This is a genomic window from Mesorhizobium sp., from assembly GCF_017306585.1.
Classification (GTDB): Bacteria; Pseudomonadota; Alphaproteobacteria; order Rhizobiales; family Rhizobiaceae; genus Mesorhizobium.
In genome coordinates this window covers 1-57671 of record NZ_JAFKIC010000122.1, presented here as the reverse complement: position 1 = coordinate 57671, position 57671 = coordinate 1, and the positions used below count along the sequence as shown (strand labels likewise).

Sequence of the window (57671 nt, the reverse complement as noted above, 5' to 3'; positions counted from 1 at the left end):
TGACGGCTGCAAGCCGGCCGAAGCGGTTCTTGTCAGCCAGCCACATCACTCCGCCCATATACAGTTCGTCAAGTAGTATGAGGGCGGCGTTGGCAGTGGTACGAATCTCAAGGGTGAGCATGGGATGCGGGACGGGAACCGGATTCCACCTCCCCCTTAGTCGGCGAAGGTCCTCGGAAGGCTCTCGTTCTAGCCCCGAGGAGAACCAATCCTCCTTCCGGTCACGCGTCAGCACGACGACGGTGGCTGCCGCCCTTGTGCTGGCGTCGGCAATGACGTCCTCCCAGAAAATTAGGTCCCCGAAACGGTTGGTGACCTTATGCCCATCCTCGAAGCCTGGCGGCACCTCGTGGCCGTAGCGTGCACCACCGCGTTGCTTAAGGCTCGCGAATGCATCGAAGGCACGCGTCGCCGCCAATGCATGAGTGTTCATCCATTTGATAACCTCGAAAGCGGCTGCCTCGTAGTTCCAGCCTTGCGCGATCCTCATCGCGCTTTCGACATTTGCGGCCGCGGCTTCAAGGTCGCCGACAAAGGACATCTCTGGCTTGTCTGGCACCAGGGGTCCGTCGGCATACACGCGCATAAGGGATTTTAGGTCCTTCAGAGCTTTCTCGACGGCCGAGCACTTTTCGGCAATCTCGTTGACCTGTGTCTTGCGCTGGTGATGGCGGTAAAACTCGTGGACACTCCACGCCGGGACGTGGATGCGCCCGTTCAGCGTGGACGCCCAGTCAATGAACACCGCGCGCGATGAAGGGCCAACAGCCGCTAACCACATGAGCAACGAGGTATCTACGTACACATGCGTCTTCGAATCGGCGAGCGCGACCTGCGCCCGAGCGATGAAACCCTCAGCCGGTTCGACCTCGACCGGTATCAACATTGGTGCGCACGTTGGCGCGATTGGTAGATCGTCAGCATCCGCCCTCCCCGGCCGGCTTCTGGAAGCACCTCGTCATACGATCGACCAGCTGGCTTTCCAAGTAGAGGGCTGGCGAAAACTCAACGATTGGTTTCGGCTCGACCAGCCGCGTCGAGATATTCTAACGCCGGTTGACCTATTTTCGTTAATTGAGGCCGACTTGACAGGTCTTTCCACCGCAGATCACCTTGTCAGCGCCCAGTGTCGTTAGGACACGAGAACGTGGAAGGCAAACAAGAGAACCAAGACATCCTTCGGGTCGAGCTCGACCGAGGGACGTAGCGCCTTCGAACTGGCGCCACCTAACTACTGCTCAAGGCGCATCATCATTCGATCAATCAGAGACTTGGCTGCAACCCGATTTGCAGAGCATTCATACACTAGATCAAAAAAGTTCTGGTAAATTGCCCGCTGCTTCGGTGGGAGGCGCATCAAAGGACTGGCTACCGGGGAAAGGTCCTCCATCAGTTCGCCAAGTCGAGCACGAATTCCTCCAATCGCGGCAGCATGCGTATCCGCAGCGTCTTTTAGTATGTCCATGCTCGCTATCTTGGTAAGGCGCAACAGCATCTGATCGGTCGAGAGTGCGAGGCGTTCCCGTTCCGCCGCGCTGACACCGCCTTGGCTGATAACCGACAGCGTGTCCTCGGCTGATTGGGCCTGCAGGTCGAATTCCCGCGCCCATTTTCTGCGTACCGAACTCGTCCGACAGCGCCGAGCAATGTCTCGGGCAGTCGGTGTGAGATGGTTCAACAGATTGTGGTAGTGCGCGTTCTGTTCGAAATGATCACGCCGCCCGTTCGGGACGACCTTCCTGTCGAGCACGTGCACCTCGCCCACAGACCAGACGTTGAACCGCGGTTCCGGAAACAGATCTTCAAGAAGCGTGTGGTCACCGACCTGGACGTTGCCGGCGCGAAGCCGGAGACCTTTCACAAGCGTTCCGGTCGGCACCGCCCCTTCGTACTCGTGATGCAGCACCCAGCCGACGGCCGCGACGTCGCCGTCGATGCCGGGTATTTCGATTAGGGTCACATCATCGAAGGTAATATCCGCCTTGTTGTCCAAAACAAATAGATCGCGGTGCGGACGACAAAGCGGCTCTTCGGCGCCGTCGATGCGAATGTCCAACACACCGAGACCCAAATGACGTGAAAGTGCGTCGGTGATTTGCCCGCCGAAACGGAAATCTGGTGAGAACGGCAGGGGAGCGACCTGGCTCAGATAGTCGCCAATCGCCGTCGGACTCATCAAGCGATCGTTCCGCAGCCTGACAATGCCCCTCATTTCAACTTCGAAAAATCGCTCCGGTGCGTCGGAGATTTCGACGCGTTGCAGCGTGGTCACTTGGCGGATCAGCTCCGCGATACCTGTATCCTCTTCCAATGCGCGCAGAGCTACCTTCAGTTGGCGGCAATCCCAACGCAGTTCGGAAATTTTGGCCTCACCCGGAACGCGCGAACGGAAGATCAGCTCCTGCGCGTATGCGAGCCCTGCGAGCCGGCCTACGCCGCGAAATCCACGGGCCGGTGTCCCACGCTTGGCACTGCCACCAAGTGCGGTCAACTTGCGACCGAATTCCTGGAAAGGAACGCCGCAGCCGTTGTCTCGAATTCGGACCGTCCGGCTACCAGGTTCTACCGAAATCTCGACACGGCCAAGCTCGCTGGCAGCGAGCTGGCCAGCCGCGCGAGCCGCATCGACCGCGTCAGCTGCGTTCTGAATGTATTCGCGGTACACGGTCATAGGGTCGACGTACATCGCGCTCGAGACGAGCTCGAGAATATCCTTGCCGATCACGATCTCCGGCAACTCGTGGCGTTCGGCCGTCCCGCGACTTGTTGACGCCGCCCGGGCGAGCTTGATTGCAGCCGTCGCGTTCATGCAGCGATCCCTTCCTGCGTCTTCGATTTGCAGACCGGCGAGGGCTCCGGTTCTTCATGGTCAAGGCCTGCGTCCTCGACCCGTTCATCCTCCGCCAGACCTGTTTCGGCAGTTGGCTCGCCCCTGGTAAGCTCCTTCTGCTTCGCCCAAATTGCAAACAGTTCGTCTTTAGGCACTGGCACGTAGAAGCGAAGAACCCGCTTCAGTGCCACCGTTGTGGCCTGCTCCGCCAGCCCCGCAAACTGTCGAGGATCGCACGACGACAGTAACTCCAGCAGCTCGCGTCGTTCATAGCCATCGAGCCTGTTGAACTCGGCCCGGTACGCAGCGAGCCGCTCCTCGGGATCGAAACGTTCGTACCAATCGCGATTGAAGATGAAGTCGTGCGGGAGAGCCAGGATACGCTCGTACTCCTCGAACGTGTTGCCGAAGGCCCGCTTAAAAAAGGTGGGTTCGCCGCTGACGATGCCGTGGGTCGCCTGCAGGATGAGCTGCATCGAGCGGAGCTGGTAACGGGTCCACTTGCTGCCGATGTGACCACGGTCGGGCCGGTCGGTCGGCTGGAAGCGCATTGGAAACGACCAGATGCGTACGCCTAACTCCTCGTTGAGAGTCACGTTGAGCCGCATCCGCTCAAACAAGTCCGCAGGGTTGTCATGGAAGTTATAGAGCATGTAGTTCGAGAGCTCGGTGAGGCCGTATTCGGCGGCGTACCGCACCGCCTGTTCGTACGGCTTCCTCACACCGAGATGGTCAAACGCGATCCTCAGCGGCTTGAGGCAGATGGTCGCCAGTTCGCGCAGGTACATGGGATCCTTGCAGAGAATCCGGGCATCAACACCCTGATTAAAGTCGACCCGGCGTTGGACAGGCACCCGCATCCCTTCGCGCTGGAGCTTGGCGCCTGGCGTGAACCCGAGATCGCGGATTTCGGCGATGATCTCCTTGAATCGCGGGCTTGCGACGACATTGTTGTCCATAAGGGTCAGGTCCTTCTTCGGACCGTAGAGCGCGTCGATGGCCTTAATGAGCGCCGTCAGTGACTCCGTGTCCCGCTGCGCGCCCTCCAGTTTTGGCACTCCGCAGAAGTGACATTTTCGAATACAGCCGCGGGAGGTGTACGCGAAGTAGGCATCACGAACCGGATACTTGTAGTCGATCTGATCCAGGATGCCGTAGTCGGGGACCAAATCCTCGATCGGGCGGCCACCGGTGTCCTCGGCGTAAAGCTCCTCTGAGAACTCATCCAACTGGAGCGCAAAGGCCGGCGGATCCGAAAGCAGCCCTTTGATGAAGCGTATGCCCTGCCAGCGCCTCTCCTCAATGAAGCGCTCGTGCATCAATGAGGCGGCAATCCCGCCGACGAAAACTTTGTCGGCTTGACCGTTGGCAACCTCCAGCGCGAAATCGATCGTCTGCGCAATCTTCGGGTACTCGAAAGAGAAAAGTGTCGTGATGTAAATTCGGTCCCACGCCTGGTTCAGAACTGAGCGATCTTCCCCTTTGATGAATCGGACGCGATCTCGTTTCCCTCGCGGTCCATGATATTGGGCAATTTTCATAAGGCCGAGCGGTGGATACTTATTCTTGTAGCCGGGCTCGATTAGCAGAATATTCTTGTTAGCCATTGACCACCTTATAACGAGCGCGCTTCCGAACTTCGCGAATAAATTCTACCGCCTGTTTGACGCCGCCTTGGCCGCCAAAGCCCTTGAGGGGGCCGGAGGTGGACCAATCGATCGTTCCGGCGAAATCAGAAAGTGCGGTGATGAACGCCCGCTTGTCACATGATCGTCCAGCGTCGCGGCATTCGTTGACAATATCCGCCGCGATGCGAAAAAGCGCATAGACCCCCACACCCTTTGTCAGCATATGCTTGCGTGGACTGGCCCACTCCTGCGGGAGCACCACGCCAACCGCACGCCAGAAATCCAGCACGATACGCAGCGCTTCCTCGACCGAGTCCTTCGAAGACAGTTTGGTCGCCTTCAGGAACGCGTGGATGGCTTGCTGCATCATTCGCAGCGAAACGATCCTTTTCAGTCCGGAGGTCGTCTTGCCGCCTAGGTTCAGGCGCCGATGCCACGGCGAGTCTTCTTGGTTGTTCAGCTTGAATGCAATGAAAAGCTCGGGACGTTCGAGGGCCAGATCCTCGGCAAGTTGTGCTTCGTGGTAGTCGAGCAGACTGGTGCTCAGTCCCTTGGCTTTGCTGTTGATGATGCTGAAGACCTCCATTTCCTCGCGCTCGGAAAGCTCGATAAAGCACATGAATGGGAGGGGAATCGGCAGGTCGCCCAGGTGACCGAGGCGGTGCTGGCAGTCGACCTGTGCCATGATCTTCTGGGCGCCGGCCGAGATCTCCAAGCGAATGCGACCGTCCGGAAGCTCTTCGATCCGCCATTCGTCATTTAAGGCCGGCCGCAGGTTCAGCGTCAGCGGGATCGTCGAACTTTCGGGTTCCTTGATGTAGCGCCGAAAGTCCTGGCTGTGACGGTCGTTGAAAGGACGTTGATACCCGCGGCGGCTATCCTCATCGAGGATGTCGGCAAAGCTCAAGCGATAAAGAACGTCTGCCGGCGCGAAGCCGAGCAACACAGGCCTATGCGCCGATTGGCCTTTCAGGCAGTCGATAACAATAGCGGTTGTCACTGTTCGAATCCGACGACAAATTGCAGTTCCAGACTGCACATTCTGCAGTCTGGAACTGCAGGTCAAGGCGGAATTTTGTCTGCACGGCAACTTTTTGCGGGCAATCCAACAAGCCGTTTTGCTATCCCCCCTAAAAGTTCGCTCGCGCTCAGTGCGGAGCAATGTGTTTGGGTCGAGGCTAAGGCACGGATTCGATCAGAGAAAAGATTCGGCGCGATGCTGCACGATTGCGACAATACGATCCCGAATAAGATCTCCGTTGGGAGCCGCCTCCAGAGGTATAGCAACATGGGGAGCCGAGTCGAAGGTCCGTCGAGCGCAGTTTGCCATCAGTTGCGCGGCACGGGAAACCGGCAGTTCGATCGTCCGCGCAAGCGCGAGAAAATCATCGGGGGTCAAACGGTCGTCCTTGCCATTGAGCTTTAACGCCATCCGGTCGTGTTCGAGGCCCGGGAAAAGCCGGGTGGTTACCGCATCGTAGACGGGGGCGAACCGGACTTGCGTGAAGCCATCGGCGCCGTCTTCGGCAATTTTGAGCAGTGCCAAGTTTTTCAGATGCATGTCGCCATCAGCGATCAACCAGGCGAAGACAGCACGTTGGAACAGGATTTCTATGTCGGCAACGGGATCGGTGGACAAGGGGCGCAGGCCGCGCGCCATTCGCTCCACGGTGCCATCGTATTTGCGGGCCGCCGGGAGCTCGAGGATCGAGCAGAAATCCTCAAGTGCAATTCGATGGATGTCGTTATGGGAACGGCGAATGTCGAACCGTTCGATCAGTAGGGCAGGTGGCATCTGATCGGGCATGCGCACGAGGACCGCCTCCGGAACATCGAACGCGGCCTCGCGCGCCAGCATCAGGCAGATCCATTCCACGATGGGCAGGTCGTCAAAACCGCTCGTCCCGGCAGGCTTCAGGATATGGGTGAAAGGCTCGGTGATTGCTGGAACCAGATCACCGTCCTGCCTGAGGCACATCGGCGCCTTGATCTGTACGCCGGACAGCCGCGGTGTGTTTGCGTCCGCGAACAGGCGCGCAAGGTTATCCTGGAAGGTATCCTCGAGAGAACGTCGGGTCGGCCCTTTGTATTGGCCAGTGAAGAGTCCGCCAGCCTGGAAGTGAGCAAGACGCCCCTGCAGAACATCCTGCGGGACAGTTGCCAAGTCGACGGAACCGTCGACGATCGTTATGTTGGACATGTAGCGACGGCTCGTCCGGAGAGTTTCCCGTTCATCGCGATCATCGAGAACGTGTGCTAGCCAGCCTTCCGGAAGCAGCGATTCTATAAAAGGGGGTAGGCTGCCTGGGCGTGTCGGGCGGATCAATGGCGGCTGTCGACCCGGGGCCGCCGTCCAGCGCCATTCCACACCATCATGGATCAGTCGGCCGACAGGTTCCCCGTGCCAAGCTACGACGAGATCAATTTGCGCCCTGTTGACGGGTGCCTGGACCGGTCGAGCCGCGTTGAGAAAGGCTTCTGCGGCTTCGGCCTCGCGAGTCCATCTGTTGGCGCGCGCCAGAGCCCAAATGGCATCGGCCGCAGAGCTTGCATTCCCATACTCTTCGATCAACCGGTCTGCCATGCTTCGGCGCATAGCAGGGTCGATTGCACTTGCATGTTCGCTTCGTAGACGGAAAGCTTCCAGAAAACGCTGGCCGGGTGATGAGGCCGTGATATGGAACTCGCCCATGTCGTCGCCAACGATGACCGGTACCGTCGAGGGGTTGTCAGGCGCCTGGTTCTGTATGATTTCGAGGCCCCGGATTCGGCTTCGCTGGTTACGACGCCCACTTAGGAAGAGGCGGCCGTCCACTGTAGGCGCGAGCTGGAATGCACTCGGGCCCGACAAAAAGGCGTGAGGGTAAAGGTAGGCAGCGATGCGGACGGCGTGGTCCATTACCGTCTTGTTTACGTCGTCGTTGGCGTCCACATAGACGCCGCGCAGCAAGCTCACGAGCGAGCCGGCCTGCGCGGCCATATAGGCTCGGTGCCTGTCGAGATTTTCACCGACGAGATGGAGCGGCATGACTTTCCCGTTTTTCAGATACGCGAAAGTTATACCGCATTCGCCCGTCTGTCAGCGAGAATGTTCCTGAAAAGCCCTCAAAGGTCTTATGATCGCGTAAAATCTCATTTCCTGATGGGACAGTTTGCGAATATTCGCGATTTGTGTCATCAAAGAGTGGAAAAGGAGAAGATCGTGGTCCACTCCATCCCAGCCGACGTGCTCAAACATGTTAGAGACGCCAGTGGCATGAGTCAGGCGACTCTCGCACGCGCGATGAACACTGTTCCCAGCGTGCTCTCCAAATTGGAGAAGGCAGATGAGGTCGAGCCGGACATTGCTGAACGCTATTTGGCCGCAATCGGTACCCAGACCGCGACCGAAGTGAGCGAACACTACGCGCGAAACTGGCTGCGCGCAAAGCCACCATCCTTCCTGCATCCCGACCGAGAGGCGCTTTGGACGATCGATAGGGCCGCCCGAGACCTCCTTGCATTCCAGGAACAAATGACGGACCCGATTCTGCGCGGACCGATCGATCTGCTTCGGAATGAACTTCAGATAACGGAAGCCTATCTGGACCGTCGTGACCACATTATGGCCTGGGTAGGGGATATCGGCGTCGGAAAAACCATGGCGCTCAGCTATGCAGTTGGACTCCTGGTTGGCGATGGCCGCAGCGGACGCCGGCCTGCGTTCCCGGTGGGGCCTGGACGTACCACGGTCTGCGAAACGGCCATACGCGTCGCACCTACATTTGGTGTTCTTGTCGATACCGTTACGGAGGAGGAAGTCGTTAGACTGACGAAACAATTGGTCGCCAGTCTCGTGCCTGGGGCGAGTGGCGGCGGGCTGTCAGCCGAACTAGGCCGTCTGATCCGCAATATGGCTGGCATGAGGCCGGTCAGTCACATGGAAAATGATGAGCCGATTACCAAGGACCCAATCGTTGACCTTCTGAAAGAGGGCCTTGGCATCGACGAGGTTACCGATCGAATTGTGGGCGGAATGAGTCTGGCCGCTCGAAAGGAACGCCAGATGATTCTTCCGGAGGGGCGAGAGGATGGCCTGCTTTGGGTGTCAAATCTGGTATCGGCGATCAATAGTGGTGCGGAACCGCGCTTCAGTATCCCTCGACGCATCACCGTCCTGATGCCTTCGAACAATCTTAGTGCTGATGGTCAGACCCTATCCGTCATCGATACTCGCGGTGTGGAAGGCGTAACCCAGCGTCCTGATATCACCACGTACGCAGAGGACTCCCGGACTCTCCTAGTACTCTGCACCAAATTCGCAGATGCCCCGAACACGACCGTCCAACGTCATCTTCAGGAATCGCAGGACGCGGCATCTGACGCGGCTGAGCGCTATCGGCAATGCATCCTTGTCTTGCCGCGCGGCGACGAAGCCCTTGAAATGCCCGGCCTTGATGGTCCTGTTATCTCCCGTCAGCAGGGCTACGGCCTTCGGCGCAAGGAGATTGAACAGGCTCTGGCCAATGTGGGCCTACCACCGACACCGGTTAACTTCTTCGATGCAAAAAACGACGACGCCGGCAAGATCTGGACGGCTCTTCGCGGTCAAATCGCTCGCATGCGGGCTGCCTATGCCGCTCGCGGCGTGAATGCTGCAGACGGCGTTCGAAACTTGATCGAGAATGTCGATGTCGTTCGCACGAGCGAAGCACGTCGGGAAATCGAGCAGGATCTGGCGCGCGTCCTGCACGCGGTCGGCGACCTTCCAGAAACAGTACGCCCCGCCTACCAGAACCTCATCGACCAGCTTGCGGTGGGGCATCACAGTTCAATTGCCGCCTCGATCTATCGGCGAGGCGATTGGGAGAATTTCCAGGTTGATCACATCTTGGGTACGGGGGTCCGGGTCGATGCCAATTTGCGTTCGCAAGCTCTCGTGCAACGTATCGAGCACAAGCTGATGGACCTCGAAAGCAAGTATGAGGATCTTGAAGCGATCGGCCAGAATCTGAGGGCACTTCGGGCGCGGCTAAGTGAGAGCCGACAGGAGTTTCTGGCGGCGGCGCGCACCATCGGCCGCGACGCCTATGGTGAACTGTTGTCGGACGCGGATATCTGGACACAGACGGCGGAACGTTACGGCCAAGGGGCCGGGTACAAACGCGACATCACGGCCGCGTGGCGCAATTGGTTCGAAACAACCGAGGGCGTGCGCCAGACGGCATCAAAGGTTAGTGAGCGCCTTCAAGATGCCTGGAGCGTCTGGGTACTCGAACCCCTCATGCGCGCAACGAGAGTTCAGCCTGACAGCGAGCCTGGCGGAGCCTAATTGCCCAACTCCATGCTGACAGCCAAACTCGAATATTGGTAAAACGCGTGACTGTTAGCCGGCGCTGTCACTTGAAGAATCGTCGAAGAGCAGCTGTTTGCGGCCGTCGACGGGCTCTCCCCCAAGGATGTGGCGCTTCACAAGTTCGTGCACACGTCTCACATATTCGACCTTGTCCTTCGACAGCGGGCCTTTTTCTGCATGGTGCGTGACGGTGCGCGCCTTGTTGACTTTGCCGATCCACCGGACAAGCGTCGACTTGGCGCCTTTGCCGTAGAAATTGTAGCGATCCTTGAAAAGCTCCCAATTGCTGTCATGAAGCACAATGCCAAGATAGTCGATCAGATACAGATAGCGCCAACGCTCGTGCTCGCCATTGTCGTTGTTATAGTTCTTGTCGGCTTCAATCCGGATTGCCTTTGGCACGCCGGATAGCCACCACGCATCTTTCTCCTCACCAAACTTGGCCTTCAGCGTGGTCAGGACATCGTCGAAAAGAATTTGGTTGATCTCATCGATCATGATGCGAGCCTGTCGGGTTCCCTCGGCATCCTGGTTCTCCAAGTAGCGTTTGACCTCGGGGAGATCGAATGAGGGATCAGCGGTATGGATGATTGCCATCATCTGCAGGGCGTTTTGATCGACGCTGGCAAGCGAGCTGCCGCGGTTGCGAAAGCGGGCGATGTCAGATGGCGACGCATCATGAAAATAGGTGACTACGTGTTGCGCCAGCGGTCTGACGAGCTCGACGATATCGTCGGCTCCAAGCGACACCACGCGCGTTCCGTCGCGCTCGATGAAGACGATGAGCTTGCGGAGAAGAACAAGCAGTGCCCGCAGACCCAGGTTTGTGCAGAGATAGCCGCCCTTGGCATCGCCCAGTGCCCAGTGTTCCGGCACGCCATCCGCAAAAATGGCGAAGTAGCCCGACAAGGTGGAAGTCGCCTTTTTCATCATGGCGGCCGAGTCATCTGACAACGTACCCAGCGGGCCCGGGATCAGCCTGACACTACCCTTCTTGCCACCCGACTTGTGAACCGATCCGAGGAGACTGTTGCCCTCAATGCCATCCGCGAGAGAGGTGAGGGTCAGACACTGGAAATTGTCCTTCTGCTGACCGACTGTGAGTATGCGATCACGGACCGGTGAGTGCTTTTCCTCGTCCAACTTCAGCACGATGCGCGCGCACATCGCGTCCAGCCGCTTGCGGGGGTCCTCATCGTCGATGTTGAGCGACGAGATGATTTCATTCACGAGATTGCGCTGAACCTTGACCTGCTGCGTATTGATGTCAACGAACATCTCTATTTCCTGCCGGACCGGCAGGTTCTGGTAAGCCAGAACGGAGACGACGGATCGATCCTCATCGGCATCGCGGCCTGCGTACGCGTAGCCATAGAGCCGATGCTGCCCATCGATGACCCATGCGGACCCGTATTGGCCGGGAAGATCGAGAGTGCCAGTCGCGGTATCTCCGAACGTTTCCTGGCTGTTGAAATTCAGGCCATCGAGCTTAACGTTGACGACGATGTTGGTTGGGAACGTGCCGCCGCGATCGAGATAGGCGCCGATTGATCGGAGCCGCGTAGGCTTCACCATGCGCTGGTACGTCTCGAGGTCTTCGTTGGATGTAGCGCCCATATGACTGATGTACGCGATGCGCAACAGGTCGTGGGGCGACATCAGGAAGCTGTAGAAGGTCGTATTGCCGACTTTGCCGCGGTTCGCCGGGACGCGCGTACGCAGGCCCTCAACTTTTTCACCCTTGAGATAACGGCCGAGAAACTGGTATCGCGCCGCCGATTTCAGAATGCTGGTGAGCTTAAAAAAATACGCGACGTCGGCCTCTGTGATAATCGGCACGCCTGCTGCCGCGGCACGTTGCCGGTCGGCAGTGCGGATGTCGACGTTTCGTGTTGCGATCGCGATTTTGACTTTCAGCTTTGGATCCCGGCCAAACGTCGAATGCACCGCGGTGACGACGTCTTCTCTAATCGCCCCAATCTTGTCGAGCAACTGCTTTACGGACTTGGTTGCAGTATCCTGTGCATGTGTGCATTCGACGACGAAAACCGTCTCATCGTCCTTCGCAAAAACATCGAGCTGCCGCCGTGACCCATCCTTCCCCATGATGTAGAAATTTCGATCAGGGTTTAGCGCCTTGAAGCCCATCCGGTAAAGCAGCGTCCAAACATCATCCTCGAGCTGCCGATCGATAGGCTTGGCACGCTCAAGGCGAAGCGACCGCTTGTTTCGCTTCGCGAGCGTCCACCCGTCCGCCTCTTCTGCCGAAAGCTTCATGTCTAGCGCGGCGGCTGAACCGGCCGACACCGTCTTCTCGTCCACCTTCTTCGCTCGCACGACGGACGCAACGCGCAGTTCGTCATCCGAAACCAACATCCCCAAAGAAGCCGCCATCGTCCTTCCCCGCATGCTTGCCGCATCAGTTTGACGCAAGTAATCCAATCCGACCCACCATTCACGTATTGCGGTAGAGTATCTACAGCACATATGCCCAAATCGTTGCGCTGTCTTTCTCGGCTCAGTAGAAGCGCTCCCACAAAAGTACCTGGAGCCGGCGGCACATGGCGCTCGGACAAAGACCCGCAATGTCGTTCGGCACATCGATCCGGCGCTATCTGGCGAAATTCCGCCGGATCATTTCTGAGGACTCGTCAAAAGAGGTACCCATGCCCGCCCTATTTGAAGACAAGAAAAGGGATAGGACGTCGCCAAAGAAAGCAGGTGAAGACGATTTTGCGTTTTACGACAGCTCAGCTCGCAAGCCTTTTGCCCTTTATCGTCAGCTCGTAAACGGATGGTTGGCGGAGTTCCCGCAAACGGAACAGGCCGACTTGGTCAAACGATTACGCGGCGGTTCGAACGTTCAGTATCAAGCGACAATGGCCGAAATTGTTGTTCACGCAGCATTGCGCCGACTCGGGCATACCGTGGAAATTCATCCTTTCTGTCCGCATCCAACACGTAGACCAGACTTCTTGGTTAAGGATGCGAACGGAGGTCCTTTGGCCTTCGTAGAAGTCACGACATTCGGGCCGGACTTGGAGACAGTGGGCCGCGACAACCGTGAGGCAGCAATTTATAATGCTTTGGAAACGGTGAAGCTGCCAGCCGGATGGCTGATGGGTTACAGCGTCGAAAAGCACGGCAAATCATCACCCAGTCTTGGCAAGCTCAGATCTGAAGTCGAAGCGTGGGGGGCACAGGAGTGTGGCGACAATGTTCAGCACATGCCCAGTCGCATTTTCGACGCTACTGACTGGAAGATCGAACTCACACTTCATGGTGGGTACGACAAGGAGAAGCTGTATGAGCGCAAGATTGCGGCTGCCATGAGCGGTGTGCGATCGGTTGCGCCGCATCTTGACCTCCGCCAGGCCCTTGAGATCAAGGGACAAAGGTACCGAATTTCCGAAACACCGTATCTAATCGTTGTTGCCGACTGCAAAGGATCGATTCCCGTAGGCGACCATGTTGCCGACGCACTGATTGACGCCTTGTTTGGAAGTCCCTGCGTTCATTTTCGCCGCCGGCCCGACGGCGGATTCGATACCGAGAATGACCGGACAAATGACGGCTACTGGGGACGCCACGGCGCTCCGCGCAATCGCAATGTGAGCGCCGTCGTCATATTTCCAGAGCCCAATCTTTGGAAACTGCGCGACGAACGTTGGCAACCACTCATCGCTTACAATCCGTTTGAAGCCAACCCGCTTTCTAGGGGACTGTTGCCGTTGCCTGGCTACGATCTCGATAGCGAAGCAGAATATGTGCGCAAAGGCGGCACGCAGCTTGCGGACATATTAGAACTTCCGGCGGCTTGGCCACCGGACGATTGAATGTTTATACCGCGAACACGATGTTCGCTTTTTGTGCTTCGAAAAGTCGCATAAATGGCAGTCTGGAACGGGGATTTTTCAAGGATAAGTCGATCATCAAAGACGGTGTGATGTCCGGAATTATTTGGCATTTCATGGGGTTTACCAGTCCGGAATTATGGGCCGCAGGTGTTCAGCCTATACGATTGAAAACAAGAGGATTTTCAGGTCGAGGATAAGGGTTCCCGATCCAAAGATCGGGTTTACCAATGGCCACAATCACAGCTAATTCTGGATTGGCGTTAAGTGGTTGAATCAGCGTGGAAGTTAAGCGCCTCTATTGGTCAACCTGCTTGCGGTCGGCAACGGATTGGTCAACCCCAAACCCCAGGATTGGTAAACCGAAGCAGCAGCCCTATCGACTAAGATTCAGCTCTACGCCTTCACTGTCCCCAGCAAGGGCTCTCGGTAGCGAATGGCGCCCTTGAGCGGGCGAGGGCGGCAAGGCGTGGGTGTCACGACACATATAACTTGAGCTGCTACTCGGTGGTTTCCGTTCTGCCGCTGGGGACTAGCGCACGATGTCGAGGAAAGAGTTCGTGCCACTCAACCTGCTCGCCAGCTTGGCGGGAATCTCTCGACAAGCGGTTTGGAAGGCCTGCCAGCGCGGCAACTGGCGGGGGCACGCCCTGGAGGTGCGCGTCGTTCAGGGCAAGGGTGGCAACGCCGGCAAGCAGTATCTCGTCAGTTTGGCTTCCCTCCCACCCGAGTTGCAACTCCGGTTAAAGCCCATTGAAACGCGGGCTCAAAACCGTCCGAAGCCGATTGCAAGCCGGGGGCGGCGCGGCCGAGCGGATCAAGGCAAGAAACGCGTCGTCATCAGCCGGCAGTGGGATGCTTTGGTACCGTTCGACGCTGTCACCAAGGCCCAGATTGCAGAGGATCTAAAACAGGAAATTCGAGGCCTTTTGGCGGCCGGCGCCGCCTGGGGACATGTCAAAATCTTGGCGCGCAACCTTCTGGCAGAGACCACTAGGTCATGGGGATTCCGCCCCAATGATCCAGCCAGTTTTGAGCAAGCTTGTTCGATCCCGTGGACGCTCGTTTCGGAAGAGATGCATTATCGGAAGGTCCATCAGTTTCGCACGAACCGCAAAGGTTACGAGGACAGCCGCCCGCGCGGGCGGCGCTCCATAGAAGGCATGCGCCCGATGGAATTGGTCGTCGGAGATGTGCATCCGATCGACATCCACCTGACGCGGGCGGACGGCTCGATTTGTACTGCAAAGCTGATCGGGTTCCTCGACTGGGCGACTGGCCGCGTTTGGTGTGATTTGATCGCATTCGACACGCGCGGCGGCGTCAACAACCGTGATGTGATCGAAGTATTTGCGGCCATGGTGGATCATCCAGCCTTCGGCCTGCCTGAAGCTCTCTATATCGACAACGGCAAGGAATACGGGTTCGCGACGTACCTCGACGACGCCATGACACTGATGGTGCCCGGGTTCCATGGGCCGGGTCGCTCGATGCGAGTTGTCAATGCCTTGCCTTACAACGCCTCGGCAAAGCCCATCGAACGCTGGTTCGGCGACTTCGAGTCACGCTATCTGAGCACGCTACCGGGTTGGATTTCCGGCAACCGTATGAACAAGCGCCAGGAGGCGATCGGCCGGACGGTTGCGCCCTATGGCACCTTCGAAGATTTCGTTCCGGCGTTCTTCGGTCTCCTGAAGGCCTATCACAGCATGCCTACGGGAAAGCAGAGCGGCCTCAAGGGGCATTCGCCCAACACCACTTTTCAACAGCACGTGGTTGCGGGCTGGTCAGCAATCACCATGAGCCGGGACGAGGTCCGCGCTGCAGTCGCGCGCCGGGTCGAGCGCACCGTCATTCAAGGCGCGATCCAACTCCGTGGGCGTCGGTGGTCCTGCGAAGAGTTGTGGCAGTACACGCACGACAAGGTGCTGGTCTGCGACCCGGTCTATCATGCGCCGGCAGAGCTGCTTGTGCTGGACATGAAGGGTAAAAGGCTCGGGATCGCAACCCCCGATGTCCCACTTCATCCACTTGATCATCGTGGCGCCCAAAGCACGGCAGCACGAGCAAAGGCGCACCGCGATGCGATTGTGCAGATGGGCCGCTCGGTCCCGAAAATCGACGTTGCAGCTCGGCTGATGGCGCTTGGTCAGGATCAACCTGAAGTCATCCCCAACGAGCCGGCGGGCAAAGTATCATTCGACCCGTCTCAGCGGCCGGCGCGGATTCTGATGCCGAAGAAGCCGTTGATCCCTGAAGAGCGCCGACGCGAACAGGACGAGCGCATGGCCGCTCAGATGGACTTGGTGAAGAGGATCGTCGGATGACGATATTCGTTGAAACCCGGGCTGCGCTCACCGTGCGGGCTGCCTTCGATACGGCGGTCAAGATGCGATATCCGGTGCTTGCGGTCGGCAAAGCCGGACTCGGAAAGACTGTAGCGCTCAACTGGATAGCCGCCCAAAGCGGAGCTGCCTATTGTGAGGTTGCGCAGCATACCAAGGCTATTAGGCCGATGTTCCTGATGCTGCATGACGCCTACGGCGTCCAAAGGGACAGCAAGCACACATATGATCTTGCGAAGGATTGCATGAATTTTTTGGGCGCCCGATACGGCCCGACGCGTCCGTTGCTGGTGGACGAATATCAGAACTTCACACCCACTGTTTTGCGGGAGCTGCTCCATCTTCAGGAGAGGTGCGGCTTCGCTTTATTGCTCGCCGGCAACACTCATCGGTTAGCGGGCACGAGGCGTGATACCCACGCTGTGGACCAGATCGAAAGCCGTATCGGCATGCGTTTCGAGATCGGGCAGCCGACGCGGGAGGACTGCATAAGGATCGGCGCCGGACACAACGTTGAGGGAGCCGACGCCTACGAAGCGATTGTTATCTACGGTGAAAACACCTCCCTTCGCGCCCTTTGCCATCTCCTCCAGAACTGCGCTGCCGTTACCAATGGCGTTGGCAGCATTCGTCTTTCTCGGATCGAGACCACGGTTCGTGTCATGTCGTGCGGCAGCGATGCGCTCAAGCTTTTGCACGAGCGCGGCGACGCCCTCCGAAGATCGGCTTAATTCCGGACAGCGACGGATAATTCCGGACTGCACACTGGAATTGGTTGGATCGCGAAGTCGACCCGCTCACTGAGCCGCCATATTCGCATCATTCCTCAAGTTTTCGAGGCGTGACCGGCAGAGAAGAAATCCGGCTGTCTTTGCAAATACTCGGGTGTGCGGCAGCCTGTCCTCAAGGTGTTTGGCTGCCTATCGGAACGCATCGGCCGGCTTTGTAGGTCCCGGATTGGTCAGCGGTTCCTCGTCGAGCTCGTAGAGGACGATTCCCTCACGACGGATACCGATGAAGAAGTACTGACCGTCCCTGAGTGCGGTGTTCACCTCCCGGCGGGAATGAACAATGAATCTGACTGGCGTGTTTCGCGCACCAGACGCTCTGCGGCCGTCTGCCAATAGCCGGCGAAATCGGTGAGTTTGCGATTGTTCACCACCACCAGCAGATCGAAATCCGAACGATGGCCCTTCCTAGTATGCGGCTCGTCGACCCAGCCACCACGCGCGTAGGATCCGAAAAGTATGATCTTGAGAACGCGCCCACGCTTTTTGAAGGCGGCCGTCCCTCCCTTGAGGGCATCCTCAAATTCCTCGAGAATCAGCTCAACCGTCTTTTTCAGCTCGCTGTTTTTGTGGGTGCCTCGAATCCAGACGCAGCGCCGTGGCGGCGGGTGATGCTAGCGCCCAGCTTGTATTCCTCCAATGCTGTCTAGCCGGGCGGGACAGTTTAAGCACGCTTCGAGGCCGGGTCGCGCGCCGTCCGTCGGTTCGTTGCGGCGCCAAAGGTCGCGTTCGTGAGGTTGCCGGTGCGTTCCGTTGTGGCCGAGATCACCTTCACTGTCTCGCGCATGCACTCGGCAGTCGCCCCGATGATGGATGGGGCAGAGAGATAAACAAAATCAAATAGTTATGACTGCTCGTGTGCAAAAACTGCACACGAAGGTTCTGCTTCTCTTCTATTTTCGTTCCTGCGAACGGGTAGCCGTCTGGCCTCTCGAAGCGCATTTTTGCCTGCGGATATCGCCAATCCATCGCGCCTGTGCTCCGGGATATCCATGTTTAGGATATGCAGCCTCGCAACGCTCGATGAATGTCGCTCGAAGCAAATGATCCCGGCAATACGCATCCCAGAGCTAGTGCGACGGCCAATTCGATCATCTGCCTGGGTCTCCCGAAGCAAACTCGTGCGATCGCTAATTTACGGACATTATAAATCTGCATAAATCTGCACACGATCTCCGTGCAAAAAGCGGCCTTCGGATTACCGCCTGATGTCACCCCGCGCGATGCCGGAAGATGGTCGTCTCCCAGACAGAAGTGCGGCTATTTTCCGTCCATAGATAACGGCGTTGGCAGGACGGTTTGGCGAGATCCAACCAGACGCATGAGTCTTTAGCTTTGTCAGCTTGCTGACAGGTTCTCCGATCCAATGTGCGCCAACCAAACCCACCGAGGCTCACATCTAAAGCGCCGTCATCTGCGGAATTGTCACCGTGCCGCCGACTGATACCTTCACGTAGTGGATGGTGTTGGCCCAACAAAGCTTTGACAAGATCGGCGCTAGCTTGGAGATGCTCAAAACTGGATTGCTCGAATGAACTCAACCTATACAAGCTCTCAAAAGGCCATCCACTGGACAGTGTTTCTGTTGGTCATCGGCCTTTACGGACTGACCTACGTCGTCGACCTTTTTCCTCGCGGCGATCCCAGTCGCGATCTGATATGGTGGTTTCACATCTCGTTCGGTCTGCTGCTGTTCATACTGGTCATCTTGCGCGCCGGTCTGCGCCTGACCCGCGGAGCGCCAGGTCTGCCTTCGGAAATGACGCCGCTTGAACGATGGATGGCCAAGCTAACCCATCTTGCGCTTTACGCGCTGCTTGTAGCCATCCCGGTTCTCGGCATACTCCTGACTTGGTACAGGGGCGACGCCTTGAGTTTCTTTGAGCTTTTCACCATACCGGCCCCGTTCTCTCCGGACCGGACGACTGCCGGATTCATCAAGGAATTGCACAGCCTGTGCGCCAATCTGATCCTGATCCTCGCTGGGCTGCATGCGGTCGCCGCTCTTTGGCATCATTTCATCCGCAGGGATGACATACTCAAGCGAATGCTGCCGGGAGCACTGGGCTCCTGACCACATTGGCGGACTGCGGAATCCACCGGCTCTATGGCAAGCTAGAATCGAAACGTAAAGTCTGCGCGGCTCCTGGATGAAAACGGCAGTGAAGCGCTTGGCGGTGGTGGGCTTGGTTGGGCTTGTCCTGATCCGACCAAACATCGTCTGCGCCGAAGTAGACGATGACGGCGATCACGATCGGGCGCGGGACCTTTATGAACGGGGTGAAATAAAGGGCCTGTCCAACATCCTGGGCGTGGTTCGCGCCGAAGCTCCCGGCGACATCGTCGCCGTCGATTTCATCCGCATAGCGAACAGATGGGTCTACCGGTTCCAGATCGTTGCCGCCGACGGCCGCCGCAGGATCGTCGACGTGGACGCCGGCACCGGAGTCCCCATGCACGGCGGGGGCAGCGACTGATGAAGATCCTGCTCGCCGAGGATGAACCCCGCATCGCCACCGACATCACGGCGGTCCTCAAGGCGGCAGGAATGGCGGTCGATATCGTGCGCGACGGCGAAGCCGCCTGGTTCGCGGGCGACGTCGAGAATTACGACGCCGCGATCCTGGATCTCGGACTGCCAAAGCTCGATGGTCTCACGGTGCTGAAACGCTGGCGAGCCAATGCGCGCCGTTTTCCCGTTCTGATCCTGACGGCCAGGGGCCTGTGGACCGAGCGCGTCGAGGGCATCAATGCCGGCGCCGACGACTACCTGCCCAAGCCGTTTGAAATGGAAGAACTACTGGCGCGGCTGCGCGCGATCCTACGCCGTTCAACGGGTCAGGCGGCACCGGTGCTGAGATCCGGACCGTTGCTGCTGGACACGCGCCAGATGCGCATTTCGCTGCGCGGCGTTCCTGTCGCGCTGTCGCCGCTGGAATACCGGCTGATGGCATTCCTGATGCATCATGCCGGCCGCGTGGTGGCGCCGACAGAACTCGCCGAGCATCTTTACGATTCCGGCAATGACCGCGATCCCAACGCAATCGAGGTGATCGTCGCCCGCCTGCGCCGCAAGCTCGGCACCGATGTGATCGAAACGCGGCGTGGGTTCGGATATTTCGTGCCTGACGAGCCGTCCTGATGGGCAATTCGATTCGCTTCAGGCTCTGGTCGGCGGCAACCATCTCGATCCTCGTCGCTCTTGCCATCGCTGGGGTCGGGCTGCGCTATCTGTTCGAACTGAATGTAGAGCGGCGTATCGTCAGCGAACTGACCGTCAATCTCAACGAGCTGATCGGCGCGACCAGCTTTGCGGGCGACGGCCGGCTGTCGGTCGCGCCGGACCTGACCGACCCGCGCTTCGCCAATCCGCTGTCCGGTCACTACTGGCAGGTGGAAGGCCTGGCCAGCCACAGCCTGGTACGCTCGCGTTCATTGTGGGACGCAACGCTTGCCTTGCCCGACCAGGGGCCCAGTGGAGAACTGAGAAAGATCGAGGAGCTCAAGGGGCCGGGCGGCGAACTTACCATTGCCGTCGAGCGCACCATCACCGATGCCGACGGCCGGTCCTTTCGCGCCACCGTGGCGGAAGACCATCGCAGCGTCGAAGTGTCGGTGCGCGAATATGTATGGGATCTTGTGCCGGCGCTCATCGTGCTCGCCGCAGCCCTCATGGTAGCCTTCTTCATCCAAATCACCGTTGGCCTTGCGCCATTGGAAAACCTGAGGATCGCCGTTCGAAACGTGATCGCGCAGCGGGCGGCGCGGCTAGACGTGGCGGCGCCGAGCGAGGTGCAGCCGCTCGCCGACGAAATCAACCGCCTCCTCGATGCCCAGGAGAAGGCCCTTGCACGTGCCCGGTCGCGCGCCACTGACCTGGCGCACGGCCTCAAGACGCCGCTTCAGGTGCTGTCGGCCGACATCCGGGCCTTGCGCAGGAAGGGCGAGACCGAACTCGCCGACGAGATCGAGAAGAGCGCCGGAGCAATCCGACGGCATGTCGAGCGCGAACTGGCGCGCGCCCGTCTGGCGCCTGGCGTTTCCAGCAAGGCATCGTGTCGAGTCAGGGAAGCCGCGGCCGGCGTCATCGCCGTCGTCAAGCGCACACCAAGCGGCAAGCAGCTCGCGTTCGTGATCGACGTTGCGGAGGATTTCACGGCGCCAGTCGATGAGGGCGACCTGGCGGAGATCCTGGGCAATCTGGTGGAGAATGCGGCCCGCTTCGCAAGATCCTCGGTTCAGGTCAATGCGTGGGCAAGCGACGGCGAGGTGTCCATCGCCGTCGCCGATGACGGCCCGGGCATTCCCGATGCGGATCGGAAATCCGCTCTGTCGCGCGGTGTGCAACTGGACAGCAAGGGCGGCAGCAGCGGGTTGGGCCTGGCCATCGTCTCGGACATTGTCGAAGCCTATGGCGGACGCTTGACGATGACCAACGCCGATCCCGGCCTGGTCGTGACCATCGCGCTGCCCCGACAGGGTTGACCGCCACTCAGGCAAAGCCGGGGAAATAGTCGACCTTTATCCTCGAACGGCGAACACCCATGGCCAGCAGCTTCTGGCGCAGTGCCTTGACCATGGCCTGGGGGCCGGAAATGTAGAAGGTCCGTTCCAGATAATCGGGGAGGGCCAGGCGCACCAGCCGCGCGTCGATATAGCCGGGATACTGGCCGCGCTCCGCCCCGTGGGCCACCGCAAACACTGTCTTGATACCCAGTTCCCGTCTCGCGGCGCCGAGCACATCGCGATAGGCGATCTCCTGCTGGGTCTCGGCTCCGTAGAGTACGACGATCGGCCGCCTTTCATGGCTGTCGATGAGATATTGCAGCATCGAGCGGAATGGGGTGATGCCGATGCCGCCGGCCAGGAAGGCGATCTTGGTCTCGGGATCAGCCGGCAGCGTGAAGTCGCCGGCGAGCTGGGAGGCGTGGATCGTGCTGCCCGGCTTCATTGCGCCGAGCGCCTGCTTGAAGGCACTCGATCGCGGATAGAACTTGACGCCAAGTCTTAGGGATTGCTCCGTGGGCGCCGATGCGACCGTGAAATAGCGGCGGTTGCCGCGATTGTCGGCACGGTCGAGGCCAAGCGTCCATTCCAGATACTGGCCGGCCTGGAAGGCGAGCTTTCGCGGTGACCTGAAGATGAAGTCGTAGCTGTCGACGGCCGATTGTTCGATGCGTTCCAGCGTCAGCACGAAGCGCCCCTTCGGGCCCACCGCGTAGGCAAAGAGATTGCCCGCGAGAAGCGCCAGCTCCGGCGTGAAGTAGAACGAGCCGATATGGATGTTGGGCGCGAACAGGAAGCCGACGATGGCTGCGAAGGCGATGCGCGGCCACCGCGTCGTCGGCGCTGTCAGCGGCTCGGTCAGCATCACGAAGGCGAAGAACAACAGCGGCGACGAGCCCAGCGTTTCCGTCAGCGCGGTGGCGTATTGCGACGGCTGGGTGGTCGCCAGGATCGTCGCCAGAGCGACGGCGACGAAGGTGGCGACCAGATCAAGCCGGCGCAGCTTGCGAACGATGAGGAGGCCGCCGGCAAGCACGACGGGAAGCAATGGCAAATTGCCTCCAACCCACCAGGTAGCCGGCTGGTCGAGCAGCAGCGCGGTCAGCGCCACGCCCAGCGCCGCGGGATTGAACAGGTGCTTCCTGCCAATGGCGAGGATAAACTTGGATGAGATCGCCCAGATCGAGGCGAACACCACCGCACCGATCCCGTTGAGGTCCGTGACGGCCACCGGATCGAGGATGAGCGCCAGGATGAGGGCGGTGATGTAGACGGACTCGTTGTTGGCCGGAACCCGGAACACAACAGCGAAAACCCTGTTGGTGATCCAGCAGGCGGCCAGCATCAATCCCGTCGTGAAGGCGAGCGCGAGCGGATCATGCGCCACAAGCTTGAAGAAGCCGAGCACAAGGGTCGTGCCTAGCAGCGCCATCAGATAGCAGAGGACCAGCCGGTACATGGTCTGATGGTCGAGAAACCGGTCCATGATCTTGATCATGGCTGGCAAAAAGCTCCGAAGCCGCTTGTCGGCGTGGCGCGGCCGTTGCTGTTGACGGCGTAACCCTCGAGACCCGGCGTCTGTTCGAGAAAGAGAATGCCATCCCGGCCCATGGCGAAGGCGGCGGTGGCGAAACGGTCGGCTTCGAAGACGTCCACGCCGATGACGGTCAGGCCAACGATATCGATGATTGGATCGCCGACTGCGCGCGGATTGTAGATGTGCTGCCCGCGCGCATAGGTGCCGGAGGTGGCGACGCCGTGTCCGCGCGGATAGACGATCTTGATTATCTCATCGGCATTGAAGGGATTGCGGATGCCGACGCTCCAGTCGAGGCCCGAAGCATTCCTGCCGCAAGACTGGATGTCGCCACCCGCCTCGATGAAGAAATCACTGATGCCGGCCCGGTGAAGGATTCCGGCGGCATTGCGGATGGCCCAGCCCTTGACGATGCCGGACGGATCCAGCGAACCGTCGGGCTTGCGAATGTCGAAATATCCGCCCGTCTCGTTTTTCGTCTGAGCGGCGAGGGCCAGAACTTCCATCATCTCGCCGCTCCAGTCACGGACCGGAAGGTCACCCCGGTTGATGGCCGAAATCTCGCTGTCAGCCCTATAGGTGCTGAAGCGCCGGTCAATGTGCTCGAAATAGTCGAAGACCGTGTCGACAAGCCCGGCGTCCGCGGCGCCGTCGATGTCGATGGTGATGGGCATGCCCATCAGAAGCCGGGTCTCGCGCATGGACTACGACGACGCTTTCTTCAGCGCGCCGCCAAGCGACTGGATGAAGGCCCTGCTGGTCAGCGTGGCGCCCGAAATGATGTCGACATTGGCGCTTTGCGCGCTGATCGCCTCGTCCCGCAGCATGGGCAGCGCCTGTCTGTTGATGTTGACCGAGGTGCGGCGGTCATTTGGATATTTCAGCACCTTGAGTGTCGTGAGACGGCCCCCTTGGATGGAGGCCTGGATCTGGATCAGGCCATAATAGGCGTCGACGACGGGCCCGGTGTAGGTGCCGTCGGCAAAGCCGTGCCTGGCGGGGCTCAACGAGGGCTTCATGCCTGCCTTGATGATGCGGGCAGGGGCTTGCGGATAGTCAGGCCTCGGCCTGGGAATGGGAATGTAGACCGCCGGGGTTATGGCGAACGACCCTGCCTGCGGCGCGGCGTCGGCGATCAGGTGGCCTGGCGTCTGTTGGGGCGGCGGGGCAAGCGTCTGGGGCACCGACGGCAGGCTGGCCGTGGGCGTCTGCGTTCGGGTGACGGGCGGCTTTTCGAGAACTGCCAGTTTTGCAGCGGCTGGCGGCTGTGGGACGGGCGAAGCGATCGCGGCAGTTGTTTCGCGGCCAACGGTGGCCGGTGGGGTCGCCGTCGGTTCGATCCGCACGCCCGGCCGTGGGAGCTCGGGCGCGCGCAGCGCAGGCGGCGTGGCAGCAGCGACCGGAGCAGTCACTGGACCGAGCGGCTGCGACACGCTGTCCCCGGCGGCATTGACGGCACTTCCCATATCGATCATGTCGCCGGCAGGGGGCTTGGCCGCCTGATCCAAGACATAGGCACCCGAGGACGCGATCACGAAAAGCGACAAGGCAATCTGTTTCATGGTGCGTTCCACATTGGATCCTGTGCCGGGGAATCGGCTTTGCGGCAATTTGGAAACAATGTCTCACGACACAGCTGACAATTGGCTGTCAGCGCCTTCGGACGGTCCTCTGACTTCAAAGGGGATGGTCAGTTTGCGAGTGATTGGCGCCAAAAACCGTAGCCTTGAAGGTCGGTTCGTTTCCGGCTCGCATCAGGCTCCGGACGAATTACTAGACTTCCCGAACTCACTCCAGACCGGCGGTGCGCAGTGCTTCGCCGGGAGAGGCCCCGAGCGCCGGTGCGCAGTTCACATGCGAAGATTGGATGGTGTAACGGAATGTCCGCTGCAATTCCAACACGCGCGTCGCAGCAGCCCCTGGCTTCTTGAAGCCTTCCAAGTCGCGAGGCGCCACGAAAAGCATATGTGGCAGATGCTGTGGCCGCGATTGAAGTGGACGGCCTTATTACAGTCAGGACGATCTATGGGTAAAGCGGTCAGAATGCCTGGCTTGTCCCGTCTTCAAAGCTCGCGGAATGGACGCAGGTGCTCACCGAAACATCAGAGTGGTTCATCCCAACCAACTGGCCCCATCGAGCATTGTTCGATTTGGTCGTTTGCTTTGTCCAACTGCCGGGATTGATCTGCAAATGCCTGTCGATCTTGGTCGAGGAGATTATGCCGCCTCTTCTGTCGATGAAGTAAATTCTGCCTTTAGCGCTCTTCATCGGTTCGGCTTGGCCTTGCAAGTCGACCGTGATCTGGTACGAGCCGGGCGCTGGACTTGTCACCGACCAACTCGGGGCGGTAACCGCCAGCCTGCTTCCTTCACAGGGTAGCGCCAGTGCGGTAGTGGACTGAAAAGCAATTGCGAACGCGAAGATTAGCTGTTTCGTCAAGCCTATTCTCCGGAATGCCAAGCCGCATGGCTTACTGGGCTGCCTCTGGTCTTCATCATCATTGCGACAATTTCAGGGTACAGCAATCGTTCTAATCGCGCGCCAGCGAGGCCAAGCTCCTCGCCTTTTAAGGTCTATTTGCACGCGATCATGCCTTCGCCAGGCCGTACCCCGCTAGCGAGATAATTCCATGAACATGCTAATCGCCATCACATTGACATTCGCCGCAGTCATTGGGTCGTCGTCTTTGCACTACGAAGCGATCCAGCGCCTCGACAAATTGGCACGCAAGGCGACCGGGGCTTACCCCGCGCTGCTTTTCGTCATCTGCGGCCTGGTTGGGCTTCATCTTCTCGAGATTGGTATATATGCCGCCATATTTCACCTTGCTGACCAGACCCTTTCCCTAGGCAATTTCGGAGGAAAAACCTTTCCTTCGAGCATGGACTATTTCTATTACGCAGCCGAGGCCTACGCCTCGCTCGGCTACAACAACGTGATACCCATTGGCGAAATGCGGCTCATTACGTCCATCACACCACTGAACGGCCTGCTCCTTTTGACCTGGTCAGGCTCGTTTCTCTTTTCGCTCGTGGAGGATTGGCGCGGGAAAGGCAAATAGGCTCCGAAGCTCATTCCAGATCAGATTGAGGAAGGGCAGCGTGACCGCCGTCTCCATCTGAATGTGAGTTAGATCTCCGTTGTGGAGCCGCCCTTGTCGGAAGCACACAGAAGGCAATTCTGTTTTTGTCACTGTAAGGTGATCGAAAATTCAAAACCCAACGTGTTGAGAATGGGCGACCCCCGCGGGCCATAAGGTCGACCAACTTTCCACATAGCTTGTTCGCTTCTGGGACGCTGATCTCCATCGTGCTTGTCACCGATAAAGTGGCTGCTGACATTTCGCATTGGGTATTTGTAAGGCCGGTCGCATTGATGATTGCGCAGAGATACGTGGCGTTGGCCACATCGTCAGCACACGCTATGCCCGGGTTGGCGAGCAAGGCTGCAGCGCAAGTTATCAAAACCCTCAAAGGTAGCCTCCAGGCGGGGCAGCGGCTCGAAGCGGTACCTAGAGTTAGCAGCCTTCCCGATATTACCAAAGTTTCATGCGCTGGAAATGGTGCTGTAATGTAGGCCTCTCTAGTTTTCTTTGCCTTCCGGACGCCCATCCAAGTGCGTCCTTAAAAGAGGACAAGAACCATGAATACTGCCCCCAATTCATATTCCGTCACTCGCAAACGTCTTATGGCCGCCGCCGCGTCCATCGCAGTCGCCGGTGCGATCGGCATCGGTGCGCTGACGAGCGGAACAGGACCTGTTCTGGCCGATGCCGTGCGTGTCGAGACGCCGCAGGTTGCTGGCTTCGCCGATATCGTCGAGCGGGTTTCGCCCGCCGTTGTCAGCGTCAAGGTCAAGGCCCAGATCAGCCCGGCGGCGGACGATGGCTCCGACCAGAATTCCGATGGGTTCGACAATCTCCCGAACAATCCGCAGCTGCGCCGCTTCTTCAAGGAATTCCGTGGCTTTGGCGACCAGAATGACAACGGACATCGCCGGTCCGGCAACCGCGACCACCGCAACGACCAGCCTCGCCCGGTGGCCCAAGGATCCGGCTTCTTCATTTCCGAGGACGGCTATCTCGTCACCAACAACCACGTCGTTTCGGAAGGCACGGCATTCACCGTGGTGACCAGCGATGGCAAGGAACTGGATGCCAAGCTGGTTGGTGCAGATCCGCGCACCGATCTCGCCGTGCTCAAAGTCGAAGGCGGTGGCAAGTTCACCTATGTCGACTTCGCCGACGATTCCAAGGTTCGTGTCGGCGACTGGGTTGTGGCCGTCGGCAATCCGTTTGGCCTCGGCGGCACCGTCACCGCCGGCATCGTCTCGGCGCGTGGCCGTGATATCGGTGCCGGCCCCTACGACGATTTCCTCCAGATCGATGCGTCGGTCAATCGCGGCAATTCGGGCGGTCCGACCTTCAACCTCAACGGTCAGGTCGTCGGCATCAACACCGCGATCTTCTCGCCCTCGGGCGGCAGCGTTGGGATTGCCTTCGACATTCCCGCATCGACCGCCAAGCTTGTCGTTCAGGATCTGATAAAGAACGGCACTGTCCAGCGCGGCTGGCTCGGCGTCGAAATCCAACCAGTCACTTCCGACATCGCCGAATCGCTCGGTCTGAAGTCCAACAACGGCGCGCTGGTGTCGAGCGCACAGGGTGATGGCCCCGGCAAAAAGGCCGGCATCACTGCCGGTGACGTGATCACCCAGGTCGAGGGCAAGGATGTTGCTTCGCCGAAGGAGCTCGCCCGCCTGATCGGTGCCTATTCGCCGGGTAAGTCGGTCGAGGTCACCGTGTGGCGCGACGGCAAGAGCCAGACGATCAAGGTCGATCTCGGCACGCTGCCTTCGAGCGACAAGCAGGCTTCGGCCGACCAGCAGCAGCCCGCCGCTCCGGCCAGTTCCGACACGCTGGCCGATCTCGGCCTCACCCTCACCAAGTCGGAAAACGGCAAGGGGCTGGTGGTGACTAATGTTGATCCCGACAGCGACGCGGCCGATCGTGGGATCCAGCCGGGCGATATCATCGTCGCTGTCAATTCGGCAGAAGTGAACGCCACCAGCGACGTCTCCAAGGCCATGGCCGATGCCGCCAAATCCGGACGCAAGGCGGTGCTGATGCAGATCACACGCGACGACAGAAACCGCTTCGTCGCGCTGCCGGTCGCCAAGGGCTGACAACGACTTTTCCGTGCGGCGGTTTCATACACCCCCGAGCCACCGCATGGGAAAGCGTGGAGCCGGGTACGTTAGTCAGTCATCGTGCTCTCCTCCAGCGGCAGCGGACTTCGCGTCGTCCGCTGCCGCACAGGTTTTCCGCCCAGACCTCCAGACCGGATCCAAGGCTGCGACCTAGACTTCGTTTGGATATCTCTGAATCCGCTGCGCCAACAAGCTAGTGCTACCGCTGAAGTGCTGGGATACACGCAGACAATGGCTAACGGCGCTATCCAGCGGACCATCCAAATCACGACCTCGCCGCCAAACTCGCCCGTCGCTGACTTCAAAGCGCGTTACGCAAGCGTTCAATCAAGCGTCGAGGACCTGCCAACGGCTGTTTGAGCCAAGGATGGACCTGGCGCTCTGGAAGGACTTCCGGTGGCGGCGGGCCGGGGCAGCCTTCCTGCACCTTGGTCCACGATGGATCATTGAGTACGGTGTCGCAGCGCGCCAGGTGCGTGCTGCCGGCCACGACAAGACAAGCAAAGCCGCCGGCCGGGAAGAGCTGACCGTTGGCCCGGCAGACGGATGTCGCCAGCGCGGGTCCTGGTGCCGGGCCGCCCGGACAATGATCAAGAACCTGTTTCCAGGACAAGATATTCAGGTGCGTTTCGCAACGCGCCAGATGGCTCGTCTCGCCGGCTTGCAAGCAGGCATATTGCCCAAGCTCAAACCTTCCCATGTTGGCAATACAGGCCCCGTCCGCCCACGCAGGCACCATCATACCGACGAGCGCCATGGCGGCAGGAAATAAGGTGCCCTTCAATTCATCTGATCCATTGCTGATGCACGCTCTATCGCATGGTGCGATTGTGGCAAGATAAGGTTCAGTTGAGCCCCGTTCTCGTCGACAAGGAGCCCTCCATTATCAAAAAGCTCTAGGCTTCACCAGCAAGGTCTCGGCGGGCTCTGTCGAGTTCCTCGGCATATCTGCGCAAAGCATACCCCTCGGTCAGCAAGCCCACCACAGTGCGGTCTGTAAAACTTGTTACCACCGCCAATTCTTCGGCGCCCGCCCTTTGAAATGACTCTGCGGCAGCTTGCACGTTCATGGACTCAACCAGCACCGTGTTCTTGAATTTGGCCAATGCGAGAACCGGCGTCTCGTCGTCGTCCTGATCACTATGGAGCTCAGCCACAAGCAGCATGCCGCAGTAACGCTTGTCGGCATCGATCGCGATCACGCGCTGAGCTGAACCAAGCGGCACCTGCTCACGAAACACGGCAAGCGTGGTGGAGGCATCCATCATTCGGACGTCTTTTCGCATCATCGAACCGACCGTCAGGCTGCGCATCCAGCCAACATCATGAGCGCCCCGGATCGTTTCGCCACGCAGATGGAAGCGCCAGGTCGAGAAGGAGTATCCGAAAGTTTCGCGCACAAGGGTAGCCGACACGATCGATGCCGCCAGCACGACTCCGGTCAGCGTCAAATCACGGGTCGATTCCAACGCAAGAAAGGTCATCGTCAGCGGCGCGCCAACGACGCCAACAGCCAGCGAGGTCATGCCAACCGCAGAGGCGACTGCCGGGTCGATGCCGGTGGCCGGGGAAACATATGCCATTGCCCCGGCAAAAACCTTGCCCAGCAAGGCACCAAGGAACAAGGATGCGAAGAACAGGCCGCCGCGAAATCCGGACCCTAGCGAGATGGCGGAGGCGGCCAACTTCAGCACGAAAACGCTGGCCACAGCAGCGAGGCCGTAATTCATCACAAATTCGCGATGCAGGGCGCCGTGACCGCTGGAGAGGATCTGCGGGGTTAAAAGTGCTAGGAGGCCGACAAGTGCGCCGCCTATGACGGGTCGGATCGAGGCGTCGATGGAAAACCGGACGAATGCACGTTCAATCAGCGTCACCAGATACATGATGGCGATGGAGGCGGCGCCGCCGCATAGCCCAAGGATCAGGAATGGCAAGTACTGGCTGGGTGTGAGCGCCGGCAAGCCGGAGAGTTCCAGTGGAAATGGCACGCCACCAAAAAACTCAGCAGTCAGTGAAGCTGAGACGGCGGCCGTCATGACGGACGCGACATTGGCGACCGAGTAAATGCCGATCACCAGCTCGAATCCGTAGAATGCGCCTGTCAAGGGTGCATCGAATGCCGCGGCGATAGCGCCGGCCGCGCCACAACCGACGAGGATACGCACGTCATTCCGGCGCAATTTGAACAGACGCGCCAACCGCGAGGCGAGACCAGCACCCACTTGCGTGTAACCGGCCTCAAGTCCAACCGACGCGCCGAACCCACTGGAAATCATCGTCTGAACAGCAATGACGAACGTGTCGGTGAGCGACATGCGACCACCGTAAAGGGCGTTGGCCTCGATCGGATCGATCGGCGTGCGGAATTTCCATTTCTTGAGGTAGATGATCGTCAGGCCGAGGATGACACCGCCGACCGCCGGCACCAGCGCCTGCAGGGGCGTGCCCAGCGAGAACATCGCCGAGAGGCGCGCCTCTGGCTGCAGGCCGAATAGCAATGCATGCATGACCTGAACCAGCCAGCTCATGGCGTGGACCAGCGTAGCGGAGATCACGCCAACGACGGACGCAAGCAGCACAACCGCAACGCCCCTTGCCTCCAGCATCGGTATGGATCCGATGATCAGCGCTCTTAGCCGGCGCGCATGGACGAGGGGTTGGCGTGTTGAAAGCATAGAACTTTCTGGCGGGCGAGCTTGGAAGAACTCCCGAATGTCATACGCGTTACTCAGTCCAAGGGAAAGTGGCTAATGGGGCGGGACTTTGGCAACAGGACTTGCCGTTGCCACCGCCCAGATGCCGATAAGCACCATGGGCAGCGACAAAACCATGCCCATGGTCAGCCAGCCGCCCAGCAGGTAACCGAGCTGGACGTCCGGCTCCCGGAAGAATTCCACGAAAATGCGTGATACCCCATAGGCGGCGACGAAGGTGCCACCAACAAACCCCGGCGCTTTAAGCTTCAACTGCGAATGGGTCAGGATCCGCAGGACCACAAACAACACCAGGCCTTCAAGTAAGGCTTCGTAGATTTGGCTGGGATGGCGCGGGAAGGGGCCGCCATTCGGGAATTCAACGGCCCATGGCACACTTGACACCTTGCCCCAGAGTTCCGAGTTGATGAAGTTTGCGACACGCACCAGGCCGAGCCCGACCGGTGCCCCGGAACTCCTTGTATGTTACGGTCGTTACCTAGAAAATCAACGGATCGCATGATGATGCCGATACTACCGCACATGGACCCTTCCTCGCCAGCGTATGTTGTCGATGACCAGTCCCTGGAGCGCGCGGACGTCGGCACGACGCCCCGTCGGATGATGCTGGGTATAGGCGCAATTGGGTTCTGGGGGTCGGTATCTTCTTCGTGCTGGCGCTCACGCTATCCCAATTGAAAGTGCAGCCTGCATGAAACCGAATTTTTCCAGACCAAAGTCCCTCTGGCGCCGTGCGGCCAAGACACTGGTGGGTTCCGCCATCGGGATCGCAGCCGGGATGGCCTTGTGGGCTGGCTACCTCCAGCTCACCCGTAACAACCACGAAGTAGAGCCGGGCGTGCTTTACCGCTCGGCGCAGCTCGCGCCGGAACAGCTCGATTCCGTGATTCAGGGGCGTCGTATCCGCACTGTGATCAACCTGCGCGGCGCGTTCCCGGGCAAGCTTTGGTATGAGGCAGAGGTTGCCGCCGTCCGCGACGCCGGCGCCCAATTCATCAGCCTCACGATGTCTGCCAACCACCAGCCCGACGCCGTGTTGCTGGCGTCGCTAGAGCAGGCACTGCGGACCGCGCCCCGCCCAATCCTGATCCACTGCAATTACGGCGCCGACCGCACCGGGCTGGCCTCGGCCCTGTTTGAGCTGCTTGAAGAGGGCAAACCGGCTGCTGAGGCTCATGCGCAGCTGTCATTTCGCTACGGGCATTTCCCCTGGCTCACCAGCCGGACCGGAGCCATGGACCAAACGTTCCAGCAAGTGGTCGAGATCAATCACGGCTCCGGGCCGTTGAGAGTTTCCACAGATGCTCAAGCCAAATAGTCCTTCTAACCCCTCGCTGCTGACGCGGCTCGGCGGGAATGAGATTTGGCCGGTCGCCGCCGTACTTGTAGCCGGTTGCCTTGTGCTCACATTCGGACTGCTCGCCGAAGAGGTCCTGGAAGGCGACACTTCCCGCTTCGACATGACGGTGCTCATGGCTTTGCGCAGCGGCGGCAACCCTGCGAATCCGATCGGCCCAGCGTGGCTGGGAGAGATGGGCCGTGACGTGACGTCGCTTGGAAGCTTCGCTTTCCTCGGTTTCATCTTCGCCGCGACAGTCGGCTACCTCCTGCTGATACGAAAACGTGGGCAAGCGGTTCTGATGACCGTGGCCGTGCTCGGTGGGGTGGGCATCAGCACGCTGCTTAAAATAGGCTTTGACCGGCCGCGACCGGACATCCAACATGCCGTGCGCGTGTTCACCGCGAGTTTTCCGAGTGGGCATGCCACGCTTTCGACCATTACGTTTCTGACGCTCGGCGCCCTTCTGACTCGCGCCAATACCGATCGGCGGATCAAGTTCTACTTCGTCACGTTAGCTGTATTTTTGACAATCATGGTCGGGTTGAGCCGCGTGTATCTCGGCGTTCATTACCCCACCGACGTGCTCGCAGGCTGGTGCGTGGGTGCTGCCTGGGCCATCCTTTGCTGGACCGGTGCCAGTTGGCTTCAGCAGCGCGGCGCTTTGGAACCGCCAGAAGTTTCGGTGGGGCCACAAAATGGCAAAAAAGGTTAAACTCCGATGTCTTGGGCAACGATTGCACCGGCCGTTACCGCAGCTTTTCTCGCGTCCCTGGTGGAAGCGGTGGAAGCACTCACAATCGTGCTGGCGGTGGGCACCGTGCGGGGCTGGCGACCGGCCTTGACCGGCACCGGCGCCGGGCTGGCGCTTCTGGCACTGCTTGTTCTGGCGCTCGGGCCGCTGCTTGACCGGGTGCCGCTGCACGCGCTGCAGCTGGTCATCGGCGTATTGCTGCTGCTGTTCGGCCTGCGCTGGCTGCGCAAGGCGATCCTGCGCTCGGCCGGGGTGATCGCGCTGCATGATGAGACCAAGGCGTTCGCCAAGGAAGAAGCCAGCTTGCGGGCGGCCGAAGGCCAGCACGCCACACATGTGGACTGGCTCGCCGGCGTCACCGCATTCAAGGCTGTGGTGCTGGAAGGATTGGAAGTCGTTTTCATTGTTATCGCGGTGGGGGCGGGCAGGGGGCTTCTTTTCCCAGCCGCGCTCGGGGCGCTGGCCGCCTGCCTCGCTGTGGTGCTGCTCGGCGTCGTCATACACCGGCCACTCGCCCGCGTACCTGAAAATACCCTCAAGTTTGGCGTTGGCATCATGCTCTCGGCTTTCGGCGTGTTCTGGACCGGGGAGGGGCTCGGCGTCGACTGGCCGGGACAGGATCTCGCCATCGTCGTGTTTGTCGCGGTCTTTCTGCTGGCCGGCCTACTGGCCACCAGACTGTCGATACGACTCCGAGAGGTCAGGCCATGAACGTTGTGTCCCTGATTATGCGTGAACTGTTCGGCCTGTTCGTCGACGATGAATTTCTTGCGCTCGCCGTACTTGCAGTGGTGGCTCTTGCCGGACTTCTTGCTTGGCTCGCGGCGCCGCAACTCCTCGTCGGCGGACTTCTGTTGGGAGGCTGCGTAGCCGTCGTCATGTCGAGCGCTCTGAAAGCGAGCCGGAAGTGACACCGCAGCCTGTAACCACGGATGCGGCGCTGCGCCGCATCGTCCTCATCGTCGCTCTCCTTAACGTCGGCTATTTCGGTATCGAGTTTGTGGTGGCGCTGGCCATCGGCTCGGTGTCGCTGTTCGCCGACAGCGTCGACTTCCTTGAAGATGCCTCGGTGAACCTGCTGATCGTGTTGGCCCTCGGCTGGTCACTACGCTCGCGGGCGCGTCTGGGCATGGCGTTGGCGCTCATCCTGCTCGTACCCGGCCTGGCAACCCTCTGGACTGCCTGGGAGAAGTTCAACGTTCCGGTGCCGCCGCAGCCTCTCGCGCTGAGCCTCGCCGGGCTTGGCGCCCTCGCGGTCAACCTGTCCTGCGCCTATATGCTTGCTGCATACCGACACCACAGCGGCAGCCTGACCAAGGCGGCTTTCCTGTCGGCCCGCAACGACGCGTTGGCCAACATCGCCATTATCGCGGCTGGTCTGATCACGGCATTCCTATGGCGGACGGCTTGGCCGGACCTGTTGGTGGGGCTGGGGATTGCGGCAATGAACGCGGACGCGGCGCGGGAGGTCTGGATAGCGGCGCGGGAGGAGCATCGCGCCCTTTCATAGGCCTGCTCCCTCGCAAGGGCAGGCTGCGGAAGTTGTTTGAAAGGCAACTGCGAAGCCGGAGATGGGCTTTCGACCGAGTTTTTTCCTGATCGCCGTGATCGCGGAAAAACTCGTCAATCTTACCGTTTTGTATATTCCCGGCAATCCAGCCCAAAGCGACCCAAGTTAAGCTGTAGCTCTCGGCGGCCGCAACATCCTGAGGCCGTAGAGCTCTGGAAGGGTCAAACCCCATGGTGCTTAGCCGACGTGAATTGATGCTCTGCGGTGCCGGAGGGCTGGTCTCCGCGGCCTTCTCGGCCCGGGCCGAGGCCAAGGTCCAGGTGCCCCTGGCCGATGGCCCTCCGTTGACGAGCAAGGCGGATTACATTCAGTGGATGCAGAAGAACCGAGGCGAGACGGCCAATTTCCTTGGCCAACGCTGGGACCGATTTGAACAGCTGATTGCCCACAAAGACGTGTGGGACGATCGCAACAAGCGAGCCTACCTTTTGACGCCGCGCGAACGCTTCGTCACCAAGACGAACATCGCGCGCGCCTATGAATGGCACTATCTCGACATTGGTTATGGCGTGACCATTACCGGCCCGCACACCGTTGCCCGTATGACCAACTCCATCGACGTGCGCCATGGTGACAAGGTGCTGGAGATCGGCACCGGCTCTGGATACCAGTCCGCCTATCTCTCCTATCTCACCGACAAGGTCTATTCGATCGAGATCATCAAGCCACTCGCCGCCCGCACGCGCGGCATCTATGACGGGCTCATCGCCGACGGCTACACTGAATACGGGCACATCTCGACCCACACCGGCGACGGCTATTACGGCCTGAAGGAAGAGGCGCCGTTCGACAGGATCATCGTCACCTGCGGCATCGATCACATCCCGCCACCCCTTCTGCAGCAGCTGCGACCCAACGGCCTCATGGTCATTCCTGTCGGACCGCCCGGCGCCCAGCACGTGCTGAAGGTCACCAAGAAACAGGCTGCGGATGGCAGCATCGCGGTCGCGCGTTCGGACATCTATCAAGGCGGGACCCTGTCCTTCGTGCCCCTAACCAAGCTCGGCGAGTCGGGCATTGTTGGCACCCACAATGGCGGGTGACCAGACGGTGCCCGCACTGCCTGGACACATGAGCCGGGCCTTTTTCGACCAAGCCCTGCGCCAAGCACGCAAGCGGACTACTCTTGCCCCGCCTCGTTGCCAATGGCAGCCAATTTGTGAAGCCTAACGAGACGATATTCGTGCCAGATCAACACCATTACGAACAAATCGAAAATAGTGAGAATGACCAACCCCGCTGATCCCGTATAGCTGAAACGGTACATCTGATAGGCAATAAACAACCCTAGGACGATCAAGGAGGCCGGATATGCCCATAACTGGCTTTTCAACAAGGCGACAACGAGGGCAATTTTTACGATCCCGTGACTGAGAAGATAGAATGCGTAAAAATGCTGGGTGGTGACCGAGAAGTTGCTCGCCAGCATCATCAGGTGGCTGGCGATGAAATCATGGGGATCCTCAACCAGCTCGTCCTGTGTCAGGCTGTTGGCCAGGGAAACGATCGTGTCGGTGCTGACGAACGCCAGAACGATACCGCCTACGCATTCAATGAGCGCGTGTGCTCCCTTGAGCAGCAGGCTAACCTCGAAAATCTGATGGACGCGATGCTCGTTCATGGGTCTCTTGATCGGTAACAGACAACGATAAGGCAATTTCATGGACGTGGCGATTACGCAATGGATCAACGCGGCATCGGGAACCAACCCTGTGCTGGACAGGATGATGGTCGGGGTGACGACGTTTGGTGTTCCGCTTCTCATCGCCTGCGTAGCCCTTCAATGGTGGAGCAAGACGGACCGGGTGCATGTTCGCCATACGACGATCGTAGCGGGACTGTCGTTCTTGATCGGGCTTGGCGCCAACCAGATCATCCTGCTTTTTGTACACCGCATGCGCCCGTATGAGGCTGGAATCACCCACCTCATCATCCCTACGAGTGCCGACTGGTCGTTTCCTTCGGATCACGCGACGGCCGCCTTCGCGATCGTTGCCGCTTTCGCGTTTCAGGCCTTGCCCGGAAGAGCTCTCATCTTCGGCTTAATGGCGGTGCTGGTTGCCTGGTCCCGGGTTTACGTCGGAACCCACTATATGACGGACGTCCTTGGCGGAGCGCTCATGGGCATCTGCGCCGCTGGGCTGGTGTCCGTGCTCTACCGGGAAGGCAACAGGGTTGACCGGATTGCAACAGGCATCCTGTAAGCCGAATTCCCGACCCTGGGCGTCCGCCGCAAACAAAGGACCGGATCGGCACAGCCGACCCGGTCCGGTTGGCGAGGCCTACTTGGCTTGGTGAATGCTCGAAACCGACAGTTTGCCGGCCTTGGCAGTGTAGGTGACACTTACCTTCTCGCCGACTTTGAGTGTCTCGGCTTCAATGCCTTCCGGGAGGGTAAAGGTCTGCCCGTCGGACAACGTGATCGAGTCGCCATTCTTGTCGACGCTGGTGATCGTGCCGGTGGTTGCCTTGGCGAAGGCGCCGGTGGAAGTGGCGACGGCCAGCACCATTGCAGTAGCCATGATTGATTTCTTCATTTTCGATTCCTTGTAGGGGGTGTGTGCCGCAAGGGGCCTCGAGCCCGGCGCGGCAGCTAGGGCGATCCGGAGAAGCTTGGCTTCCGGATCATCTCTCTCACCTTGAGAGGATGGCATGAGCCTAGGCCTCAGAGTTTTCGGGGGAATGGCCGTGGCTTTACAATTAGGTAAGCCGGGGGGCTTTTAGATATCCCGCAAGTGCTCTGCGTCGTGCCCCGGCGAGGGCCTCGCGGACAGGACCGCGATGACGACCGATGCGATCACAAGACTGAGTACGATCGCCAGGTAGGTCCATGGAACCGAAAGCGCCTCGGGCGGAGGATCGAACACACCGGTCAGCAGTTTGACCAGCATCCAAGCGGTCATGAGACCCGATGCCAGACCGAACACGATGCCGCCGGCAACAACGAGGAGCCCCTCACTCCACAGGAATGCGGCCAATTGCCGGGGCTTGGCACCGACGGCACTGAGAATGGCGAAGTTCCGGCGCCTTTCAATGAATCCCAACGCCAGCATCAGCCCGGCCGCAGCTGCCGCCATGACCACAGAAAACCCGAGTTCGATCGTCGTCAATCCGCCGAGGTCGACTGCGGTGAGACTCGAACCGATGAGGTGCTTCGCCTGGCTGATATCGGAAACTTTCAATGACGGATCTTGCGCGACTGCCGACGAGACCTGCCGTGCTAGTGCGAGTGGATCGCCTTTTGCTCTCATCAACACGTATTCGGAGGCATTCGAACCTGTCATACGGGCGACATAAGCCGCGTTGGCGACGAGGAACGAATCCTTCGGCGCCGTCGGAAATTCGCGCGCCACACCGATGAATTTGAATGGAACTGGATGATACTGGTGGTCTCCCGCGCTCAAGAGCCGCAAATTGATCGTGTCGCCTTGCTGGAGCTGGAAGTCCTGGACCGTCTCCTCCGAAACGAGCACGCCGTCGGGTGTTGAAGCGAGCCGGTGCAAAATGGCGGCCGCACTGCCGCCGCTGAAATAAGCGTCGGATAGGTTTGTCGCGCGTTCGATGCGGAGAGGGTCGATGCCGTAGAGATCCTGCAGATCGGCTCCAACGTAGGCGAAGCGATGCTGCATGGGTTCGACCGCGGCAGCTTCTGGCGACGTCGCCAAGAGGCTCAGTTGTCTCCCTGCCGGCCTATCCGAAGTCCCGAACACAGTGACGTCGGAGCCATTGGTCAGTTCGGCATCGACGCGGGCCTGTGCGTTGTAAGTGGTGTTGAAGATGGCGGTTGACGTGGCGAATGATATCGCCAGCGCGGTCATCGCGATGCCGATGGTCAAGCGCCGCGGCTGTCTCGACAAGGCCGCCGACACGACGGAAGCCAGAGGCCCTGAGACTGGCCTCACGATACCGCGCAACATGACGCCGTTGCGCGAGATGATCGCAGCCGAAAGACGGATGGTGAGCAGGGCTATGCCGAGCCAGAACAGCGCCGGCGCGATGAACGCCTTGTAGTCGACCGCTGTCGCGGCGACGCCTTCAGGGGCGAGTACGATCTGATATCCGGTGCTCGCCGACTGCCAGAAGAACAGTCCGGCGGCGGCCAGCAGTATCAAGTCCAGCCACAGGCGCTGCCAAAGGGGCGTTCTCGTGCGGACGACAACGTGACGGGCAGAACTTACCGTGATCCAACGCGCGTCGCGCCAGGCCGGCCACAGAAAGGCAGTGAAGCCCAGTAACAGTCCCACGCCCACGACAAAAACCAGCATCGGAACGCTGACGGACGACGTTTCGAGCATACCGGGAACGAGAATGCCGAAGAGCACGGTGCCAGCAATACCGATCGCGGTGCCGCCAAGCGCTGCTATCGCAGCTTCGGTGGCTGACAAGGACATGATTGTGCCGGTGGTGGCGCCACGAACTCGGAGCAGGGCCTGTTCGATGCGCCGGCGTGCGGCACCTGACGATGTCACGGCAAAGGTGAGGACCACGGCCAGTGCGATACCGGGCAGGCCAAGAAACAGGAACAGGACGGAGGCGTAGAGCGCGTCCTGGCGGACGGCGTCAAGACGCGCACCGAGATTGTTGGCGACCAGGGCTTGACCCGCGACCTTCGCTTCAAAGTTCTTCTCCGCGCCAGTAACGAAATTGTATGCCGAGACCGGGTCGGGCGGCAGCGTGGTGTGATCAAGTCGCACATGCAACTGCAGCCTGGCGGTGTCAGGGCGCATTTTCTGCTGAGCTTCAAACAATTGCTGCCAGTCTTGCGGCGGCAGGATCAGCACGTTGTCCGGTGGGGCCAGGGGGGCTGCCTGGGGCGGCAAGCCCACCGCCTGGAACAGGGAATCCGCATCGGGCAGATCAATCACGCCGGCGACCTTGACGTTTGCCGAAGGCAGTCCGATTCGCTTGATCGAGATCATGTCGCCAGGACCGACGTGCAGGTTGGCCGCCGTTTGCTGGGCGATGAGCACGCCGTCGACGTTACCTGCAAGCGGCCGCACTTCCGCCGGGAAGTCCTTCAAATAGCCGCTGTCCAAGGCGATGACTTGCCCAGGTCCCGTGGTCTGCGTTGTCCCTCCAGTCTGCGCTTCAAAACCTGCGACATCGGCATAGCGGACGCGGTGGACAGTCTTCACGCCAGCTGCGTCACTTAAGGCCTTGCCGACAAGGTCGGGATCGGCTCCTGCGATCACCTGCACCTGCCAATCGATGGGAACGGCCGAGATGGCGCGGGCCGTCATGGAGTTTCCGGCATTGACGAGGAACAGGCCCACCACGGCAAGGAGCATCACTGCCAGGGCCACGCCGGCGGTCGAGCCGGCGACACGGAGAGAGCGGCGGGCGAGTATCCCACGGACCCAGAGGAAATACATCATGCCGCCTCGTTTCTGCGACGACCACAAACAAGCCGTCCATGGTCCATTGTCCAGCGCGTCGCCATCCGGGCGGCCACAGCCTCGTCATGGGTCGCGATGACGAGGGCCACGTCTGTGCCTTCCAATCCTTTGAGAAGGACGTCAAAGAAGAGTTGCGCCGTCACGCTGTCCAACTGTCCTGTCGGCTCGTCTGCCAGGATGAGTTTTGGCCCAATTACAAGCGCGCGGGCCATTGCCACCCGCTGTGCCTGTCCTCCTGACAACTCCTCCGGCAATTTGTCGGCTACCTCGGCAAGGCCAAAGGCCTCAAGTAGCGACATCGCCGTGGCGTTGTCCGTGGGGACTTTGCCGCCCAATATCAGCGGCAATTCGACATTCTGAACCGCTGTGAGCGCTGGAAACAAGCTAGGGGTCTGGAATACGAATCCGATGTGACGCGGCCTGAGTTCCTCGAACGAACCGAGGCCAGGCCATTCCACTGTGCCCGCTGTCTGCTTATCCAGTCCGCCAAGAATATGCAGCAGGGTGGACTTGCCGCTTCCGGAGGGGCCAACCAGGGCAATGCGCGCACCGCTGACGATCTCGCAGTCGACGTCGCTCAAGACCCTGACCAGGCCGGCGTTGCCGTCGTGGAAGTCTCGGCCGAGGCCTTTGCCAACAACGAGTGTTTCACTCACTGACGATCCTCCCGTCTTTAAGCCTGACGATCCGGTCGGCTCGGTGCGCCAGCGCTTCGCTGTGCGTCGCCAGCAGGGTTGCCAATCCCGCCTCGCGTCGCGCCTCGAAATGGCCAATGAGCCTGGATTCCGTCTCGCGATCGACTTCGGCGGTGGGTTCATCGGCAACCAGAATGGGAGGGTCGGCGGCCAAGGCCACGGCGAGGCCCGCACGCGCCGTTTCGCCACCGGACAGCTGGGTGGAAAATGCCGTTGCACGGTGCGACAAGCCGACCCCCTCCAGGAGGGCGGCTAGTCGCTTCTCGTCCGGTTTTCCGGCCAGGAGCATCTGGAAGCGAAGGTTCTGTTCGACGGTCAGATGTCCGTACAGGTTCCCAGACTGCAGGAGGATGCCGAAACTGGCGGCGCGGATGCGTGTGCGTTCAGCCTCCGATCGCCGGGTCAAACGCATCCCGGACACTTCCACATGGCCGCCATCAGGCTCGTCCAGCCCAGTTAGGCAGGATAGAAGCGTGGACTTGCCACTCCCCGACGGCCCGGTCAGTGCAACAATCTCGCCGGCGGAGAGCTCGAAACTGACGCCGCGCAGTGCGGCTGTCTCGTCATCCCCGATGTGGAAGAACCGGTAGAGCTCATGCGCTTCAAGGACAGGCATGTCACTTCCACGTAAACGAGTTGGACATCAGCTGCCATTGATCGACATTGTCCGCGCCCTTGGGCGCATAGAGTTCAAGCGTGACCAGCTTGCCATCCTTGAAATAGAGGTAGCGCTCGTTCTCGAGCCGGATTTGCTTGTTGGTGACGGCGTTGGGTTCTGAATTGGATGTGTAGACGATGCGGATGGCTGGACCTGCCGGCAGCTTGACCTCCTTGACCGCGGTGAGCTTTACGGCGCGTTCGGCCTTCTCCAGCTCCGGAACAGACGTTGCCTTGGCGCTCTCGACCGACGGCGCGGTGGCTGCCTTGGACGCAGAGACAACAACGCCGTCGAGCTTATCGATGAAGCTTGCGCCGTCGGCACGATCCGATCGCGCCCAACCCTCCGGCACCTTCATCGTAAAACCCTGTGAGGATGCGTAGTCGATGAAGACCTGGGAGTCCGGGATATCTCCGGGAGGGTTCTTTTCCGCCGGGACAGCCTTTTCAGCGGCCACGGCCTGGCCGGCGATAGCTGGAAAAAATGCCCCCATGGTTCCCAAGGCCACGGCGAGCGTCAAAGTAGGCAGAGTGCGGGTCGTTGAAGAAGTACGTGTCATAATTGTTGCGGCCTTTCCAATTGAACAGACAGTGCGTTCAATCTACCGCATCAAACTTACAGCGAGGTCGCCGCCCCTATACGGATCGGTAAGCTTCCCAAGGCGGCCTTCGTGACTGGACAGTTGATCAATCGGCTGCTGGAAAGCTCACGATAACTGCCAGGCCGGGCCCAGAGTCTTCAAGCGCTATGGTCGCGCCATGCAAGTCTGCTATTGCCCTCACAAGGCTTAGTCCGAGACCGCTCCCCGGCGTGGACCGGCTGGTGTCAAGTCGGTAAAGCCTCTGGAAAACCTTTTCGCGCTCTTCGGCGGGAATGCCTGGCCCGGTGTCGCGGACCGTTGCGAGGATGCGACCCGACCGCCGCGCTGTCGATAACCGGATGAGCGTGCCTTCGGGACAGTGCCTTAGGGCATTTTCCGCCAAGTTCGCGAACATTTGAGTTAGGAGCTCCCTATCTCCATGAATTGGGGCTCCCCCGACTTGTAGTGGCGCTGCCGACAGCGACTTGCCGTCATCCTCCGCAACGTCGGCGTAGACCTCAACAATAGCGTCAACAACGCTGTTGAGATCCAGGTCCGAAAACCGCGCCTTGCGTGCGCCAGCCTCAATCTGGGCGATACGAAGCAGTGCGTCGAACGTTTCATTGATCTCGAGGCCCTCGGCCCGTGCCTCGGCGAGCTCTTCGGTCACGGTCTGGCCCAGCTCGGCCTTTGCGATCGCTGTACCCAATATCATCTGCAGCCGGTTCAGTGGGGTTTTCAGGTCGTGCGCGATGTTGGCGCTCACCTGTTTCATACCGTCAACGAGGGCTGAAAGGCGATCAAGCGCGGCGTTAACCTGGCCGGAAACCATGTCGATGTCGTCCCCATTTCCGCTCAGCGGGATGCGGGCGCTGAGCCGGCCGTGTGACACGTCCACCATCGTCGCGGCAATCCCGTCCAGTCGACGTTGGACGCGGGATGCAAGCAGGGCACCTCCGATCACGGCGAGGCCTGTGACGATGAGTGTTCCCCAGCCAAAACTCATGAGGACGATTGTCTCCAACTCCTCGGTTTCGGACAGGCTGAAGGCTATTGTCAGGTTGTTTCCTCCGACCGAGCCTGAATAAGCCCGATACCGAGCGTCTGACGTTACCTCCGGCGTCTGAGTACTGACGATTGAAAATCCCTCGGGAAGGGCGGTCGCGACGAAGTTTCCGGCGAGATGCTTGCCGTTCGAGCCTGTGAGTGAATAAAGCTGTTCTTTCTTGGTGCTGATCTTGGAATGGCTGTCGACCGTGCCGATCAGATCATCCAGATCGTTTGCGCCGTAAGTTGCCGCGACGACAGAGTAGGTTTCCCGGATAGACTCATCGAGCCGGTCGGCCAAGTCGAGGCTCATCAGGCGATATACGATACCGCCGGAGACTATGAAGGCGAGGACGAACAGGAATGCAAACGTCAACGCAAGCCGAAAAGGCGTGCTGCGAAAAAGCCTGGAGTTAGGCATGCAGGCTGTAGCCGGTATGGCGGACCGTATGGATAAGCTGGGTTTCGAAAGGCTTGTCAATTTTGGTTCGCAGCCGACTGATATGCGTCTCGACCACGCTGGTTTTGGGGTCGAAATGGAAGTCCCAGACACGTTCAAGGAGCATGGTCCTTGTGATGACCCGCCCTTCGCCACGCAGAAGTACCTCAAGCAGGCCGAATTCCCGTGGCTGAAGGTCGATGGTCTGGCCACCGCGCGTAACACGGCGCATGATCAGGTCCATCTCGAGGTCGGCGACCCGCAAGGTGGTCTTCTGGTCTTGAGCCGCCGGCCGGCGACCCAGGGCGTTGACGCGGGCGAGTAGCTCGGAAAAGGCGAATGGCTTCACGAGATAATCGTCGCCGCCCGCTTCCAGTCCTTCGACGCGGTCGTCGAGGCCACCGACCGACGTCAGGAAAATAGCGGGCGTCCGCACACCGGCGGCGCGGGCTGCCTTGATCATCGACAGGCCGTCGAGGCCAGGAACCATCCTGTCGGCGACGATCACGTCGTAAGTACTGCTTGTTGCTGCAAACAGTGCGTCGTGTCCGTTGACCAAGATATCGCAGATGTGACCGGCCTCCGAGAGGCCGTTGGCGATATATTGTGCCGTTTTAGTATCGTCCTCTAAAAGAAGAATTCGCATTGTTAGTCCTCCCCTGTCCACATGAATATCAGGATAGTATATCGGCTGGCGGCACATCGCCAGCCGTTTGCGGTTGGACCACGATCTTGTTGCTCCTACCCTTTTCTGAGCCGTTACAGCTTTCATGTCGGAGCGAGATATTCACCAACCAAGTCGATTAATCTGTCTCGACCAAGCCTTCGCCGAGCGGCACATCGCGCCTCTTCATGCTCATGTAGAAGACAAGGGCGGCTATGCAGCCGAGGAAGATCACGCTGGTTAAGGTCGTGCCAAAACCCAAGCCACCATATTCAAGGGGTTGCGACAGCAAGTCGCCAAACGAGGCGCCCAATGGCCTTGTCAGGATATACGCAAGCCAGAAAGCAAGGATCCCATTCAGCTTGAAGACATAGTAGGCCAAGGCGATAACGGCGATCACGCCACCAAACAACAGGCCGGTCGTCAGATAGCCCATGTTGAAAGTTTCGGCGACCAGGTCTCCAGCGGCGGTTCCCAGCGAGAACGTAAAGAGGATTGCCAGCCAGTAGAAAACTTCACGTTTGGTCGTGTAGATGGTGTGGATCGACAGTGTCCTTTCGCTGGCGTACCAGACGGCAAATGTCGCAGCGAGAACGACGCTGAACGCCACCGTCGTCGTTTCCAAGCGGACGCCGAAATTGTCGACGAGATTGTCGGTAACCAGCGTACCCACGACGCTGATCAGCACAACAGCTAGCCAATAGGCCCAGGGAATGTAGCGCTTCTGCGCGAACTGGAAGACCAGGGCGACCAGCAGGACACCAGTCATGATCAGCGATGTCATCGTCAGCCCGAGGCCGAGGTTGACGGCGAGGTAGTCCGCCGCCGTTTCACCCATGGTCACGGCCATGAGTTTAATCAGCCAGAAGTCGACGGTGACGTCCGGTACACGGTTTGCGGCCCGTTGGACCGGTTGATAGGGTGAGAGCGGCATGATGGTGTCCTGTGATCGAGGCGTTGATTGTTGTCGGCTGGCCTACTTGCCCATGACTTTCATGGCCTGGGTGAAGAAGTCGTCCGCACGCTTGTCGTCGTCAGCATTGCACCGCTCGATGCCTTTGGTCTCGAGATCGGTAATCTTGGCCTTATCCGCGTCGCTCGTCTTTGCGGCGGCTTCGGTTGCGCGCAGCGTCTTGAGCATTTCCTCGCACGGCACATTGGCCGCGAACGCAGATGACATCGGGACGGCAACGGCAAGCGTGCCGAGGGCAAGGGCGAGGGTCAGATTCTTCATGCGTGATTTCCTTGTTCAGGGCCGGTCTGTCGGCCCATGGTTCAGCGTCCGTCAGCCAAAGCAGCCGACATCAGGATGATAGGGCGCTGACTTCACCTCAACCTGTCCAGCGAGTTACAGTTTTGTAATAAATCCGTCCGGGCCGGTCTAATGCAACATGTTGACTGCTGCGCCGGGAAAACACCTCGAGCCGATGTGTTCGCAATCCTGGTACGAGGTACACGGTCTAGTCGGAGAAAATCGAGCTTATTACTGCACCAAAATTACAAATCTGTAAGAAATTGGCCATTCAGTCGGAGGCCGTAAATGTTTATATTGCGCATTATTCGCGTTTGGCCGGCTGGCTTGGTCACTTTTGCCGCAGGATAGGGAGGACACGTATGGACAAGCCCTACAAAACGGCCTGCATATGTCTCATCACCATAGCGAGTGCCTTGGCGGTCTCGACCGGCGCTTCCTGGTCCGCGGAAATACCGCGACCGAAGCTGTGCTCGCCCTTGGTTGCGAAGGACTGCTATGTTGGCTACATAACGCCCACTGGCACCCTACTGGTTTTGCTTTCCTCGAAAGAAAATGATCCGCTGGTGAGTCTTGACGTACAGGTTTCCTCGGAGAGCCCGGATGCACCTTTCTCTCCGGTCGATTTTTCAAAGCAGATTGGCAACATCGTGATGCTCGACGCGGTAGGCGCCGATCGGATCTACTCAGCCCGGATTGTCTCTGTTGCCGACCCAATATTCACGGCCCTGTACATGGCCACCATTCTTAAAGTTCCACCAGGCGAGCAGCAGTAGGAACTTGAGGCGAACAATTTGGCGCGCTCGAAGTTTCCCTTCGTTCGCTGCCGATGCGATTGGTGACTGGGTCGCCTCACCTTCAACATCAGACCTAGAAAGCCGGATCACTGGACGCTGACAGCCACCTACTCAGCGTCTTGGTCAGAAGAGCGTTGCCGGTGTTGAGGCCGTTGTTTTGGAGGATGCCGGCCAACCACGGATAGGGCAGGCCCGACAGGTTGGGATCCTTGGCCGCGACGTTGCCGGCGAAGGATTGAGGATTGGCCCAGGACTTGGGCACTTCTCGGCCGGCACCTTCGTTGACCTTCATGCCGGTGGTGCTGGTGCCGGTCGGCGGGAAGGCGTGGCTTTGCGGGATCAGTGAATTCAACCTTGTCGAAGGCGGAAACTAAATGCTCTCATAGAGAGCCGGGAGCCTAAAGGCGAAGGTCGGTCAAAAAATCCCCGCATCGTGCGTACCGAAGATCGCGTCCCGGACTTTGGTGGCGCTGGACGAAACCTTCCGGGGAAGGGTAGGGTCAGCCTAGGTGAACCCTATTTCCAGAGCGGCACTGCAACACTCTCATTTGAGGATTTTCTCGATGTGGAACATAATTAGCAGGCTTCGGATATCGAGCCGTACTTGGGAAACAATTCTTCAGGGAATGAGAAGTCCGAGAGGGACGGTATATTACCGCAGTATCTGGCGGTGATATACTGGGAGTAACGCCCGACCAATTTCGTCGCAGCCGATATTTCAAATCCTATTATGGACGGATCGGCATTTCCGATCAGATTTCCGTTGTTTTCCCCATCGGCAAAAATGTGCCCACGTTTCTCCCCTATATTGCCCATTGGTCGATTTCCGAGGCACCGCTTGCCATCGACGCGGTCAGTGTCGATCACAGATAGGCTTGTCGCCGCGTGTGTACCGATTACGGCGTTTCGCTGACCAGCGCCCCGACGAAACCGGGATATGCGGCGAGAACCCAATTGCGCTTGCTAACCAGGCGCTCGGCGACCCGGCCTTGATGGATCCGCCACGATCTCGATGCCGGATACGAATGACACGGTCATCACAGCCACGCTGAAAACACATGCCCCTTGAATAATTGTTTCGGCTTGACACATGTCAAAAATGGATGAGATGATGCGATTCATACAGAATATGCATGTAGGCGAAGATGGAAACTCGAGATCTTCAGACCTTCCTTGCGGTTGCTGCCAATGGCAGCATTACCAAGGCGGCCGATATGCTCGGGCGTTCCCAGCCCGCGGTGACACGCACCATTCAGGACCTCGAGGCCGAACTCGGCTTCGAATTGCTGCACCGGGTCGGTCGACGGGTGCAACTGTCTGAAGAGGGCGTCGCCTTCGAGGAGGAAGCGCGGCGCTTGCTGATGTCCTTCACTGAACTCGCAGCGCGGGCCAAGATGATCGCCGCCGGCAGGGGACGGATTCTGCAGATTGTCACCACCTCTGCGATCGGTACTGGCCTGATCCCGACGGCCATGGCTGAGCTCAAGGGTGTCGAGCTTCCGCACGAGACGCATCTCGGGCAGTTTCTTCCCTCGATCGTCGCCCAGGAAGTGCGCAGCGGACGTGCCGAGATCGGGTTTTCAAGCCTGCCGCTCGATACGCCCGGCTTGGATGTCCTGCGGCTCTATTCGGCGCCTGATGTTGCCGCCGTGCGGGAGGACGATCCGCTGGCTGAACTTGATGTCATACCGCTATCGGCCTTTGCCGGTCGCCGCGTCGCCACGCTGCTCAATCCGCTGCGTTTTCAGTTGCATGTCGCCAAGGCACTGGCTGCCCAGGGCATCGACACCGGACCCGTGATCCGGACCAATACTGCCTACGGCGCGCTGCAGATCGTGCGCCATACTGGTGTCGCGGCCGTTATCGATCCCCTCACGGCCTACGGCGTGGCCCTGCCTGGGGTCGCCATCCGCCCGATCGACGTAACCGTTCTCTTTTATTGGGGCGTTGTGTCCGCCGAAAAACGTCCCCTTCGCCCAGTCGCGCAGGCGTTGGTGGATGCGGTCGAGGCGGTGGCTGAACGGTCGATCGTCGGCTTCAAGAAACTCGATCCGGCCATGGCTGGCCAATTGGTGACCGATCCTGCCTCCGGCACAAATCACGGAACGGGAATATGACGCATACCCCCACCGCGCCAACGTCGACAGGTCTTGCTGCACTCGAAGCACGGCTTGCGCAGGATCTCGACTTTCTCGAACTGCCCGCCAAGTCCTGGGTCCCCAAGCGTATGCATGAGGGCGCCCCGGTCCGTGATGTCGTTGTCATCGGTGCTGGCATGTGCGGACTTGCTGCCACGGCAAAGCTGGTGCTGACCGGGATAACCAATGTCGTCGCCTATGATGTGGCTCCGGCTGGGCTCGAGGGGCCGTGGGTAACGTTTGCCCGCATGCAAACACTCCGGTCACCGAAGACCCTCAACGGTCCGTCACTTGGCCTGCCGCAGCTGACGTTCCGCGCCTGGTTCACTGCGCAGTGGGGTGTCGAGGCCTGGCAGTGGCTGGATAAGATTCCCAAAGGGCAGTGGATGGATTACCTGATCTGGTACCGCAAGGTGCTCGGTCTGCCGGTACGCAATAACGTACGCATGACTGGCATCGCGCCCGTTGGTGATCTGATTGCGATCGATCTTGAAGGTGCCGAAACCGGTCGGGTTCTGACCCGTCGCCTGGTTCTGGCCACAGGCCGGTCTGGTCTCGGCGGTTTTGCCGTGCCAGATTTCCTGAGGGGTATCGACCACGCCTATTGGGCCCATTCCGCCGACGACATCGATTTCGGTGCGCTGAAAGGCAGGCGCGTGGCGGTCATCGGCGCTGGTGCCTCGTCCATGGACAATGCTGCAACCGCACTCGAGGCGGGCGCCGGCTCTGTCGACATGCTGATCCGGCGCAAGGAGATGCCGCGCATCAACAAGCTGACCGGCATCGGCAGCCCGGGTGTTGTACTCGGCATGCATCAATTGCCCGATGCCTGGAAGTGGAAGTTCTTCGAATACACCGCCTCGACCCAGACGCCGCCGCCGCGTTCTTCGACGCTTCGGGTGTCTCGTCATGCGAATGCGCGGTTCTTTCTCGACTGTGGCATCATCGCGGTAAAGCAAGATGCGGAAGGCCTTCTGGTCGAAACCACACAAGGGCCGATGCGCTACGATTTCATGATCGCGGCAACCGGCTTTTCGAACGATTTCGGCGACCGCCCGGAATTCGCAGCACTCGCGCCATACATCCGTACCTGGTCGGACGGTCGCTATACGCCGGACATGGGGCCAGCTCGGGCAGGCATGTCGGACGCGCCGGATCTCGGCCCTGCCTTTGAATTCCGAGAACGGGTTCCAGGCTCTTGCCCGATGCTGGCGCATATCCACTGCTTCAACGACGCGGCCATGCTGACCCACGGCAAGGTCTCCGGCGATATCCCGGCCATCAGTGCCGGCGCCGACCGTCTGGTCCGCGGCATCGCCACATCGCTGTTTGCCGAGGATGTCGAAACGCACTTCGCAAATCTGATCGCCTACGACACCCCCGAGCTCCAGGGCGACGAATGGGTCGATTCAACACCCTTACTGCATAAGGAGGCCGCGTTGTGATGGACGCAATGGACAAGGCCGCCGGTCTTTCACCGGATGATGCCCTTTTCGCCGCACGGCGGTTTCGGCCCGAATTCGTGCAAGGGGCGGAAGAATGTCGCGTCTCCGTGTTGCAGCCGGCAAACGATCAGGGGCTGGCGCCGAATTTAAGGGTTGCCCTGGCCCGTCGCATGGCCGCCCTGAATGGCGATCCGGTGCTGATGGCCGAATATGATGTGCAACTGGCTCAGCTTGGTCCGACTGAGGAGCTTCTGGCGCTGGCCCAGGGTGAAACGGATTTCAATGAACCCCTGGCGACCATCGTCCGTCATGTTGACCTGATCACCATGACGCCGAAAAAGGCGGAAGCGGGCCATATCGCCCTGCTTGCCAAGGCCGGATTGAACAATCCCCAGATCGTCGCGCTCTCCGAGCTGATTGCCTTTGTCAACTTCCAGACACGGGTGGCGGCCGGCTTGCGCCTGATGAGGTCGACATGATTTCCTCGGTTCGTCTGAAGCCATTGAATTGGCATCCCTACATCGCGCCGGTCGAGCTATCCGAAGCCACGCCGGAACAGCTTGAAGCGATGAAGGTCACGCCATCGGCCAAGAAAGTTTCGGAATATGTGCGCACCCTTGCGCACGACCCAGAAAGCTATCTGGCTCGCACCATCTTGTTCAACGCAATCATGTATGTCGAAGGCGGGCTTGCCCGTCCCGACCGCGAACTTGGTGCATTGGGCGCCTCAATCGTCAATGGCTGCAAATTCTGTGCCGTAGTTCACGCCCGCAGGCATGCAGAGCTGACCAAGAGCGACCAAGTGGTCACCGCGCTGTATCTCGACAAACCTGAAGTGCTCGGCCCACGCGATGCGGCAATCTACAGCTTTGCCCGCCGCCTGTCGGCGGCACCGTCGGAAGCGACGGCAGACGATATCGCCGCGCTTCGATCAGTCGGCATGGATGACCGCGAGATCATCGACCTGATCCATGCCATCTCGATCTTCGGCTGGGCAAACCGGCTGATGCACGTTCTCGGCCATGCGGAGAGCGGGTGATGATGTCGCATGCGGTCAAGGCACTCCGTCTAACTCTCTGAAGGACACCAACCAGAAATGCTTGAACTCAAAGATGTAAAGCTGTCCTACGGAAACACGCAGGTCCTGAACGGCGTCAATCTCTCGGTAAAGCGAGGTGACGTTGTGTCAATCATCGGCCCCAGCGGCACCGGCAAGACCACCCTGCTGAAATGCATCAACTACCTGGTTAAACCGGCATCTGGGACCATCGTGTTCGATCAGATTCGGATGGATTACCAGCGCGCCGACAAGGCAGCTATCCAGGCGATCCGGCTCCGGACGGCGATGGTCTTTCAGCAATTCAACGTCTTCAAGAACATGACCGTCCTTCAAAACGTCATGGATCCGCTGGTCGTCGTGCAGCGCAAATCCACGGACGAGGCGCGTGAAATCGCGCTTAGGGAGCTAGAACGAGTTGGCCTCTCCGACAAGCGGGACAGCTATCCCTCCCAGCTATCAGGAGGACAGCTCCAACGGACTGGCATCGCACGAGCGCTAGCGGTTCGGCCGGATGTGATGCTCTTCGACGAACCGACGTCATCGCTTGACCCTGAACTGGTCGGTGAAGTTCTGAAGGTGATCAAAGACGTCACGTCGTCCGGGATCACTTCGCTGCTTGTGACCCACGAGATGCAATTCGCAAGGAACATCTCAAGCCGGATCGTCTTCATGGATCGTGGCGTGGTTGCCGCCGATGGCAGTCCGGCTGAGATCTTCGATGCGCCTTCCAGCCCACGACTTGCTCAATTCCTGCAGTCTGAACTTGCTTTTCAATAAACTCAACAAGAAGGGAACCTACGAAATGTCTGCAATCAAATCCAGTTTCTCCCGTCGCCACGCTCTCGCCGTCGTCGGCGGCATCGCACTTGCCCTTGCGACAGCAGGGATCAGTTACGGTCAGACCGTTCGGACCATCAAGATCGCGACGTCCGCCGAATCCAAGCCGCTGGCGTGGGGCGCGCTCGGCGTCGAGCCGCAAGGCTATGAACCCGATCTCCTGAGGGCGATCAACGCGAAGTTGCCGCAGTACAAGTTCGAAATGGAAGGTGTCTCTGATATCGCGCAGGAAACCGGCCTGGCCACGGGCAAGTACGACATCGCGGTCGGCGGCTACTACAAGTCGCCCGAGCGCGCCAAGCAGTTCTTCATTCCGGAAAACCCCATGGGTGCCAGCCTGATGAAGATCTACAGCAAGAAGGGCAGCGGCATCAATGAAATGAAAGACCTGGTCGGCAAGAGGATCGTCCCGCTCAATGCCGGCGGCGGGACCTACAAGTTCGTCATGAACTGGCAGAAGGAGAATCCGCAATACAAGCTTGACGTGACGGCCTCGAGCGCCGGCATCCCGTACCCGAACCGGCTGGATGAGGTTCAGAACGGCAAGTTCGACGCGCTGGTCCTGCCATCGAACCTGGGTGAGCAGACCGTGATCGAGGAGAAGAAGCTCGACATCGTGGCGTCCGATCCGGTTTTTAGCAACAACACCTACATGCTGATTCATCAGTCGGACGAAAACAAGGTTCTGTCCGACGATGTGAGCAAGGTCCTCAAGGAATTGAAAGACGACGGCACGATCGAAAAGCTCTCGCAGAAGTGGTTCGGCGAGGGCATCGTCCAGTACATGAAATAAGACGACGTCTGCAATCATACTGGTTAGTCAGCGGCAAGGCTTAATTGCAAGAAGGAGTGCTTCAAAGTGGATGTTTCTGCTATGATCCCTGAGTTGCTCTCGGCGTTGCCGCTGACGCTCGCCATTACGTTTACGGCCATTGTCGTCGGGTTCTGTTTGGCGCTCGTGGCATCGACTCTGCGAATCCGCAGGGTGCCAGTGATCAGCAACCTGGTCGACCTTTACGTGTCGTACGCACGCAGTGTTCCCGTGGTGCTGCAACTGTTCGTCGCGTTCTACGGGCTTCCCCTTCTGGTGGCGCTGTTCGGCGCCGCCGATTTCTTCTCGCCAAACGTCGCCGCCATGGTGGGGCTCAGCCTCTATCACGGCGGCTACCTGTCCGAAGTCATGCGGCCTGCATATCTGGCGGTCGATCGCGGCCAGCACGATGCGGCCGACAGCCTGGGCTATACCTTCAGGCAAAAGATATTCCGCATCGTCGGCCCGCAAGCCATCCATATCGGCCTGCCGGGATACGGAAACTCCATCATCTACCTGATTCATAACGTCGCGCTGGTCATGTATATCGGGGCTGCGGACGTGATGGCGACCGCGCACCTGATCATGGAGCGGGACTACAACCAGTACCAGTTCGAGACGTATCTCGTGCTGGCGGTCATCTATGCGCTGATGTGCCTGATCGCGTGGCTCATCATTCGCTTTTTCGAGCTTCGCTCGCCCATGCAGGCGCCAGAGGCGACGGCCACAACTCAGATCAAGCACGCGCTCATCTCGAACGCCTGACCTAACGAAGGTATTCAACCATGTTCGATACCGATATTTTGCTCCAGGACACGCGGGAAATTCTGGGCGCCGTACCTATAACGCTTGGAATGGCGCTCTTGATCTTCCCCCTTTCCGTCATACTCGGCAGCCTGTTTGCCCTTGTTGAATACAGACGTGTCCCTGTGCTTCGAGAGCTTATCATGGTCTACAAGATCATCCTGAAGGGTGTCCCGATGGTGATCGTGATTTTCCTGTCCTATTTCGGTCTGCCCCCGGCATTCCAGTTCCTGTTCTCGTTGCTCGGGATCAGCTTCAACGCCCACGAAACACCCAACTGGGTCATCCTTGTTGTTGCGGTGACAGGCTGTATCGCCGCGTTCCAATCGGAGATTATCAAGGGAGCCCTGAACGCCTTTGACACCGGTCAGTCGGACGCAGCCCATTCGCTGGGCTATACAAGCGGCCAACTGTTCCGGCGGATTCTATTTCCCCAAGTGGTCCTCACCGCAATTCCCGACCTCACAACCTCAATGATGGTCATCATGAAGGCGCTTTCTCTCGGATTCGCCATCGAGGTTGTCGATATCTTCGCCCAGTCCCAGCTGACAGCCGCGTTGAACTACTATTACCTCGAAGCCTTCGTGATTGCCGTCGTGATCTACATGGTGATTGCCTATATCGTCACCCAAATTGCAGACAGGCTGGAGCGAGCGCTGAGGGTGCGGACGTAAGTCGTAGCCTCCTCGCAGCTCCCTTGAGCGGAATTCGTTCAGCGCAATCGCAGTCTCGCACAGAACCGGGGATACCTCACGGCATCGGGACAGGCGGCGGTGAGGTTGCTCCGGCCGTTACCCGACGCCGGCTAGCCAGAGTCATCTCGAAGAGCAATCGGGCGGCACATCAGGCGATCAACGACGCGGCTGCAATTTTGGCACGGGTTGAGGGCCGCGACAGTCTCGGCGCCTCAATGATTGCAACAGGAGCTTTACTATGCGGGTGAGTATTCTGGGCGCCGGAGCGATTGCTTACGGCCTTGCCGCCTATTTGGCGGAAGCGGGACACGACCCCATGCTTTGGTCGCCGTCCGGAGAGCGCACCAAGGCGCTGGCCGCCGGCGAATTGCTGAAGGCCACGGGGGCTATCGAGGCAACGGTACCGGTTCGCATCGCCAAGGATTGTAAAGATGCCATTGCCAATGCGGACGTCGTCATGATCGCGCTGCCGGCTAACGGCCACAAGATGGTGATGGATGCTGCCACTCCTTATCTGAGCGAGGGTTTGCCGGTTATCATCAGCTCTCACAGTTCCTTCGGAGCGCTGTATCTCTCCAAGCACCTGTCGGAGCGCAAAGTCAGCCTGCCGATCATCGTCTGGGGCACAACGCTCGTAAGCGGCCGCCAGCGCGGACCGACTGATGTCGATGTTGCCAGCGTTCGCCAGAAACTTGATGTTGCGACGCTGCCTTTCAATGCGCTGGACCAAGGGTTCGCGCTTTGCACGGCCTTGTTCGGCGATCGTTTCGTTAAGCGCGACGGTCTGCTTGCGATCGCGCTTAGCAACCTCAATCCGCAGAACCATCTGGGAATTGCCCTTCTCAATCTCACACGCATGGAGAAGGCCGAGCAATGGAGCCAAGGGGGAAACGTCACCCCGGCCGTTGGCCGCGTTATCGAGGCTCTCGACGCCGAACGATTGGCGATCGCTGCCCGTTTTGGCATAGCCGTGCGCACCGTCGAAGAGCATTTTTCATTGTCGTTCCACGTCGCCAAGGGCACCGTTTCTGAAATGAACCAGGAGATGGATCGCCAAGGGCGTGGCGGCTTTGGCCCGACAACTATCGAAAGCCGCTATATTCTCGAGGATGTTCCGTTCGGACTGCTACCGACCGTATTTCTGGGGAAGATCAGCGGAAATCGGGCGATCCTCCACGAGTCTGGAATTTCCATATTGTCGGCGGCCTACGGTCGCGACCTCAAGGGAGACAATGATATTCTTCCTGCGCTCGGCATCGAGGGAATGCCAAAAGCAGATCTCGAAAACTTATGCCGTAAGGGATTTTGACAACTCTTCACAGTGGGTTGCAGCATAAGACATTACACCCGATAAGCCGCCGGCGGTGCCCGCCGGTCGGCTCAGATTTGTTGAATGGCCGCGCTGACGTCGAATTTGCCGACGCTGATAGGACCCTGCCGGAGTTCAAGTCGTTCCAGAAGGATTGGGTAACCCTGCACTCGCAGTTTCTGATCATGCAATGATCGCAACTGTCGCTGATCGAACAAGAACGTTCACTCGAACTCGGCGCGGCGGGTCTCTTCGCGAATGGATTTCAGCACTTGCGCCTGAAGTTCCAGGACGTCGCGGTCATGCTGGATGCCGGTCGGTCTTGGCCTGACGGCAGGCACCGCAATGCACTCCTTGATGCGCCCCGGATTGAGGCCCATAACGAAGATCCGGTCGGACAGATAGACAGCCTCCTCGACATCGTGGGTGACGAAGATCACGGTCAGGCGATGCTCCTGCCAGATCTGCATCAACAGCTCCTGCATCTGGCCACGGGTCAGCGCATCCAGCGCACCGAAGGGTTCGTCCATCAGAAGCATTTTCGGCCGGTAGGACAAAGCGCGCGCAATGGCGACGCGCTGCTTCATGCCGCCGGAAAGCTGGCTCGGAAAGCTGTCGGCAAAGCGCGAAAGCTTCACCAGGTCGAGATGCTGGCGCGCCACCTCGGGGATGTCCTTGGCGTCATGTCCGGTCTCGCGCAGCGCGAACTCGACATTCTGCAGCGCCGTCAGCCATGGCAGCAACGTGTAGGACTGGAAGACGACGCCACGGTCGCGGCCCGGTCCGTTGATCGAGCTGCCGTCGATCAGCATCTCGCCTTGCTCGTAGTCCTGCAGGCCGGCGATGATCGACAGCAGCGTGCTCTTGCCGCAGCCCGATGCGCCGACCAGCGAAACGAACTCGTTGTCGCCGACTTCGAGGTTGATGTCGTCGAGCACCTTGATCGTCGAACGGCCGTTGGTGAACGATTTTTGCAGATGCGAGATCTTAAGCTTGGGATGCGCCTGCATGTCAGGACTTCCTCTCATATTTGAAGAAATGCCGACCCAGGAATCGCATGATCTGGTCCGTCGTAAGGCCCAGTATGCCGAGCACCAGTATGTAGCCGATTGCCATGTCGGTTTGAAGGTAGCGCTGGGCAACCGTGATCCGGTAGCCAAGCCCGGAATTGGCGGCGACCAGTTCGGCCAGCGTAACCCAGGTCCAGGCCCAGCCCAGCGAGATGCGCAGCGTGTCCCAGATCTGCGGCATCGCCGAGGGCACGACAATGCGCATCAGCACGCGCAAATCGCTCATCCCCAGTGTCCGTCCGAAGCCGATGAAGTCTGTGGGAACGCGCTTGATGTTGTCCTTGAACATCAGCGCCTGCTGGAAATAGGTGCCGATCCAGATGATCAGAAATTTCTGGATGTCGCCGGTGCCGCTCCACAGGATGGTCAGCGGCACGAACGCCACGACCGGCATGTAGCGGACGAAATCGAGGAACGGCTCGATCGCCGCCTCCCAGAAGCGGTAGGCGCCGATCAGGATCGCCGTCGCAAGCGCCATCACCGAGGCAATGAAGAAGCCGATCATGATGCGGTAGACACTGTTGCCGACATCGCTGGCCAGCGTTCCGTCCATTGCCAGCTTTGTAAGCTTGGCGACGACGGCAAGGGGCGAGGGCAGGAAGATGGGCTTGGTCATGCCTAGCCCGGTCGCCAGGAACCATGCCGCGATGAAGAGCAGGAAGGCGCAGACGGCGATCAAGAGATAGGTCGGGCCCGAGATCTCCGCCGCCATGCTCAGCAACGGCTTGCGCTGGGGGCGTTGCATGGTTTGCTTCGGGGCCGCTGTGTCGGTCTGTATGGTCATTGTGATCTCGCTAGAGCAATTCCAGGAAAAGTGTGAAACGGTTTTCCGTCCGGAATTGCGTCAAAACAAAGAGTTACAGCAGTTCACCGTGAAATGGTGAACTGCTCTAACGGGTCGGTGAAAGGTCTGCTGTTCGACAGGATGCGGTCGCGGATTTCCGAAACCGAATTCGCGTGCGCCATGAACCCTTCATAGCGGGCGAAGGTGCGAGCGGCGGGCGCCAGCCTTTGATAGGCCGCCTGGGACAGGTAGGCGATCGAGGAGCGCTTCATGAAATCGAAGACGGAGAGCGGCGATGCCGTGTTGGCCCGGCCGCCGGTCGGCAGGACGTGGCTCGGCCCCAGCACGAAGTTTGCGATCGGAATTGCCGAATGCGGGCCGAGCAGGATTTCGCCGGCGTTCCTGATCCTCGGCAGCAATTCGAAAGCGGATGTCGACAGCACGGCCATATGCTCGGCCGCATAATCGTTGATGAAGTCGAACGCCGCTTCGATCGAAGGCGCCAGCACGATGCCGCCATTCCTGCCGTTGAGCACGGTGCGCGAAAAATCCGCGCGATACTCGCCCATCGCCTCCCAGAATTCCGGTACCGCGGCGGCGATGGCCTCCGCCAGCGTCCGGTCGGTGGTGGGGTCGGAACAAGAACTGCTGAAAATCGTACGCTAAGGTCGAACCGATCATGAATATCATGCGACACGCTTTAGCCCTACCGGAAGGCGCAGTGTCCTAAAGCCTTCCGCCAGATGCTGCTCGCTGTCCCAAGTGTAGATGCCGGTCA

At 59.4% G+C, this 57671-nt stretch carries 53 protein-coding genes and 2 pseudogenes (1 of these 55 running past the window's edge); 27 read left to right on the top strand and 28 right to left on the bottom strand.

Annotated features, from left to right (window positions below):
• The 5 genes from J0I79_RS10545 to J0I79_RS10525 all read right to left on the bottom strand — a co-directional run.
• Positions 1-886, bottom strand: the beginning of a protein-coding gene (locus J0I79_RS10545) for a PIN-like domain-containing protein (RefSeq protein WP_292857301.1). Its footprint begins 1124 nt before the window's first position; 886 of the gene's 2010 nt are visible here — the first part of the coding sequence; its start codon is at positions 884-886; its stop codon lies beyond the left edge, outside the window.
• Between the two features lie 345 nt (positions 887-1231).
• Complete coding sequence (locus J0I79_RS10540) at positions 1232-2809, bottom strand: ATP-binding protein (RefSeq protein ID WP_292857298.1); 1578 nt, start codon at positions 2807-2809, stop codon at positions 1232-1234.
• On the bottom strand, positions 2806-4437 hold the full coding sequence (locus tag J0I79_RS10535; RefSeq protein ID WP_292857295.1) for a radical SAM protein: 1632 nt from the start codon (positions 4435-4437) through the stop codon (positions 2806-2808). The genes J0I79_RS10540 and J0I79_RS10535 overlap by 4 nt, the downstream gene beginning before the upstream one ends.
• The gene (locus J0I79_RS10530; protein ID WP_143974455.1) at positions 4430-5458 is read right to left on the bottom strand and encodes a DGQHR domain-containing protein; all 1029 of its coding nucleotides are present in this window, start codon (positions 5456-5458) and stop codon (positions 4430-4432) included. The genes J0I79_RS10535 and J0I79_RS10530 overlap by 8 nt, the downstream gene beginning before the upstream one ends.
• Positions 5459-5653: 195 nt before the next feature.
• On the bottom strand, positions 5654-7486 hold the full coding sequence (locus J0I79_RS10525; RefSeq protein ID WP_292857288.1) for a type II toxin-antitoxin system HipA family toxin: 1833 nt from the start codon (positions 7484-7486) through the stop codon (positions 5654-5656).
• On the opposite strand from J0I79_RS10525, the gene J0I79_RS10520 reads away from it, so the two are divergent.
• A complete protein-coding gene (locus J0I79_RS10520) occupies positions 7448-9769 on the top strand; it encodes a helix-turn-helix transcriptional regulator (protein WP_292857285.1) in 2322 nt (773 codons plus the stop codon). The genes J0I79_RS10525 and J0I79_RS10520 overlap by 39 nt on opposite strands.
• Before the next feature lie 54 nt (positions 9770-9823).
• Here J0I79_RS10520 and J0I79_RS10515 read toward each other — a convergent pair whose 3' ends face one another.
• Complete coding sequence (locus J0I79_RS10515; protein WP_292857282.1) at positions 9824-12187, bottom strand: DGQHR domain-containing protein; 2364 nt, start codon at positions 12185-12187, stop codon at positions 9824-9826.
• Positions 12188-12354: 167 nt separating this feature from the next.
• On the opposite strand from J0I79_RS10515, the gene J0I79_RS10510 reads away from it, so the two are divergent.
• The 3 genes from J0I79_RS10510 to J0I79_RS10500 all read left to right on the top strand — a co-directional run bounded on the left by J0I79_RS10510 (position 12355) and on the right by J0I79_RS10500 (position 16723).
• Positions 12355-13629: a hypothetical protein gene (locus J0I79_RS10510; RefSeq protein WP_292857279.1), complete on the top strand. Its 1275-nt coding sequence runs from the start codon at positions 12355-12357 to the stop codon at positions 13627-13629.
• 578 nt (positions 13630-14207) lie between these two features.
• Entirely contained in the window at positions 14208-15974 is a 1767-nt protein-coding gene (locus J0I79_RS10505) for a hypothetical protein (RefSeq protein ID WP_292857276.1), read from the top strand.
• Positions 15971-16723, top strand: a complete 753-nt coding sequence (locus tag J0I79_RS10500) for an AAA family ATPase (protein ID WP_292857273.1) — start codon at positions 15971-15973, stop codon at positions 16721-16723. The genes J0I79_RS10505 and J0I79_RS10500 overlap by 4 nt, the downstream gene beginning before the upstream one ends.
• Positions 16724-16915: 192 nt before the next feature.
• Here J0I79_RS10500 and J0I79_RS10495 read toward each other — a convergent pair.
• Positions 16916-17364 (bottom strand): annotated as a pseudogene (locus J0I79_RS10495) (nucleotidyltransferase domain-containing protein); the annotation flags it as partial.
• 947 nt (positions 17365-18311) lie between these two features.
• On the opposite strand from J0I79_RS10495, the gene J0I79_RS10490 reads away from it, so the two are divergent.
• The 4 genes from J0I79_RS10490 (at position 18312) to J0I79_RS10475 (ending at position 21265) form a co-directional block, all read left to right on the top strand.
• On the top strand, positions 18312-18854 hold the full coding sequence (locus tag J0I79_RS10490) for a cytochrome b (RefSeq protein WP_127385824.1): 543 nt from the start codon (positions 18312-18314) through the stop codon (positions 18852-18854).
• 88 nt (positions 18855-18942) lie between these two features.
• A complete protein-coding gene (locus J0I79_RS10485) occupies positions 18943-19257 on the top strand; it encodes a hypothetical protein (RefSeq protein ID WP_292857267.1) in 315 nt (104 codons plus the stop codon).
• Positions 19257-19922: a response regulator transcription factor gene (locus tag J0I79_RS10480; protein WP_292857264.1), complete on the top strand. Its 666-nt coding sequence runs from the start codon at positions 19257-19259 to the stop codon at positions 19920-19922. Before J0I79_RS10485 ends, J0I79_RS10480 begins: the two co-directional genes overlap by 1 nt.
• Entirely contained in the window at positions 19922-21265 is a 1344-nt protein-coding gene (locus J0I79_RS10475) for a HAMP domain-containing sensor histidine kinase (RefSeq protein WP_127385856.1), read from the top strand. The genes J0I79_RS10480 and J0I79_RS10475 overlap by 1 nt, the downstream gene beginning before the upstream one ends.
• A 7-nt stretch (positions 21266-21272) precedes the next feature.
• Here J0I79_RS10475 and J0I79_RS10470 read toward each other — a convergent pair whose 3' ends face one another.
• From J0I79_RS10470 to J0I79_RS10455, 4 genes are all read right to left on the bottom strand, one after another.
• Complete coding sequence (locus J0I79_RS10470) at positions 21273-22784, bottom strand: RnfABCDGE type electron transport complex subunit D (protein WP_292857259.1); 1512 nt, start codon at positions 22782-22784, stop codon at positions 21273-21275.
• Positions 22781-23503, bottom strand: a complete 723-nt coding sequence (locus J0I79_RS10465) for an FAD:protein FMN transferase (RefSeq protein WP_292857256.1) — start codon at positions 23501-23503, stop codon at positions 22781-22783. Before J0I79_RS10465 ends, J0I79_RS10470 begins: the two co-directional genes overlap by 4 nt.
• A gap of 24 nt (positions 23504-23527) precedes the next feature.
• Positions 23528-24385, bottom strand: a complete 858-nt coding sequence (locus tag J0I79_RS10460) for an FMN-binding protein (protein WP_292857253.1) — start codon at positions 24383-24385, stop codon at positions 23528-23530.
• A gap of 476 nt (positions 24386-24861) precedes the next feature.
• Positions 24862-25263 carry a hypothetical protein gene (locus J0I79_RS10455; protein ID WP_292857250.1) on the bottom strand — a complete coding sequence of 134 codons (402 nt, stop codon included), beginning with the start codon at positions 25261-25263 and terminating at the stop codon, positions 24862-24864.
• Between the two features lie 190 nt (positions 25264-25453).
• On the opposite strand from J0I79_RS10455, the gene J0I79_RS10450 reads away from it, so the two are divergent.
• Together J0I79_RS10450 and J0I79_RS10445 are read left to right on the top strand one after the other, a co-directional pair.
• A complete protein-coding gene (locus J0I79_RS10450; RefSeq protein WP_127388900.1) occupies positions 25454-25885 on the top strand; it encodes an ion channel in 432 nt (143 codons plus the stop codon).
• Positions 25886-26466: 581 nt separating this feature from the next.
• Positions 26467-28008, top strand: a complete 1542-nt coding sequence (locus tag J0I79_RS10445; RefSeq protein WP_292857243.1) for a Do family serine endopeptidase — start codon at positions 26467-26469, stop codon at positions 28006-28008.
• Positions 28009-28333: 325 nt separating this feature from the next.
• Here the strand turns inward: J0I79_RS10445 and J0I79_RS10440 are convergent, their stop codons facing one another.
• From J0I79_RS10440 to J0I79_RS10430, 3 genes and pseudogenes are all read right to left on the bottom strand, one after another.
• Positions 28334-28816 carry a hypothetical protein gene (locus tag J0I79_RS10440; RefSeq protein ID WP_292857240.1) on the bottom strand — a complete coding sequence of 161 codons (483 nt, stop codon included), beginning with the start codon at positions 28814-28816 and terminating at the stop codon, positions 28334-28336.
• Between the two features lie 112 nt (positions 28817-28928).
• Positions 28929-30710 carry a chloride channel protein gene (locus J0I79_RS10435; RefSeq protein ID WP_292857237.1) on the bottom strand — a complete coding sequence of 594 codons (1782 nt, stop codon included), beginning with the start codon at positions 30708-30710 and terminating at the stop codon, positions 28929-28931.
• 72 nt (positions 30711-30782) lie between these two features.
• Positions 30783-31205: pseudogene (locus tag J0I79_RS10430) on the bottom strand (prolipoprotein diacylglyceryl transferase); the annotation flags it as partial.
• Positions 31206-31440: 235 nt separating this feature from the next.
• Here J0I79_RS10430 and J0I79_RS10425 point away from each other — a divergent pair.
• From J0I79_RS10425 to J0I79_RS10400, 6 genes are all read left to right on the top strand, one after another.
• Positions 31441-32067 carry a tyrosine-protein phosphatase gene (locus tag J0I79_RS10425; protein WP_292857234.1) on the top strand — a complete coding sequence of 209 codons (627 nt, stop codon included), beginning with the start codon at positions 31441-31443 and terminating at the stop codon, positions 32065-32067.
• Positions 32051-32803, top strand: coding sequence for a phosphatase PAP2 family protein (locus J0I79_RS10420; RefSeq protein WP_292857231.1), 753 nt, complete (start codon positions 32051-32053; stop codon positions 32801-32803). The genes J0I79_RS10425 and J0I79_RS10420 overlap by 17 nt, the downstream gene beginning before the upstream one ends.
• A gap of 6 nt (positions 32804-32809) precedes the next feature.
• On the top strand, positions 32810-33553 hold the full coding sequence (locus J0I79_RS10415; RefSeq protein ID WP_127385841.1) for a TMEM165/GDT1 family protein: 744 nt from the start codon (positions 32810-32812) through the stop codon (positions 33551-33553).
• Positions 33550-33753, top strand: coding sequence for a hypothetical protein (locus J0I79_RS10410; protein WP_292857226.1), 204 nt, complete (start codon positions 33550-33552; stop codon positions 33751-33753). The genes J0I79_RS10415 and J0I79_RS10410 overlap by 4 nt, the downstream gene beginning before the upstream one ends.
• Entirely contained in the window at positions 33750-34352 is a 603-nt protein-coding gene (locus J0I79_RS10405; RefSeq protein WP_292857223.1) for a cation transporter, read from the top strand. Before J0I79_RS10410 ends, J0I79_RS10405 begins: the two co-directional genes overlap by 4 nt.
• A 230-nt stretch (positions 34353-34582) precedes the next feature.
• Positions 34583-35455, top strand: a complete 873-nt coding sequence (locus J0I79_RS10400; protein ID WP_292857220.1) for a protein-L-isoaspartate O-methyltransferase — start codon at positions 34583-34585, stop codon at positions 35453-35455.
• Between the two features lie 77 nt (positions 35456-35532).
• Here the strand turns inward: J0I79_RS10400 and J0I79_RS10395 are convergent, their stop codons facing one another.
• A complete protein-coding gene (locus J0I79_RS10395; RefSeq protein WP_292857217.1) occupies positions 35533-36033 on the bottom strand; it encodes a DUF2127 domain-containing protein in 501 nt (166 codons plus the stop codon).
• A gap of 40 nt (positions 36034-36073) precedes the next feature.
• On the opposite strand from J0I79_RS10395, the gene J0I79_RS10390 reads away from it, so the two are divergent.
• Positions 36074-36616, top strand: coding sequence for a phosphatase PAP2 family protein (locus J0I79_RS10390; protein ID WP_292857214.1), 543 nt, complete (start codon positions 36074-36076; stop codon positions 36614-36616).
• A 78-nt stretch (positions 36617-36694) separates the two neighbouring features.
• Here the strand turns inward: J0I79_RS10390 and J0I79_RS10385 are convergent, their stop codons facing one another.
• The 9 genes from J0I79_RS10385 to J0I79_RS10345 form a co-directional block, all read right to left on the bottom strand.
• Positions 36695-36949: a DUF1344 domain-containing protein gene (locus J0I79_RS10385; protein ID WP_292857211.1), complete on the bottom strand. Its 255-nt coding sequence runs from the start codon at positions 36947-36949 to the stop codon at positions 36695-36697.
• 183 nt (positions 36950-37132) lie between these two features.
• Positions 37133-39787, bottom strand: coding sequence for an FtsX-like permease family protein (locus tag J0I79_RS10380; RefSeq protein WP_292857206.1), 2655 nt, complete (start codon positions 39785-39787; stop codon positions 37133-37135).
• A complete protein-coding gene (locus J0I79_RS10375) occupies positions 39784-40464 on the bottom strand; it encodes an ABC transporter ATP-binding protein (RefSeq protein ID WP_202356206.1) in 681 nt (226 codons plus the stop codon). Before J0I79_RS10375 ends, J0I79_RS10380 begins: the two co-directional genes overlap by 4 nt.
• Positions 40457-41119, bottom strand: coding sequence for an ABC transporter ATP-binding protein (locus tag J0I79_RS10370; protein ID WP_292857196.1), 663 nt, complete (start codon positions 41117-41119; stop codon positions 40457-40459). The genes J0I79_RS10375 and J0I79_RS10370 overlap by 8 nt, the downstream gene beginning before the upstream one ends.
• Position 41120: 1 nt before the next feature.
• On the bottom strand, positions 41121-41720 hold the full coding sequence (locus J0I79_RS10365; protein WP_292857193.1) for a hypothetical protein: 600 nt from the start codon (positions 41718-41720) through the stop codon (positions 41121-41123).
• 127 nt (positions 41721-41847) lie between these two features.
• The gene (locus J0I79_RS10360) at positions 41848-43209 is read right to left on the bottom strand and encodes an ATP-binding protein (RefSeq protein WP_292857190.1); all 1362 of its coding nucleotides are present in this window, start codon (positions 43207-43209) and stop codon (positions 41848-41850) included.
• Positions 43202-43873 carry a winged helix-turn-helix domain-containing protein gene (locus J0I79_RS10355; protein WP_292857187.1) on the bottom strand — a complete coding sequence of 224 codons (672 nt, stop codon included), beginning with the start codon at positions 43871-43873 and terminating at the stop codon, positions 43202-43204. The genes J0I79_RS10360 and J0I79_RS10355 overlap by 8 nt, the downstream gene beginning before the upstream one ends.
• A gap of 157 nt (positions 43874-44030) precedes the next feature.
• A complete protein-coding gene (locus J0I79_RS10350) occupies positions 44031-44825 on the bottom strand; it encodes a hypothetical protein (RefSeq protein ID WP_127385761.1) in 795 nt (264 codons plus the stop codon).
• Positions 44826-44867: 42 nt separating this feature from the next.
• Positions 44868-45125, bottom strand: coding sequence for a hypothetical protein (locus J0I79_RS10345; protein WP_127385762.1), 258 nt, complete (start codon positions 45123-45125; stop codon positions 44868-44870).
• 380 nt (positions 45126-45505) lie between these two features.
• Between J0I79_RS10345 and J0I79_RS10340 the strand changes: the two genes are divergently transcribed.
• Positions 45506-45919 carry a hypothetical protein gene (locus J0I79_RS10340; RefSeq protein WP_127388819.1) on the top strand — a complete coding sequence of 138 codons (414 nt, stop codon included), beginning with the start codon at positions 45506-45508 and terminating at the stop codon, positions 45917-45919.
• Positions 45920-46013: 94 nt separating this feature from the next.
• Here the strand turns inward: J0I79_RS10340 and J0I79_RS10335 are convergent, their stop codons facing one another.
• Positions 46014-46292 (bottom strand): hypothetical protein, encoded by a 279-nt coding sequence (locus J0I79_RS10335; RefSeq protein WP_292857177.1) that lies wholly within the window; start codon positions 46290-46292, stop codon positions 46014-46016.
• Between the two features lie 793 nt (positions 46293-47085).
• On the opposite strand from J0I79_RS10335, the gene J0I79_RS10330 reads away from it, so the two are divergent.
• The 9 genes from J0I79_RS10330 to J0I79_RS10290 all read left to right on the top strand — a co-directional run bounded on the left by J0I79_RS10330 (position 47086) and on the right by J0I79_RS10290 (position 55039).
• Positions 47086-48057: a LysR family transcriptional regulator gene (locus J0I79_RS10330; protein WP_127385765.1), complete on the top strand. Its 972-nt coding sequence runs from the start codon at positions 47086-47088 to the stop codon at positions 48055-48057.
• Positions 48054-49523, top strand: coding sequence for an NAD(P)/FAD-dependent oxidoreductase (locus J0I79_RS10325; protein ID WP_292857170.1), 1470 nt, complete (start codon positions 48054-48056; stop codon positions 49521-49523). The genes J0I79_RS10330 and J0I79_RS10325 overlap by 4 nt, the downstream gene beginning before the upstream one ends.
• On the top strand, positions 49523-50002 hold the full coding sequence (locus tag J0I79_RS10320) for a hypothetical protein (protein WP_292857167.1): 480 nt from the start codon (positions 49523-49525) through the stop codon (positions 50000-50002). Before J0I79_RS10325 ends, J0I79_RS10320 begins: the two co-directional genes overlap by 1 nt.
• Positions 49999-50562: a peroxidase-related enzyme gene (locus tag J0I79_RS10315; protein WP_292857164.1), complete on the top strand. Its 564-nt coding sequence runs from the start codon at positions 49999-50001 to the stop codon at positions 50560-50562. The genes J0I79_RS10320 and J0I79_RS10315 overlap by 4 nt, the downstream gene beginning before the upstream one ends.
• 57 nt (positions 50563-50619) lie before the next feature.
• Positions 50620-51360, top strand: a complete 741-nt coding sequence (locus J0I79_RS10310) for an amino acid ABC transporter ATP-binding protein (RefSeq protein WP_292857161.1) — start codon at positions 50620-50622, stop codon at positions 51358-51360.
• Between the two features lie 25 nt (positions 51361-51385).
• Positions 51386-52213, top strand: a complete 828-nt coding sequence (locus J0I79_RS10305) for a transporter substrate-binding domain-containing protein (protein ID WP_292857324.1) — start codon at positions 51386-51388, stop codon at positions 52211-52213.
• Positions 52214-52279: 66 nt separating this feature from the next.
• Positions 52280-52996, top strand: a complete 717-nt coding sequence (locus J0I79_RS10300; protein WP_292857158.1) for an amino acid ABC transporter permease — start codon at positions 52280-52282, stop codon at positions 52994-52996.
• Positions 52997-53016: 20 nt separating this feature from the next.
• Positions 53017-53709 carry an ABC transporter permease subunit gene (locus J0I79_RS10295; RefSeq protein ID WP_292857155.1) on the top strand — a complete coding sequence of 231 codons (693 nt, stop codon included), beginning with the start codon at positions 53017-53019 and terminating at the stop codon, positions 53707-53709.
• Positions 53710-53968: 259 nt separating this feature from the next.
• The gene (locus J0I79_RS10290) at positions 53969-55039 is read left to right on the top strand and encodes an NAD/NADP octopine/nopaline dehydrogenase family protein (protein ID WP_292857152.1); all 1071 of its coding nucleotides are present in this window, start codon (positions 53969-53971) and stop codon (positions 55037-55039) included.
• A gap of 224 nt (positions 55040-55263) precedes the next feature.
• Here J0I79_RS10290 and J0I79_RS10285 read toward each other — a convergent pair whose 3' ends face one another.
• The 3 genes from J0I79_RS10285 to J0I79_RS10275 form a co-directional block, all read right to left on the bottom strand.
• Positions 55264-56049, bottom strand: coding sequence for an ABC transporter ATP-binding protein (locus J0I79_RS10285; protein WP_292857149.1), 786 nt, complete (start codon positions 56047-56049; stop codon positions 55264-55266).
• A gap of 1 nt (position 56050) precedes the next feature.
• The gene (locus J0I79_RS10280) at positions 56051-56854 is read right to left on the bottom strand and encodes an ABC transporter permease (protein ID WP_292857321.1); all 804 of its coding nucleotides are present in this window, start codon (positions 56852-56854) and stop codon (positions 56051-56053) included.
• Positions 56855-56976: 122 nt separating this feature from the next.
• Positions 56977-57549 (bottom strand): histidinol dehydrogenase, encoded by a 573-nt coding sequence (locus J0I79_RS10275; protein WP_292857318.1) that lies wholly within the window; start codon positions 57547-57549, stop codon positions 56977-56979.
• Positions 57550-57671 lie beyond the last annotated feature (122 nt).

What these genes read in the sequence shown, in the direction of transcription:
- J0I79_RS10540 (WP_292857298.1), bottom strand. Translation starts at nt 2,809, where the DNA reads ATGAACGCGACGGCTGCAATCAAGCTCGCCCGGGCGGCGTCAACAAGT.
- J0I79_RS10535 (WP_292857295.1), bottom strand. Translation starts at nt 4,437, where the DNA reads ATGGCTAACAAGAATATTCTGCTAATCGAGCCCGGCTACAAGAATAAG.
- J0I79_RS10525 (WP_292857288.1), bottom strand. Translation starts at nt 7,486, where the DNA reads ATGCCGCTCCATCTCGTCGGTGAAAATCTCGACAGGCACCGAGCCTAT.
- J0I79_RS10515 (WP_292857282.1), bottom strand. Translation starts at nt 12,187, where the DNA reads ATGGCGGCTTCTTTGGGGATGTTGGTTTCGGATGACGAACTGCGCGTT.
- J0I79_RS10510 (WP_292857279.1), top strand. Translation starts at nt 12,355, where the DNA reads ATGGCGCTCGGACAAAGACCCGCAATGTCGTTCGGCACATCGATCCGG.
- J0I79_RS10500 (WP_292857273.1), top strand. Translation starts at nt 15,971, where the DNA reads ATGACGATATTCGTTGAAACCCGGGCTGCGCTCACCGTGCGGGCTGCC.
- J0I79_RS10490 (WP_127385824.1), top strand. Translation starts at nt 18,312, where the DNA reads ATGAACTCAACCTATACAAGCTCTCAAAAGGCCATCCACTGGACAGTG.
- J0I79_RS10480 (WP_292857264.1), top strand. Translation starts at nt 19,257, where the DNA reads ATGAAGATCCTGCTCGCCGAGGATGAACCCCGCATCGCCACCGACATC.
- J0I79_RS10475 (WP_127385856.1), top strand. Translation starts at nt 19,922, where the DNA reads ATGGGCAATTCGATTCGCTTCAGGCTCTGGTCGGCGGCAACCATCTCG.
- J0I79_RS10470 (WP_292857259.1), bottom strand. Translation starts at nt 22,784, where the DNA reads ATGATCAAGATCATGGACCGGTTTCTCGACCATCAGACCATGTACCGG.
- J0I79_RS10465 (WP_292857256.1), bottom strand. Translation starts at nt 23,503, where the DNA reads ATGGGCATGCCCATCACCATCGACATCGACGGCGCCGCGGACGCCGGG.
- J0I79_RS10460 (WP_292857253.1), bottom strand. Translation starts at nt 24,385, where the DNA reads ATGAAACAGATTGCCTTGTCGCTTTTCGTGATCGCGTCCTCGGGTGCC.
- J0I79_RS10450 (WP_127388900.1), top strand. Translation starts at nt 25,454, where the DNA reads ATGAACATGCTAATCGCCATCACATTGACATTCGCCGCAGTCATTGGG.
- J0I79_RS10445 (WP_292857243.1), top strand. Translation starts at nt 26,467, where the DNA reads ATGAATACTGCCCCCAATTCATATTCCGTCACTCGCAAACGTCTTATG.
- J0I79_RS10435 (WP_292857237.1), bottom strand. Translation starts at nt 30,710, where the DNA reads ATGCTTTCAACACGCCAACCCCTCGTCCATGCGCGCCGGCTAAGAGCG.
- J0I79_RS10425 (WP_292857234.1), top strand. Translation starts at nt 31,441, where the DNA reads ATGAAACCGAATTTTTCCAGACCAAAGTCCCTCTGGCGCCGTGCGGCC.
- J0I79_RS10420 (WP_292857231.1), top strand. Translation starts at nt 32,051, where the DNA reads ATGCTCAAGCCAAATAGTCCTTCTAACCCCTCGCTGCTGACGCGGCTC.
- J0I79_RS10415 (WP_127385841.1), top strand. Translation starts at nt 32,810, where the DNA reads ATGTCTTGGGCAACGATTGCACCGGCCGTTACCGCAGCTTTTCTCGCG.
- J0I79_RS10410 (WP_292857226.1), top strand. Translation starts at nt 33,550, where the DNA reads ATGAACGTTGTGTCCCTGATTATGCGTGAACTGTTCGGCCTGTTCGTC.
- J0I79_RS10400 (WP_292857220.1), top strand. Translation starts at nt 34,583, where the DNA reads ATGGTGCTTAGCCGACGTGAATTGATGCTCTGCGGTGCCGGAGGGCTG.
- J0I79_RS10395 (WP_292857217.1), bottom strand. Translation starts at nt 36,033, where the DNA reads ATGAACGAGCATCGCGTCCATCAGATTTTCGAGGTTAGCCTGCTGCTC.
- J0I79_RS10390 (WP_292857214.1), top strand. Translation starts at nt 36,074, where the DNA reads ATGGACGTGGCGATTACGCAATGGATCAACGCGGCATCGGGAACCAAC.
- J0I79_RS10385 (WP_292857211.1), bottom strand. Translation starts at nt 36,949, where the DNA reads ATGAAGAAATCAATCATGGCTACTGCAATGGTGCTGGCCGTCGCCACT.
- J0I79_RS10380 (WP_292857206.1), bottom strand. Translation starts at nt 39,787, where the DNA reads ATGATGTATTTCCTCTGGGTCCGTGGGATACTCGCCCGCCGCTCTCTC.
- J0I79_RS10370 (WP_292857196.1), bottom strand. Translation starts at nt 41,119, where the DNA reads ATGCCTGTCCTTGAAGCGCATGAGCTCTACCGGTTCTTCCACATCGGG.
- J0I79_RS10365 (WP_292857193.1), bottom strand. Translation starts at nt 41,720, where the DNA reads ATGACACGTACTTCTTCAACGACCCGCACTCTGCCTACTTTGACGCTC.
- J0I79_RS10360 (WP_292857190.1), bottom strand. Translation starts at nt 43,209, where the DNA reads ATGCCTAACTCCAGGCTTTTTCGCAGCACGCCTTTTCGGCTTGCGTTG.
- J0I79_RS10355 (WP_292857187.1), bottom strand. Translation starts at nt 43,873, where the DNA reads ATGCGAATTCTTCTTTTAGAGGACGATACTAAAACGGCACAATATATC.
- J0I79_RS10350 (WP_127385761.1), bottom strand. Translation starts at nt 44,825, where the DNA reads ATGCCGCTCTCACCCTATCAACCGGTCCAACGGGCCGCAAACCGTGTA.
- J0I79_RS10345 (WP_127385762.1), bottom strand. Translation starts at nt 45,125, where the DNA reads ATGAAGAATCTGACCCTCGCCCTTGCCCTCGGCACGCTTGCCGTTGCC.
- J0I79_RS10340 (WP_127388819.1), top strand. Translation starts at nt 45,506, where the DNA reads ATGGACAAGCCCTACAAAACGGCCTGCATATGTCTCATCACCATAGCG.
- J0I79_RS10330 (WP_127385765.1), top strand. Translation starts at nt 47,086, where the DNA reads ATGGAAACTCGAGATCTTCAGACCTTCCTTGCGGTTGCTGCCAATGGC.
- J0I79_RS10325 (WP_292857170.1), top strand. Translation starts at nt 48,054, where the DNA reads ATGACGCATACCCCCACCGCGCCAACGTCGACAGGTCTTGCTGCACTC.
- J0I79_RS10320 (WP_292857167.1), top strand. Translation starts at nt 49,523, where the DNA reads ATGGACGCAATGGACAAGGCCGCCGGTCTTTCACCGGATGATGCCCTT.
- J0I79_RS10315 (WP_292857164.1), top strand. Translation starts at nt 49,999, where the DNA reads ATGATTTCCTCGGTTCGTCTGAAGCCATTGAATTGGCATCCCTACATC.
- J0I79_RS10310 (WP_292857161.1), top strand. Translation starts at nt 50,620, where the DNA reads ATGCTTGAACTCAAAGATGTAAAGCTGTCCTACGGAAACACGCAGGTC.
- J0I79_RS10305 (WP_292857324.1), top strand. Translation starts at nt 51,386, where the DNA reads ATGTCTGCAATCAAATCCAGTTTCTCCCGTCGCCACGCTCTCGCCGTC.
- J0I79_RS10295 (WP_292857155.1), top strand. Translation starts at nt 53,017, where the DNA reads ATGTTCGATACCGATATTTTGCTCCAGGACACGCGGGAAATTCTGGGC.
- J0I79_RS10290 (WP_292857152.1), top strand. Translation starts at nt 53,969, where the DNA reads ATGCGGGTGAGTATTCTGGGCGCCGGAGCGATTGCTTACGGCCTTGCC.
- J0I79_RS10285 (WP_292857149.1), bottom strand. Translation starts at nt 56,049, where the DNA reads ATGCAGGCGCATCCCAAGCTTAAGATCTCGCATCTGCAAAAATCGTTC.
- J0I79_RS10280 (WP_292857321.1), bottom strand. Translation starts at nt 56,854, where the DNA reads ATGCAACGCCCCCAGCGCAAGCCGTTGCTGAGCATGGCGGCGGAGATC.